53 protein-coding genes, 2 tRNA genes and 1 riboswitch (1 of these 56 cut by a window edge) are annotated in these 56410 nt (G+C 59.8%); of the genes, 33 read left to right on the plus strand and 22 right to left on the minus strand.

Annotation, left to right across the window (positions count from 1 at the left end; translation table 11 throughout):
* Positions 1-132: 132 nt before the first annotated feature.
* The 3 genes from gloA2 to H6B15_RS07660 all read right to left on the minus strand — a co-directional run bounded on the left by gloA2 (position 133) and on the right by H6B15_RS07660 (position 2996).
* Positions 133-516 carry an SMU1112c/YaeR family gloxylase I-like metalloprotein gene (gloA2, locus tag H6B15_RS07650; protein ID WP_204647410.1) on the minus strand — a complete coding sequence of 128 codons (384 nt, stop codon included), beginning with the start codon at positions 514-516 and terminating at the stop codon, positions 133-135.
* Positions 517-583: 67 nt separating this feature from the next.
* The gene (locus H6B15_RS07655; RefSeq protein WP_204647492.1) at positions 584-1501 is read right to left on the minus strand and encodes an amidohydrolase family protein; all 918 of its coding nucleotides are present in this window, start codon (positions 1499-1501) and stop codon (positions 584-586) included.
* Between the two features lie 139 nt (positions 1502-1640).
* On the minus strand, positions 1641-2996 hold the full coding sequence (locus H6B15_RS07660) for a peptidoglycan D,D-transpeptidase FtsI family protein (protein WP_204647411.1): 1356 nt from the start codon (positions 2994-2996) through the stop codon (positions 1641-1643).
* Positions 2997-3132: 136 nt separating this feature from the next.
* Between H6B15_RS07660 and H6B15_RS07665 the strand changes: the two genes are divergently transcribed.
* On the plus strand, positions 3133-3609 hold the full coding sequence (locus H6B15_RS07665) for a methylated-DNA--[protein]-cysteine S-methyltransferase (protein ID WP_204647412.1): 477 nt from the start codon (positions 3133-3135) through the stop codon (positions 3607-3609).
* Between the two features lie 18 nt (positions 3610-3627).
* On the opposite strand, the gene H6B15_RS07670 is transcribed toward H6B15_RS07665, so the two are convergent.
* Complete coding sequence (locus H6B15_RS07670; RefSeq protein WP_204647413.1) at positions 3628-4833, minus strand: MalY/PatB family protein; 1206 nt, start codon at positions 4831-4833, stop codon at positions 3628-3630.
* Between the two features lie 241 nt (positions 4834-5074).
* Here H6B15_RS07670 and H6B15_RS07675 point away from each other — a divergent pair, with 241 nt between their 5' ends.
* Entirely contained in the window at positions 5075-5716 is a 642-nt protein-coding gene (locus H6B15_RS07675; RefSeq protein WP_204647414.1) for a helix-turn-helix domain-containing protein, read from the plus strand.
* A gap of 328 nt (positions 5717-6044) precedes the next feature.
* Positions 6045-7370: an MATE family efflux transporter gene (locus H6B15_RS07680; protein WP_243424327.1), complete on the plus strand. Its 1326-nt coding sequence runs from the start codon at positions 6045-6047 to the stop codon at positions 7368-7370.
* Positions 7371-7524: 154 nt separating this feature from the next.
* Here H6B15_RS07680 and H6B15_RS07685 read toward each other — a convergent pair whose 3' ends face one another.
* The 3 genes from H6B15_RS07685 to H6B15_RS07695 form a co-directional block, all read right to left on the minus strand.
* Complete coding sequence (locus H6B15_RS07685) at positions 7525-7746, minus strand: HPr family phosphocarrier protein (protein ID WP_204647416.1); 222 nt, start codon at positions 7744-7746, stop codon at positions 7525-7527.
* Positions 7747-8156: 410 nt separating this feature from the next.
* Complete coding sequence (locus H6B15_RS07690; RefSeq protein ID WP_204647417.1) at positions 8157-10322, minus strand: Tex family protein; 2166 nt, start codon at positions 10320-10322, stop codon at positions 8157-8159.
* Positions 10323-10352: 30 nt separating this feature from the next.
* Entirely contained in the window at positions 10353-12707 is a 2355-nt protein-coding gene (locus H6B15_RS07695; protein WP_204647418.1) for a YfhO family protein, read from the minus strand.
* A gap of 92 nt (positions 12708-12799) precedes the next feature.
* Between H6B15_RS07695 and yfbR the strand changes: the two genes are divergently transcribed.
* Positions 12800-13402, plus strand: a complete 603-nt coding sequence (gene yfbR / locus H6B15_RS07700) for a 5'-deoxynucleotidase (RefSeq protein ID WP_204647419.1) — start codon at positions 12800-12802, stop codon at positions 13400-13402.
* A 3-nt stretch (positions 13403-13405) separates the two neighbouring features.
* Here the strand turns inward: yfbR and dusB are convergent, their stop codons facing one another.
* Positions 13406-14383 carry a tRNA dihydrouridine synthase DusB gene (gene dusB, locus H6B15_RS07705; RefSeq protein WP_204647420.1) on the minus strand — a complete coding sequence of 326 codons (978 nt, stop codon included), beginning with the start codon at positions 14381-14383 and terminating at the stop codon, positions 13406-13408.
* Between the two features lie 139 nt (positions 14384-14522).
* Here dusB and polA point away from each other — a divergent pair, with 139 nt between their 5' ends.
* From polA to H6B15_RS07755, 10 genes are all read left to right on the plus strand, one after another.
* Entirely contained in the window at positions 14523-17039 is a 2517-nt protein-coding gene (polA, locus tag H6B15_RS07710) for a DNA polymerase I (RefSeq protein ID WP_204647421.1), read from the plus strand.
* 25 nt (positions 17040-17064) lie between these two features.
* Positions 17065-18072 (plus strand): tRNA (adenosine(37)-N6)-threonylcarbamoyltransferase complex transferase subunit TsaD, encoded by a 1008-nt coding sequence (tsaD, locus tag H6B15_RS07715; protein WP_204647422.1) that lies wholly within the window; start codon positions 17065-17067, stop codon positions 18070-18072.
* Between the two features lie 66 nt (positions 18073-18138).
* Positions 18139-19803 (plus strand): glutamine--tRNA ligase/YqeY domain fusion protein, encoded by a 1665-nt coding sequence (locus H6B15_RS07720; RefSeq protein WP_204647423.1) that lies wholly within the window; start codon positions 18139-18141, stop codon positions 19801-19803.
* A 205-nt stretch (positions 19804-20008) separates the two neighbouring features.
* On the plus strand, positions 20009-22186 hold the full coding sequence (locus H6B15_RS15790) for a helix-turn-helix domain-containing protein (protein ID WP_204647424.1): 2178 nt from the start codon (positions 20009-20011) through the stop codon (positions 22184-22186).
* Between the two features lie 282 nt (positions 22187-22468).
* Entirely contained in the window at positions 22469-23335 is an 867-nt protein-coding gene (locus tag H6B15_RS07730) for an ABC transporter permease (RefSeq protein ID WP_243424328.1), read from the plus strand.
* Between the two features lie 14 nt (positions 23336-23349).
* Positions 23350-24282, plus strand: coding sequence for a carbohydrate ABC transporter permease (locus tag H6B15_RS07735; protein WP_243424329.1), 933 nt, complete (start codon positions 23350-23352; stop codon positions 24280-24282).
* Between the two features lie 69 nt (positions 24283-24351).
* Complete coding sequence (locus H6B15_RS07740) at positions 24352-25965, plus strand: extracellular solute-binding protein (RefSeq protein ID WP_243424330.1); 1614 nt, start codon at positions 24352-24354, stop codon at positions 25963-25965.
* 99 nt (positions 25966-26064) lie between these two features.
* Positions 26065-27162, plus strand: a complete 1098-nt coding sequence (locus H6B15_RS07745) for an alpha/beta hydrolase family protein (protein WP_243424331.1) — start codon at positions 26065-26067, stop codon at positions 27160-27162.
* A gap of 14 nt (positions 27163-27176) precedes the next feature.
* Entirely contained in the window at positions 27177-28088 is a 912-nt protein-coding gene (locus tag H6B15_RS07750; protein ID WP_204647426.1) for an amidohydrolase family protein, read from the plus strand.
* A 13-nt stretch (positions 28089-28101) separates the two neighbouring features.
* Positions 28102-29073: a pectinesterase family protein gene (locus tag H6B15_RS07755; protein ID WP_204647427.1), complete on the plus strand. Its 972-nt coding sequence runs from the start codon at positions 28102-28104 to the stop codon at positions 29071-29073.
* A gap of 113 nt (positions 29074-29186) precedes the next feature.
* Here the strand turns inward: H6B15_RS07755 and H6B15_RS07760 are convergent.
* Together H6B15_RS07760 and H6B15_RS07765 are read right to left on the minus strand one after the other, a co-directional pair.
* A tRNA-Ser gene (locus tag H6B15_RS07760) sits at positions 29187-29277 on the minus strand.
* Positions 29278-29315: 38 nt separating this feature from the next.
* Positions 29316-29406 (minus strand) — tRNA-Ser (locus H6B15_RS07765).
* A gap of 143 nt (positions 29407-29549) precedes the next feature.
* Between H6B15_RS07765 and sdaAB the strand changes: the two genes are divergently transcribed.
* From sdaAB to H6B15_RS07780, 3 genes are read left to right on the plus strand one after another with little or no spacing between them, the layout of a single operon-like run.
* Positions 29550-30206: an L-serine ammonia-lyase, iron-sulfur-dependent subunit beta gene (gene sdaAB / locus H6B15_RS07770; RefSeq protein WP_204647428.1), complete on the plus strand. Its 657-nt coding sequence runs from the start codon at positions 29550-29552 to the stop codon at positions 30204-30206.
* 17 nt (positions 30207-30223) lie between these two features.
* Positions 30224-31108, plus strand: coding sequence for an L-serine ammonia-lyase, iron-sulfur-dependent, subunit alpha (sdaAA, locus tag H6B15_RS07775; RefSeq protein ID WP_204647429.1), 885 nt, complete (start codon positions 30224-30226; stop codon positions 31106-31108).
* 37 nt (positions 31109-31145) lie between these two features.
* Entirely contained in the window at positions 31146-31583 is a 438-nt protein-coding gene (locus tag H6B15_RS07780) for a hypothetical protein (RefSeq protein WP_204647430.1), read from the plus strand.
* Here H6B15_RS07780 and H6B15_RS07785 read toward each other — a convergent pair.
* Positions 31574-31966, minus strand: a complete 393-nt coding sequence (locus H6B15_RS07785) for a BlaI/MecI/CopY family transcriptional regulator (protein WP_204647431.1) — start codon at positions 31964-31966, stop codon at positions 31574-31576. The two genes, H6B15_RS07780 and H6B15_RS07785, sit on opposite strands and share 10 nt — an antisense overlap.
* 323 nt (positions 31967-32289) lie before the next feature.
* Between H6B15_RS07785 and serC the strand changes: the two genes are divergently transcribed.
* Together serC and H6B15_RS07795 are read left to right on the plus strand one after the other, a co-directional pair.
* Positions 32290-33387, plus strand: a complete 1098-nt coding sequence (serC, locus tag H6B15_RS07790; RefSeq protein WP_204647432.1) for a 3-phosphoserine/phosphohydroxythreonine transaminase — start codon at positions 32290-32292, stop codon at positions 33385-33387.
* A 36-nt stretch (positions 33388-33423) separates the two neighbouring features.
* Positions 33424-34584, plus strand: coding sequence for a phosphoglycerate dehydrogenase (locus tag H6B15_RS07795; protein ID WP_204647433.1), 1161 nt, complete (start codon positions 33424-33426; stop codon positions 34582-34584).
* A gap of 81 nt (positions 34585-34665) precedes the next feature.
* On the opposite strand, the gene H6B15_RS07800 is transcribed toward H6B15_RS07795, so the two are convergent.
* Positions 34666-34848: a hypothetical protein gene (locus H6B15_RS07800; protein WP_204647498.1), complete on the minus strand. Its 183-nt coding sequence runs from the start codon at positions 34846-34848 to the stop codon at positions 34666-34668.
* Between the two features lie 166 nt (positions 34849-35014).
* Here H6B15_RS07800 and H6B15_RS07805 point away from each other — a divergent pair, with 166 nt between their 5' ends.
* The 10 genes from H6B15_RS07805 to H6B15_RS07850 all read left to right on the plus strand — a co-directional run bounded on the left by H6B15_RS07805 (position 35015) and on the right by H6B15_RS07850 (position 45830).
* Positions 35015-35845 (plus strand): bifunctional hydroxymethylpyrimidine kinase/phosphomethylpyrimidine kinase, encoded by an 831-nt coding sequence (locus H6B15_RS07805; protein WP_204647434.1) that lies wholly within the window; start codon positions 35015-35017, stop codon positions 35843-35845.
* A gap of 36 nt (positions 35846-35881) precedes the next feature.
* Positions 35882-36379, plus strand: coding sequence for a tRNA (cytidine(34)-2'-O)-methyltransferase (locus H6B15_RS07810; RefSeq protein WP_204647435.1), 498 nt, complete (start codon positions 35882-35884; stop codon positions 36377-36379).
* Positions 36380-36396: 17 nt separating this feature from the next.
* Positions 36397-37302 (plus strand): DegV family protein, encoded by a 906-nt coding sequence (locus tag H6B15_RS07815; protein WP_243424332.1) that lies wholly within the window; start codon positions 36397-36399, stop codon positions 37300-37302.
* A 102-nt stretch (positions 37303-37404) separates the two neighbouring features.
* Positions 37405-38808, plus strand: coding sequence for an MATE family efflux transporter (locus H6B15_RS07820; protein ID WP_204647437.1), 1404 nt, complete (start codon positions 37405-37407; stop codon positions 38806-38808).
* A gap of 75 nt (positions 38809-38883) precedes the next feature.
* Positions 38884-38987, plus strand: a riboswitch (PreQ1-III riboswitch).
* Between the two features lie 9 nt (positions 38988-38996).
* Positions 38997-39620 carry a QueT transporter family protein gene (locus tag H6B15_RS07825; protein WP_345941958.1) on the plus strand — a complete coding sequence of 208 codons (624 nt, stop codon included), beginning with the start codon at positions 38997-38999 and terminating at the stop codon, positions 39618-39620.
* A 23-nt stretch (positions 39621-39643) separates the two neighbouring features.
* On the plus strand, positions 39644-40294 hold the full coding sequence (locus H6B15_RS07830) for an HAD family hydrolase (RefSeq protein WP_204647438.1): 651 nt from the start codon (positions 39644-39646) through the stop codon (positions 40292-40294).
* Between the two features lies 1 nt (position 40295).
* Entirely contained in the window at positions 40296-41234 is a 939-nt protein-coding gene (locus H6B15_RS07835) for a DMT family transporter (protein ID WP_204647439.1), read from the plus strand.
* A 143-nt stretch (positions 41235-41377) separates the two neighbouring features.
* Entirely contained in the window at positions 41378-44251 is a 2874-nt protein-coding gene (gene secA / locus H6B15_RS07840) for a preprotein translocase subunit SecA (RefSeq protein WP_204647440.1), read from the plus strand.
* Positions 44252-44382: 131 nt separating this feature from the next.
* Positions 44383-44781 (plus strand): DUF3783 domain-containing protein, encoded by a 399-nt coding sequence (locus tag H6B15_RS07845; protein WP_204647441.1) that lies wholly within the window; start codon positions 44383-44385, stop codon positions 44779-44781.
* A complete protein-coding gene (locus tag H6B15_RS07850) occupies positions 44778-45830 on the plus strand; it encodes an FAD:protein FMN transferase (RefSeq protein ID WP_204647442.1) in 1053 nt (350 codons plus the stop codon). Before H6B15_RS07845 ends, H6B15_RS07850 begins: the two co-directional genes overlap by 4 nt.
* Before the next feature lie 62 nt (positions 45831-45892).
* On the opposite strand, the gene H6B15_RS07855 is transcribed toward H6B15_RS07850, so the two are convergent.
* The 4 genes from H6B15_RS07855 to H6B15_RS07870 all read right to left on the minus strand — a co-directional run bounded on the left by H6B15_RS07855 (position 45893) and on the right by H6B15_RS07870 (position 48392).
* Entirely contained in the window at positions 45893-46264 is a 372-nt protein-coding gene (locus H6B15_RS07855) for a type II toxin-antitoxin system PemK/MazF family toxin (RefSeq protein ID WP_204647443.1), read from the minus strand.
* 62 nt (positions 46265-46326) lie between these two features.
* Entirely contained in the window at positions 46327-47442 is a 1116-nt protein-coding gene (locus tag H6B15_RS07860; protein ID WP_204647444.1) for an acyltransferase family protein, read from the minus strand.
* The gene (acpS, locus tag H6B15_RS07865) at positions 47439-47831 is read right to left on the minus strand and encodes a holo-ACP synthase (protein WP_204647445.1); all 393 of its coding nucleotides are present in this window, start codon (positions 47829-47831) and stop codon (positions 47439-47441) included. The genes H6B15_RS07860 and acpS overlap by 4 nt, the downstream gene beginning before the upstream one ends.
* Before the next feature lie 24 nt (positions 47832-47855).
* Positions 47856-48392, minus strand: a complete 537-nt coding sequence (locus H6B15_RS07870; RefSeq protein ID WP_204647446.1) for a nitroreductase — start codon at positions 48390-48392, stop codon at positions 47856-47858.
* Between the two features lie 221 nt (positions 48393-48613).
* On the opposite strand from H6B15_RS07870, the gene pckA reads away from it, so the two are divergent.
* From pckA to H6B15_RS07890, 4 genes are all read left to right on the plus strand, one after another.
* Entirely contained in the window at positions 48614-50206 is a 1593-nt protein-coding gene (pckA, locus tag H6B15_RS07875) for a phosphoenolpyruvate carboxykinase (ATP) (protein ID WP_204647447.1), read from the plus strand.
* A gap of 97 nt (positions 50207-50303) precedes the next feature.
* A complete protein-coding gene (locus H6B15_RS07880; RefSeq protein ID WP_204647448.1) occupies positions 50304-51140 on the plus strand; it encodes a MurR/RpiR family transcriptional regulator in 837 nt (278 codons plus the stop codon).
* A gap of 50 nt (positions 51141-51190) precedes the next feature.
* Entirely contained in the window at positions 51191-51568 is a 378-nt protein-coding gene (locus tag H6B15_RS07885; protein ID WP_204647449.1) for a hypothetical protein, read from the plus strand.
* A gap of 31 nt (positions 51569-51599) precedes the next feature.
* Positions 51600-52967 carry a CCA tRNA nucleotidyltransferase gene (locus H6B15_RS07890; RefSeq protein ID WP_204647450.1) on the plus strand — a complete coding sequence of 456 codons (1368 nt, stop codon included), beginning with the start codon at positions 51600-51602 and terminating at the stop codon, positions 52965-52967.
* A gap of 47 nt (positions 52968-53014) precedes the next feature.
* Here H6B15_RS07890 and H6B15_RS15680 read toward each other — a convergent pair whose 3' ends face one another.
* The 6 genes from H6B15_RS15680 to H6B15_RS07910 all read right to left on the minus strand — a co-directional run.
* Positions 53015-53146, minus strand: a complete 132-nt coding sequence (locus H6B15_RS15680) for a hypothetical protein (RefSeq protein WP_275950979.1) — start codon at positions 53144-53146, stop codon at positions 53015-53017.
* Between the two features lie 148 nt (positions 53147-53294).
* On the minus strand, positions 53295-54314 hold the full coding sequence (locus H6B15_RS07895) for a glycosyltransferase family 2 protein (protein WP_204647451.1): 1020 nt from the start codon (positions 54312-54314) through the stop codon (positions 53295-53297).
* Positions 54315-54333: 19 nt separating this feature from the next.
* The gene (locus H6B15_RS07900; RefSeq protein ID WP_204647452.1) at positions 54334-54996 is read right to left on the minus strand and encodes an HAD family hydrolase; all 663 of its coding nucleotides are present in this window, start codon (positions 54994-54996) and stop codon (positions 54334-54336) included.
* Between the two features lie 100 nt (positions 54997-55096).
* The gene (locus H6B15_RS15685) at positions 55097-55231 is read right to left on the minus strand and encodes a hypothetical protein (protein ID WP_275950980.1); all 135 of its coding nucleotides are present in this window, start codon (positions 55229-55231) and stop codon (positions 55097-55099) included.
* A 393-nt stretch (positions 55232-55624) separates the two neighbouring features.
* On the minus strand, positions 55625-56041 hold the full coding sequence (locus H6B15_RS07905; protein WP_204647453.1) for a putative ABC transporter permease: 417 nt from the start codon (positions 56039-56041) through the stop codon (positions 55625-55627).
* Positions 56042-56133: 92 nt separating this feature from the next.
* Positions 56134-56410, minus strand: the 3' portion of a protein-coding gene (locus H6B15_RS07910; protein ID WP_204647454.1) for a nicotinate phosphoribosyltransferase. Its footprint extends 1169 nt past the window's final position; the window shows 277 of its 1446 coding nt (coding positions 1170-1446); the start codon falls outside the window, past its right edge; the stop codon is at positions 56134-56136.

A 56410-nucleotide genomic window follows, 5' to 3' on the forward strand; every position in this document is an offset into this window, starting at 1 on the left:
GGCTCCGCTTACGCTTCGCCAGTCCTGTTAAGGTCCCCACTACACGAGGGTCTTTTTATTCATGTCTACTAATTCTGGGGCAGTTCAGCACGAGACCCTGCAGGCTGTTTGTTATTTTATGTGGCACATGGTTCATTCGTGGATTTCCAGCGGAAGACCGTCCGGGTCAAAAAAGAAGGTCATTTTTTTGTTGGTATAGGCATCCAGGCGCACCGGCTCGCAAGGAATTCCCATCTGTTCCAGTTCCCGCACCGTATCGTCTACATTGTCCACCTGAAAAGCCAGATGGCGCAGGCCGCAGGCTTCCGGGCGGTTCACCCGTCTGGGCGGATTCTTTTCCGCAAAAATCTCCAGTTCCGTCTGCTCGTTCACCCGCAAATCCAGTTTCCAGTCTTGCCGGTCGGCCCGGTAGTTTTCCCGGATGACGGGAAAACCCAGCTTGTCCACATAGAATTTTTTGGCGACTTGTATGTCCGAAACAATAATAGCGATATGATGAATGGATTGAAGGTTCATGCCGTTCCTCCTTAAATGATGCGGACGCTGCGGCTCAGCGCTCCGCAATTTTCCTCCGTCCGATGGTTCAGGCATCAAAATACACACGCTTGGCGTTGTTGTAGTAGACATCCTCCAATTCCGCCTGGGTGAAGGCATCTCCCTTCATCAGGTAATCGGTCAGATGTTCATAGCTGTCCTGCGTGGCCGCAAAAGGCGCGTCGGTGCCCCACAGCAGGCGGTCCGCCCCCACAATGGATTTTGCCAACTTGAGGGTCTCGTGCACCGCCGGATAGGGGTAGGTGCCCGGCGCCACGATCTTGGGCAAAGCCGCCAGGTCAAACCAGACGTTGGGCTTTTTCAGCAGTTCCAGACTCAGGTTCAGTTCCTTTTTCCGGCCGGGCATGGGTGCCAGCAGGTGGCAGACCACCAGCTTCATCCGGGGATGGTCCTCGGCGATGCGGGCCAGGCTCCAGGGCTGATGGCTGGGCATGGTCAGATCGCCCACGTCCAATGCCACCGTGGCATTATGGACTTCGATGATATCAAACAGCGGGCGCATCTGCGGGCCGGCCAGGTCGAAGGGGTCGTGGCAGCCCATCAGGCCACCGCCACTGCTGACCTCGAACTTGGCGGCGCGGAAGCCCTGCTTCTCAAAGAAATATTCCATGGTCTGCACAGCGTCGGTCATGAAGGGGTCCACCGTGCAGGTGGGACAGAACCGGTCTGGGTAGCGCCGGATCAGCTCGCTGTGGTAGCGGTTTTGGAAGCCGTACATGCTCCCCTGCATGAGCACCGCCCGCTCCACCTCGTTCCGGTCCATCAGGGCCAGCGCCTTCTCGGCCGTAAAGTTGATCTCGCCGTAGTCGCCGTTTTGGGGGAAGAGCTCGAACACTTCCCCGTTGCCCCAGGCGGCCTTGCCGCCGCCGATGGCGCGCAGTTCGCCCCGCCGGCAATATCCGGCCACGATCTGTGCCACATGCAGGTGTGCGTCAATCTTTTTTATGGAATATACCTCACTGAAATTGGTGTTACTATATTTCTTATGGTACTACAGATTGGCGTATTTTTCCATAGGCGCACTTTGCCGTTGCAATTTAGCCCCCGATATGTTATAATTTTTTCAACGTTAATATGTAGAAAAATCATGGTCCAAAATACATCACCGGCCCCATCCGGTCGGCGGTATAATATTCGCTGCGCTTGATTTCGCCAGGCAGGTCGATGCCGGTGGCTTCCCGCAGACCGAAGGCAGCAAAGTAATCACAGAAGGCTTGCTTGCCCAGCCGGGCGCCCACCTGGATAAAACAGGGGTTGCAGGAAGCCGCCAGCCCCTGGGCCAGGGTTTCCAGCCCATGGATGTGCCCGTTGGCACAGCGGAACGTGGTTCCCGAAACATTGATTTTACCCGCACAGACAAACTGGGATTCCGGCGTGACGGCACCGGTATCCAGGGCAGCCGAACAGGTGATCAGTTTGAACACGCTGCCCGGTTCGTACAAGTCACTGATGGCCTTGTTGCGCCATTGGGCTTGTTGGGCCACCTGCAGTGCCTGGCTGCGTTCCTCTCCCGAAAGGGCGTTGACCTGGGCCCGGACCTCCTCGTCCACGATGGTGCGCGGATCGTTGGGGTCGTAATCCGGTTTGGTGGTCATGGCCAAAATAGCTCCGGTCTGCACGTCCATCACAATTCCCACGCCCCGGGCGGCCACATGGTGTTCCGCCACCGCTGCAGAGAGTGCACCTTCCAGCATGTGCTGGATGTTGGCGTCAATGGTCAGGGTCAGGCTGCTGCCGGGGACTGCCTCGATGAGAGTGCTGTACTCTTCGGGCATATCGTATCCCCAGGCATTTTTGGCGGTCAGCACCCGGCCGTTTTCCCCGGTCAGGGCTTCGTTGTATTCCAGTTCCAGCCCCCACAGTCCGGCGTTGTCCACATCGGTAAAGCCCAGCAGGCACCCCATAGAATCTCCCTGGGGATACACCCGCCGGGTATCCTGCCGGATCTGGATGCCCTCGGCGCCGTTCTCCTCGCACCAGCGGCGCACCGCATCCGCCGTTTCCCGATCCACCCGGCGTCGCAACAAACAGTCGTTGGAACTGCGCTGACTGAATTTTTCCAGGGTTTCCGCCTCATCAATCTCCAGAATCTCGCTCAATGCCTTGGCGGCCGGTTCCACCAGTTCGTCCGCCAGTTCCTGCGGCGCCGCCCGTATGGTCCAGCAGGTTTCACTGGCCGCCAGCAGAGTTCCATCCGCCGAGTAGATTTCCCCACGGGGGGCCGGCACCACCGTATCCCGCAATTGCTGGTCCGCGGCGCGGGCGGCATATCCCCCTGGGTCCAACAGTTGCAGCACAAACAGCCGCACCAGAAGTCCGCCAAAGCAAAGCACCGCCAGGCAACCCGCAAACGCCCAGACCCGCCGCCGGATATGGCGGTCAAGACCGGGGACCACGGGCCGCCAGGCGGTGCCTGACTGACCGTTTTTCTTTTGTTTCATGGCGCTGTCCTCCCCGTTTCTATCCTTTTAACAGGGGTATGCGACAGTGCACCGGGGTATGCCCTTGTCAAACCGGCACAAAACCTGTATGATGAGCACAAAAACAGGGTTCGGACCGGGAAGGAGCCGCAGTATTATGGAAAACGGATACACGCACATGGTATACCACACCACGCCGGTGGGGCTTTTGCGCCTTTGTGCCGACGATGGCGGTGTGTGCGGGATTTATTATGTCCGGGATGCAGGTAAAGCCCCCGCCGGGTCCGACAGCGATCTTCTGCGCAAGGCAGCGCAGGAGCTGGACGAATACTTTGCCGGACAGCGGCGCACCTTCGATCTGCCTTTATCCATGCACGGCACCCCGTTCCAGCAGCGGGTGTGGAGGGCACTGCTGCAGATTCCCTACGGACAAACCCGCAGCTACGGCCAGGTGGCCGCCATGACGGGCAACGCCAAGGCATCCCGGGCCGTGGGCATGGCCAACCACCGCAATCCGATCAGCATTGTGGTGCCTTGCCACCGGGTGATCAACGCTGACGGCGGGCTGGGCGGTTACGGCGGTGGGCTGGAAGCCAAAGAATTTTTACTGCATCTGGAAGGGCATGCCTTTTGAACGGGGATGCCCTTTTTCTTATGCGTTGAACACGTACTGATCCAGACGGGCAAAGGCTTCCTGCACACGATCCAGCGGAAGCGCCAGGTTCATGCGGATGGAGCAGGGACCGTGGAACGGGCGGCCGTCCTGCCAGGCAACGCCCACATCCCAGCCGGCACGCATGACGTCCTCCACGGTGCAGTTATGGGCCTTGCACCATTCACTGCAATCCAGGAACAGCATGTAGGTTCCTTCCGGATGAGCCAGGGTAACACCGGGATAGTGGGCGGCAATATGCTCGCAGGCATAGCGGACGTTTTCGCTCAGGACCTGGCAGAGCTCATCCACCCACTGCATACCGTTTTCGCTGTAGGCTGCCACCAGGGCATGCATGGACAGCACGTTCATGGAATTGTAGTGAGATTTGCTGCCGGCCGCATCCACGCGGTCCCGCAGCCATTCATTATAAATAACGTGGTAGCTGCCCACCAGGCCGGCCAGATTGAAGGTCTTGCTGGGCGCATACAGGGCCACGGTACGCTGCCGGGCATCCTCGCTGATGGACTGGGTGGGGATATGCTTGTGGCCGTCCAGCAGAATATCCGACCAGATCTCATCCGAAATCACGTAGCAGTCGTTGCGGCGATAGATCTCCATGGCCTGGGTCAGTTCTTCCCGGGTCCACACCCGGCCGCAGGGATTGTGGGGGCTGCACAGAATGGCGGCATGGATGTGGTTCTGCTTCAGCTTTTCTTCCATATCCGCAAAATCCATGCGCCAGACACCGTTCTCATCCAGGTGCAGCGGGCTGTGTACAATGCGGTAGCCGGCGTTTTCCAGGCTATGGGTAAAGCCGATATAGGTGGGACTGTGCACCAGAACCGCATCGCCGGGTGCCGCCATCACAGCCAGGGCGGAAATCACCCCGCCCAGAACACCGTTTTCATAGCCGATGGCCTCCTGCGGGATGTCCTGCACACCGTTGCGCTGTCTGTGCCAGTTGCGGATGGCTTCGTAGTAGGCCGGCGTGGGGCTGAAATACCCGAACGCCGGATGCTGGGCGCGGCGGCAGATGGCCTGGGGAATGTCCGGCAGGGTGGGGAAATTCATATCCGCCACCCACATGGGAATCACGTCAAAGCCCTGCCGCGGGGCCGCCGGTGCCCAGCCGTGGCCCACACCGTCCACAGCAATGGCGTCCATGCCGTGGCGCTCCAGATGAGAGGTAAAATCGTAATGCATACTGCAATCTCCTTTCCGATAATAAAGCCTGCAAAGGCGGAATATTGTGACCAAAAAGCGCAATTTACAGCCCATCGCTGCACCAAACAGAAATTTTTTCTACCCCGCTTTGTGCAACTTGCCGCTTGCGAAAACAGAAGAAGTTTGTTATTTTTTAATAAAGTGATATCGTTTTTATTTTTTTGTACAAAAGCGGTATTAACGCCAAAATAGCAAAATATAGATAAGGGAGCGTGGTCCCGTGCACGACAATGAAGCCTTGGCACTGTGTGAACAGCTCGCCCCTTTTTGGGCAGAAGTTTGCGGCTCCGGCACCGAAATTTGTGTGTATGATCTTTCCGACCCGGAACATTCTTTAATGACCGTTTGTCACCCGCGCCCCGGCCATCTGCCGGGCTCTCCCCTGCCCGAGGACCTGCGGAAACTGGTGGATGCCGGCTTTTCCGACGGCCAAAGTCGGCTGGTTGCGGTCCCATCGGAAAGTCCACTGGCGGATCTTCGCTGCCACGTCTGCCCCATCGGAGATGTGGCACATCCCTGCGGACTTTTGTGCGTGACCAAAGATTTAACCGCTGCCCGGGAACTGAATAATGCCATGCAAACCGTTTTGGAACGGTTTGCGCTGGAGCAGTCCCGGAAGGAAGAAGCAACGGACAACGAGCCCACCCTGGCCGCCATGATGCGCCAGCGCATTGCTGCTGTGGTGGCGGAATCCGGAATACCGCCCGCTCGCATGTCGGTGCAGGAAAAGGTGGATGTGGTCCATCGCCTGAGCGAAACCGGCGTCATGAACATAAAGGGTGCCGTGGGGGAGATTGCCGCACAGCTGTGTGTGTCGGTTCCCACCGTATACCGGTATCTGAACAAACACACACCCTCCTGAATGTGAAAGATTTCCTGTGGATGCGGCCTTCCCCTTTTGGGAAGGCCGTACTTTTATTATAGCGCACCGGTCTTGGTTTGGACAGCCCCTTTTTCTGCACAAAAAGAGGATTTTGTCTTTCTTGTGGTTCTGTTTTTCTCCATCGGCAAAGACGAGCCGCACCTAAATTGCCCACTTTTAAGTGCAAGATTTATCCTTTTTGCATCGATATTGACATTGTTCTCCCTGCCGGGTATAATACACTTTACACGGCGTTTCGCCAAAATTTACATACGGGGAAGTGCGGCAAAAGATGACAGACACGGCACAGGTCCGATCAGGTCAACCCATGTTCAGCGGCAGTGCATTGCGGCGGCTGATCTTTCCCATGCTGCTGGAACAGCTGCTGAGCGTGACCATGGGCATGGCCGATACACTGATGGTTTCGGGCGTCGGTGAGGCAGCTGTTTCCAGCGTAAGTCTTGTGGACAGCATCAACATTCTGATCATTCAGATTTTGTCCGCCCTGGCCACCGGCGGCGCCGTGATCGGCAGCCAGTACATCGGCCGTCACGACGAGGAAAACGCCCGTCGCAGCGCCGCCCAGCTGTATATGGTCCTGGCCGTGTCCACCATTTCGGTGATGTTGGTCACCCTGGTGCTCTGCCGCCCCATTCTGCGGCTGGTGTTCGGTCAGATTGATGACGACGTGATGAACTTTGCCCAGACCTATTTTATCATCAGCGCCATCTCTTATCCCTTCATCGGCGCCTACAACGCCGGTGCCGCTTTGTTCCGGGCCCAGGGCAACAGCCGCATCAGCATGCTGGCCAGCCTGGTTATGAACATCATCAACATTGCCGGCAACGCCCTGCTGATCTACGGGTTCGGGCTGGGCGTACTGGGCGCGGCGCTGGCCACCTTGGTGGGACGTATTTTTGCGGCGTGCTGGGTGTTCTGGCAACAACAGCAGTTTGAAAATCCGCTGCGTATTGAGCATCTGCGGGATATGCGCCCTGACCGGAGCATGATTCTTCGGATTCTGGGCATCGGGATCCCTTCCGGCCTGGAAAACGGAATGTTCCAGATTGGCAAACTGTGCGTGAGCAGCCTGACTTCCACCCTGGGCACTTCCGCCATTGCGGCCAATGCGGTGGCCAACTCCATCAGCAGTCTGACCAACATTCCCGGCAATACCATGAGCCTGGCCATGATCCCGGTGGTGGGCCAGTGCCTGGGTGCCGGCGAAAAGAAACAAGCCAAGCGCTACACCTGGCTGCTGCTGGGAATCGCTCTGGCGGGTCTGGCCGCCACCAACATTCTTTTGTTCATCGGTGCACCGCTGCTGTGCCGGATCTACAACCTGACCCCGGAAGCCACGGCCATGTGTGAACAGGTTCTGCACTGGTTTGCCATGTTCAGCATCTTCTTCTGGGCCTGCAGCTTTACCCTGCCCAACGCCCTGCGCTCCGGCGGCGATACCAAATACACCATGTCGGTGAGTATCTTCAGCATGTGGCTGTTCCGCGTGTTGCTGAGCTACTTCTTTGTGCTGCAGATGCACATGGGCCTGCTGGGTGTATGGTTGGGCATGTTCATCGACTGGATCTGCCGCAGCATCTTCTTTATGGTACGATTTGTGCGCGGCAAGTGGATGGACCACAAGGTCATTTGATTCCTTTTGAGCCAGATAGATAACGGGCGGTGTGCCGTGGTACACCGCCCGTTCCTTTTTTGGCTTTTTCGTCAAGGCAAACAGAAAGACCCGCCCCAAAAGGGACGGGTCCTGTTTTTTAGCCCCGCAAAGGGGCGGTTTCCTTTTTTTCAGATTACTGCTTCACGGCGCGAACCACACGATCCAGCTCCTGCTCATCGTCGCAGACGATCTTGACAGGGCGGCTGTAGTCCAGGCTCATCATGCCGAGGATGCTCTTCGCATCGGCGATGCTGCCCTTCATGTCATGCACGCCAACCTCGTTATAGCATTTGGCAGCGGCAGACACGATCCCCTGAACTTCGGTGAAGTTGGAAACCTTGACTTGTCTTACCATATTGAAGACCTCCATACATATCCCCGCGCGCCGGCCTATTCCGGCGCGGGCAAGGCGGTGGGAGCCGAGCTCCTTACCTTTGCCTTGCATGGGTATTATAGCATGATTATCGGCCGGGATTCCAAAATGCAGACAGGGCGCCCCGGTTTTCTACATGATGCACAAAAGGGCTAATTCTTCATTTTCGGTTTTGTCGGCTCCTACAATTTTTGGTGAACACCCAGAAAGATATATCACATATTTTTATGTTTTTGTATGTATATTTTTATTTTTTAGTATTTATTTTACTGTATTTGGGCCATTTTTTCCATATTTCGCATAGTTTCTGCTTGTACTGTACGTCTCATAAGCACAACATTACTCCATAATGAAACGTTTTTTCGGTTTTGGCCTGTTTTTCGCCGATTTTTTTATTGTGCCACGCCCTTCATTGTCAGTGCAATGCGCTTTTTTGCCGTGTCCACATCCAGAATCTTGACTTTTACCACCTGGCCGACCTTGAGCACATCCCGGGGATGTTTGACAAAACGATCCGAGATTTGGGAAATGTGCACAAGCCCGTCCTGATGCACGCCAATGTCCACAAAAGCACCGAAATCAATGACATTGCGCACGGTGCCGGTGAGTTCCATGCCCGGTTTCAGGTCCTCCATACTCATGATATCGCTGCGCAGCAGAGGCTTGGGAAGGCTGTCCCGCACATCCCGGCCGGGTCGGCAGAGTTCGGCGGCGATATCCATCAGGGTGGGTTCCCCTACCCCCAGGGTCTGGCACAGAGCAGCCGCACCTTTGGCCTTGATGCGCCAGGGCAGCTCCTGCATGGCATCGGTACCAATCTCGGCGGCGGTGTACCCGCAGGCATCCAGCAGACCCTTGGCGGCGGCATAGCTTTCAGGGTGGACCGCGGTGCCGTCCAGAGGATTCTTGGCACCAGGCAGACGCAGGAAGCCGGCGCACTGCTCAAAGGCCTTGGGGCCCAGGCCCTTGACCTTTTTCAGCTGGGCACGGGAGGTAAAGGCGCCTTCCTCCTCCCGGCGGGAAACAATATTTTTGGCGGTGGCGGCGGTGATGCCCGCCACCCGGCGCAGCAGCGGCGCCGAAGCGGTGTTCAGGTCCACCCCCACCGAGTTGACGCAGTCTTCCACCACGCCGTCCAGGGTTTCGGTCAGACGCTTCTGGGGCATATCGTGCTGGTACTGCCCTACCCCAATGGCCTTGGGATCGATCTTGACCAGTTCGGCGAGAGGGTCCTGCAGCCGCCGGGCAATGGACACGGCGCTGCGCAGGTTCACATCGAACTGGGGGAATTCCTCCGCCGCCAGCTTGGAGGCAGAGTAGACGCTGGCCCCGGCCTCACTGACCACCATATACTGCAGGTGCAGGCCCTTTTCGGCGGCCAGTTCCCGGATGACCTGGGCGGCAAATTCTTCGGTCTCATGCCCGGCGGTGCCGTTGCCGATGGCCATGAGCTCCACGTGATGCTGCAGCACCATGGCCTTGATCCGGGCTTTGGCCTGGTCCACCTTCTTGAACTCCGGCACCGGATACACCACGCCGGTATCCAGCACCTTGCCGGTGGGGTCCACCACCGCCACCTTGCAGCCCATGCGGTAGCCGGGGTCCAGGCCCATGACCACCTTGCCCGGGATGGGCGGCTGCAGCAACAGCTGGCGCAGGTTATCGCCGAAAACCGAGATGGCACCTTCCGCCGCGTTGGCGGTCAGGTCGGCCCGCAGCTCGTTTTCCAGGCTGGGATGAATCAGACGGCTGTAGGCGTCCTTGGCGGCTTCCTCCACCACCAGCGCACTGGCGCCGCCGGTCTTTTTGCGGGCAAACATCCAGGCCACGATGGCGGCGGCACGGTCAGAATCCACCGCAACACTCACCTTCAGGAAACCTTCCCGCTCGCCCCGGTCCAGAGCCAGCACACGGTGACCGGGAATCTTGGACAGCGGTTCGCTGTAGTCATAATACTGGGCGTAGACGCTGTCCTCCTTCTTGGCCTGCACACTTTTGATCTGGCCGAAAGCCTTGTAGTACCGGCGCAGCTCCGCCCGGCAGCGGGCATCGTCGGAGATCACTTCGGCAATGATGTCCCGGGCACCGGCCAGGGCGGCATCGGCATCGGGAACTTCCTCGTTGCAATAAGCGGCGGCTTCGGCCTTGGGGTCAAAGTCGGCACGCTGGGCCAGAATGGCATCGGCCAGCGGCTGCAGCCCCCGGGCCCGGGCAATGCTGGCCCGGGTCTTGCGCTTGGGCTTGTAGGGACGGTAGATGTCCTCCACCTCCGCCAGGGTTTTGGCGGCGGACAGGGCTGCGGACAGTTCCGGGGTCATGGCCCCCTGCTCGGTGATGGAGAATTCCACCTCTCCTTTGCGCTTGTCCAGGCCGCGCAGGTATTCCAGCCGGTCTCCCAGGGTGCGCAGCGCCTGGTCGTCCATGGAACCGGTGGCTTCCTTGCGGTAACGGGCGATGAACGGAATGGTGTTGCCTGCGTCGATCAGGTCAATGGCGCCCTGGACGTTCTGGACGGACAGGGACAGTTCCTGTGCAAGTTGTTCGGCGTAGTTGCTCATGGTTTCTCCTTCTCAAATAAAAGACCTTATTTATACTTTTGCCGCGGGTTTGCGGCGGCGCAGCACCGCCAGGTAGACGGCATACACCCCCAGCGCCCCCAGGCTGACGGGCACCGACAGCCCCAGACCAGGGGTGTGGTAGGTAAAGACAATCTCGCTTTCCCCCGCCGGGACGGGCACGGCCATCAGGCCGTTGTCCACCTTGAGGATGGGCGTTTGCTGCCCGTTGACGGTGGCGGTGAACCCGTCGTCATAGGGCACACTGAAAAAGACCAGGGTTTCCTTCTCCTGGCTGCTCAGGGCGGAAAATCCGGTGCGGGTGGCGGTAAATCCGGTCACCCCGCTGGAACGGCGCTGGGCGCAGTCCTGCACATAGGTTTCGTAGTCCCGCTGTTCCAGCATCTCCTCCGGCAGCCGTTGCAGCAGCCCGGCCCAGCTTTCGATCTGGTCGTCGGTGAGCAGCAGGGCCTTCATCAGCACCTGGGCACGCTCGTCCTCCGGCACCCGCTCAAACTGTTCGGCGGTGATGTAGTAGTCGTAGGTAAAGCCCATGGGGACCCAGTCCTGGTTTTCGTAGATGTCGTAGTGGTCGGTGGAGCTGACCAAAGCCCAGCTTTGGGTCATCTTTTCTTCCCAGTCACTTGCCTTATCCTCCGGCACCAGGGTATAGCGCACACTCAGCAGCCCCCGCAGGGCGTACAGGTCCACATCCGGCTTGGAGCTCACGTCCCGGGTGACCCCCACCGTGGGATAGAATTCCAGAATATGGGGCGCCACGGTGGAGTGGAAGCACTGGATGCAGCTCTTGTCCAGCCAGACGCCCATATTGTTGTAGCACTCATAGGCATCCAGGCGGTAGAACCCGTCATCCGGCAGTTCGGCGTTGAGTTCCTCCACGTCGCCCCAGGTTTCGGCGGGATAATCCAGGTCGTGCTCCCACTGACCGTACTTGGCCATGGACACGTGCACCGTGCCATACAGAAAGGTAAAGCCCAGGATTCCCGCCAGCAGGGAGGAGGAGAACCGCCGCGGATGGCGCAGACCCCGGCGCAGGATCAGGGCGAACAGCCCCACGCCCAGGATGCTCACCGCAAACAGTCCCCAGAACCGGTACTGGTTGTCCACCACGCCCAGCACAAAATTGCCGTCCTCATCCTTGTTGGGCACCAGGGCAAAGGCCGCCGCCGACAGGGTGACCAGCGCCGCCAGGCCCAGGGCCCGGGGGATCTCGGTTTCCCGGACGCTCTCGGTTTGCAGGGCCATGACACTGGCCGCACACAGAATCAGGATAGGCATATAGAACCAGCGGGCGTAATAGCTGGAATTGAGGGCGTAGAAGGCGCTGTTGAGCACCGGCACAAAGGCACACACCACACAGACTTTCAGGATACGGGTGAAGGGATGCCGCCGCCAGACACGGCAGAAGGCCAGTCCCGCCGCAATGCCCACCACCGGCAGGTAAACGGTCAGGCTAGTCCATTTGGTGATGCCCTCGTTGAACATGTCGGTGAGATAGGGGGCGTCCGGCATCATGAAGGCGCTGTACAGAATGGCCAGATACTGCTGGGCCTTGCCGTACACCAGATACCCGTATCCGGTGAAGGGGTCAATGGTGCGGGGATTCTGCACCAGGGAGAGGGCGGCGGGAATCAGCAGTACACAGCCCATGGCACAGCCCAGGACCGTCTCGAACGCCAGGAGGCCGAAGAGGCGCAGGCTCAGGCGATACCGGCCGGAAACGCACATGCAGACAAAATAGACGATGAGGAACACCGCCTGCCCCGCAAAGAAAAAGTAGTTGTTGAGCAGGTTCAGTGCTGCCCAGAAGGGGAACCGGCCGCGTTTGCCGTCCAGCACCGCGTCGTCCAGGGAAGCCAGCATATAAGGGAAAAGCGCAGGGGCATCCAGAAAGAAAAAGAAGAAGATGTTATACAGGTTGAAGCCGCAGAAGGCATACAGCACCCCACCGATGATACTCCATTCCTCGCTGCGCACCCAGCGGCGCATCCACAGATAGGCACCGCCCCCGGCCACCGCAAATTTCAGACAGAGCATGGGCACCATGGTGAAGGGCATCCACCGGGCCGGAATGAGCATGGTCAGCCAGAAAAAGGGGGAACCCAGGCAATAATAGGAGTAGGCATTGACAAACCCGCTGCCCAGGTCGGTGGCCCAGCTGAAACTGCCGCCCTGCTTGATGAAATCGTTGGCATAGGCGTAGAACGGGATCATCTGGTCATTGAAATCGCCCGCATAATGAAAGAAACCGCCGGTGACTCCATCGATGATGCAATGAGGAACAAACAACACGGCCGCCAGCGCCAGGCAAAGCCCGAACACCTGCCAGTAACAGGTGCGGCGCGCACGCAACGGCAGCAACGGCATGGCAAAACCCTCCTTTGGACGGAAAAAACCGTTTTCCAACACCGGGGAATGTGGTATACTGAATTTATTGTCAGCGAAAGGATCTTCGAAAGATGAAAACGTTTCCCTTCAACGCCCTTCTGGGGCGGATGAAATACATCACGCGGTGGGCGCTGATGCGCAACGGCCGGCCCGAAAGCCTGAGCGAACACACTGCCGACACCGCCCTGATTGCCCACACCCTGTGCCTGATCGCTCAGAACTGCACCGGCACGGGGGCGGGTATCCGGCCGGACACAGTGGCCACCGCAGCGCTGTACCACGACGCCCCGGAGATTCTGACCGGGGACATGCCCACGCCGGTGAAATATAAAAATGAAGCGCTGCGCACCGCCTACAAGGCGGTGGAAGCCGAGAGCGCCCGGGCCATGGCCGGGCTGCTGCCCCCGGAATTGCAGAACACCGGGGTGCTGTACCTGACCGGCACGGCGCTGACCGAGCCGGAGCGCAAGCTGCTGAAGGCGGCGGACCGGCTTTCGGCCCTGATCAAGTGCATGGAGGAGAGCCAGGCCGGGAACCGGGAGTTTGAGGCTGCCATGGCCCAGCAGCGCCGGGCGCTGGAGGAGATGCACTGCCCCGAAGCGGATTATTTCATGGAACACATGCTCCCCTGCTATACCCAGAATCTGGACGAGCTGACCCGGGGACGGTTTTAAGCCTTATTCCTGGCAGCGGTAGACTGCGTCGATGAGTTTGTCCACATCCTCAAAGTGAGAGAGGGTGGCGCAGGCGCGGCGCAGAGCCGCCGCCCCCCGCAGCCCTTTCATATAATGCATGGCCTGGCTGCGGGCCTGGGGCATGGCCGCCCACTCCCCTTTTTCCTCGCACATCTCATAAATCTGGTTGCGCAGGGCGGTCATGCGCTGGTTGAGGGTGGGTTCCGCGGGCTGGGGCTGGCCCAGCATGGCGGCCCGCACCCGCTCAAACAGCCAGGGGTCGCCCAGCGCTCCCCGGCCGATCATCACCCCGTCACAGCCGGTGCGTGCCATCATCTCCATGGCGCCCTCGGCGGTGGTGATGTCGCCGTTGGCCAGCACCGGGATGGACACCGCCCGTTTCATCTCGGCGATGGCTTCCACGTTCACCGGCGGAATGTACATCTGTTCCCGGGTGCGGCCGTGCACCACCAGCAGGTCGGCGCCGTTTTCTTCACAGGCGGCAGCCACCCGGGGACCGGTGAGATTTTCCTCATCCCAGCCGATGCGCATCTTGACGGTGAGAGGGGTATCGGGGCCAAGAGCCTGCCGGGCGGCCTTGACCATGGCCCCGCACAGGTCCGGGTCCAGCATCAGTTTGCTGCCCGCCCCGCTGCCGGTGATCTTGGGCGCCGGACAGCCCATATTGATGTCGAGGATGTCAAACTTGACGCCCTTTTCCCGCACGATCTGAATGGCATGGGCCAGGATTTCCGGCTCGTTGCCGAACAGCTGGATGGCATACAGCCCGCCGGGAGCCTCATCCCGCAGAAGCTGCACGCTTTTATGATCACCGAAGGTGATGGCTTTGGCGCTGGCCATCTCGCTGACGCTCCAGGCCGCCCCGTGACGCATCATCAGGTGGCGGCAGGCCGCGTCGGACAATCCGGCCATGGGCGCAAACACCGCCCCGGTGGGAATGTTCAGGTTTCGTAACTGCATGGGGACCTCTTTCTTTGGAAAATACCACTCGGGCGCACGGCGCCCGGTCAAATCATTGTACCACACTCCCCACAAGTTCGCAATTTGTGTTATACTGTACCCGGCTGTTTGAGCCGAACTTTATCTAACGGAGGACAAGATGAAACTGCTGGTATTGGATGGCAACAGCCTTTTGAACCGCGCATTTTTCGGTATTCGGGTGCTGACCACCAAGGATGGCAAGTACACCAATGCCATTTTCGGATTTCAGAATATTCTTTTGAATTTATTGGCAAACCACAGCCCCGACGCCGTGGCCATTGCCTGGGACGAGCGCGCCCCCACCTTCCGCCACAACGCCTATGACGGGTACAAGGCCACCCGCCACGGCATGCCCCAGGAGCTGGCCGAGCAGATGCCGGTGATGAAACAGCTGCTCACCGACCTGGGTTTTGCCCAGGTGAGCATGGCCGGCTGGGAGGCCGACGACATTCTGGGCACCCTGTCCGCCGCCTGCGAGGCCGCCGGCGGGCAGACGTTGCTGGCCACCGGGGACCGGGACAGCCTGCAGCTGGTGGATGACCACACCACCGTTCTGCTGGCCACCAACAAGGAAACCCTGGTCATGGACCCCGCCGCTATCCGGGAAAAGTACGGGGTGGAGCCCATCCAGCTCATCGAGGTGAAGAGCCTGATGGGGGACTCCTCCGACAACATTCCGGGTGTGCCGGGCATTGGTGAAAAGACGGCCCTGGCCCTGGTGCAGAAGTTCGGCAGCCTGGAAGGGGTGTACGAGCACCTGGACGACAAGGCCATCAAGCCCAAGCAGCGGGAGAAGCTGGCTGCCTCCCGGGAGATGGCCGATCTTTCCCACATGCTGGGCACCATCCGCCGGGACGCCCCCATCGACACCGACCCCGAGCATTACCGCCGGGGACCGGGCGATCCAGCCGCCGCGGCCAAGCTGCTGGCCGAGCTGGAAATGCACAAGCTGGCCGCCCGCTGGGGCCTGAACGAAACTGAATCGTCCGTGCAGGTGCAGGCGGAACTGCCCAAGGTGAGCCCTTCTCCCCTGCCTCTGGTCCTTGAAGGCCGGTATTACCTGGCCCAGACCGCCGGCAAAGAGGGCGGTGCCTGGTACGCCGTGCAGGGCAGCGAGGTCTTTGCTCTGGATGAAAGCCGCCTGCCCGGACTGCTGGACGGCGGCGCCGAGCTGTTCGTCTTCGACGCCAAGCCCCTCTACCGCAAGGCGCTGGAAGCCGGCGGCATCGGCACGGCCATCCGGTTTGACGGCAAGCTGGCGGCGTATCTTCTGAACCCTTCCGCCAGCGACTACCAGGTGGCGCCCCTAGCGGCGGAATACGGGGTGACCCCCGCCTTTGCCTGCGAGGAATACCCCGATGCCGGGGTGCTGGCCGGTGTCTGCGACATTCTGGCCCAGCATCTGGACGAGCAGGGCCAGCACAAGCTGCTGGCCGAGATGGAGCTGCCTCTGGCCCGGGTGCTGGCGGACATGGAACGCATCGGGTTTGCGGTGGACGCCGAGGGCATCCGTACCTTCGGGGACAGTCTGCGGGCGGAATTGGACGGGATTCTGCGGCGCATCTACGACGCCGTGGGGTACGAATTCAACCTAAACAGCCCCAAGCAGCTGGCCGAGGCCCTGTTTGACAAGTTGGGCCTGCCGCCCCGCAAAAAGACCAAGAGCGGCTATTCCACCGACGCCGAGACACTGGAAAGCCTGCGCCCCTACAGCGAAGTGGTGGACGATATTCTGAAATACCGCACCTACGCCAAGCTGCTTTCCACCTATGTGGAAGGGCTGCTGAAGGCCCAGGGACCGGACGGGCGCATCCATTCCACCTTCATCCAGACCGAAGCCCGCACCGGGCGCATCAGCTCCACCGAACCCAATTTGCAGAATATTCCCATCCGCACCGAGCTGGGCAGCCGGCTGCGGGGCTACTTTGTGGCCGGGGAAGGATGCACCCTGGTGGACGCCGACTACTCCCAGATTGAACTGCGGATCCTGGCCCACATCACCGGCGACGAGGCCATGTGCCAGGCCTTTGCCTCCGGGGCGGACATCCACCGTTCCACCGCCGCCAAAATCTATCACATTCCCGAGTCGGAAGTGACCCACGAGCTGCGCAGCGCCGCCAAGGCCATCAACTTCGGCATCATGTACGGCAAAGGGGCCTTCTCTCTGGGCAAGGACCTGAACATTCCGGTGAAGGAAGCCGACCGGTTCTTGCAGACCTATCTGAACACCTTCCCCAGCGTGGACGGGTATATGAAGGACTGCATTGCCCACGCCAAAGAAAAGGGATATGTGGAGACCCTCTTCGGCCGCCGCCGTCCCTTGCCGGAACTGGCCAGTTCCAACTTCCAGGTGCGCAGTTCCGGGGAACGCATGGCCCGCAACACCCCCATCCAGGGCACGGCCGCCGACATCATCAAGCTGGCCATGGTCCATGTGTGGCAGCGCCTGCGGGACGAGGGCCTGCGGTCCCGCCTGCTGTTGCAGGTGCACGACGAACTGATTGTGGAAGCCCCCCTGGAGGAAGTGGAACAGGTCAAGGCTCTGCTGAAGCAGGAGATGGAACAGGTGGTGCAGTACCGCGTGCCCCTGACCGCCGAGGTTGGCACCGGCAAGACCTGGCTGGAAGCACACTGATTGATAAAAGAGGACTGGGATTTTTATGTATATACTGGGATTTGAATCCACCTGTGACGAGACCGCAGCCGCTGTGGTCAAGGACGGGCGGGAGGTCTGCTCCAACGTCATTGCCACCAGCGTGGCGGAACAGGCGCTGTACGGCGGCGTGGTGCCGGAAATTGCCAGCCGCCGCCATGCGGAAAACATCAGCGCCGTGGCCGAAAAGGCCCTGGCCGATGCCAACCTGACCATGAAGGACATTGACGCCGTGGCCGTGACCTTCGCCCCCGGGCTCATCGGGGCGGTGCTGGTGGGGGTCAATTACGCCAAGGGGCTGGCCTACGCCACCGGCAAGCCGCTGGTGCCGGTGCACCATCTGCGGGGGCACATCGCCGCCAACTATCTGACCCATCCGGACCTGAAACCGCCGTTCCTGTGCCTGGTGGCCAGCGGCGGCCACAGCCACATTGTGCTGGTGCAGGACTGGTGCCGGTACCAGATTCTGGGGCGCACGGTGGATGACGCCGCCGGGGAAGCCTTCGACAAGGTGGCCCGCACCCTGGGCCTTCCCTACCCCGGTGGACCCAGCGTGTCCCAAGCGGCCCGCACCGGCGACCCCCACGCCTACCGCCTGCCGGTTCCCCATGTGCAGGGCAAGTACAACGTAAGCTTTTCCGGGCTGAAAACCGCCGTGGTCAACGAGGTCCACAACGCCCAGCAGCGGGGCGAAACGATCAGTGTGCCGGATATGGCCGCCAGCTTCCAGGAGCGCATTGCCCAGATTCTGGCCAAGAAGTTGCTGGCCGCCGCAGCCGACACCGGCGCCAAGACCGTCTGCCTGGCGGGCGGCGTGGCCGCCAACGGCCGGCTGCGCCAGCTGGTGAACGACGGCGTGCAGAAACTGGGCGCCAGGGTCTATCTGCCGGAGCTGAAATACTGCGGTGACAACGGTGCCATGATCGCGGCACAGGGGTATTACGAGTACCGGGACGGCAATCTGGCCGACCTGACCCTGAACGGGCTGCCCACCCTGGACATCGATTACCGCTGAGGGCTTGCGTTACGGCGCTATCTATTGTAAAATATGGGATTGTAACATTCGATTTGGGGTGTCATTATGTCTGATGAAAAATTTTCCAATTTTATAACCGAGGTCATCGACGCTGACCTGGCCGAAGGCAAGGTCAAGGAGATTCATACCCGCTTCCCGCCGGAGCCCAACGGCTATCTGCACATCGGCTCGGCCAAGGCCATCTACATCAACTATATGGTGGCCAAGACCTACGGCGGCAAGTTCAACCTGCGCTACGACGATACCAACCCCGCCCGCGAGGACGACGAGTATGTGCAGAGCATTCTGCGCGACCTGAAATGGCTGGGCGCCGAACCCAACGGCGGTATCTTCTACGGCAGCGATTACTTTGAGAAGTGCTATGAGTACGCCGAAAAGCTGATCAAAGAGGGCAAGGCCTACGTGGACGACCTGACCCGGGAAGAGATGCAGGAATACCGCGGCAACGACGCCGGCAAGCCCAGCCGTCCTTCCCCCTACCGTGACCGCACGCCGGAAGAGAACCTGGACCTGTTCCGCCGCATGCGCGCCGGTGAGTTCGCCGACGGTGAAAAGACCCTGCGCGCCAAGATCGACCTGGCCAGCCCGAACATGAACCTGCGTGATCCGGCCATCTACCGTATCAAGCATGTGCACCATCATCGCCAGGGGGACAAGTGGTGCATCTATCCCCTGTACGACTTTGCTCATCCCATCCAGGACGCCATCGAGGGTATCACCCATTCCCTGTGCAGCCTGGAGTTTGAAAACCATCGTCCTTTGTATGACTGGGTCATCCAGAACATCTTCGGCGGCGAGTTCCCCAAACAGCGGGAATTTGCCCGCCTGAACGTGACCAACACCGTCATGAGCAAGCGCTATCTGCGGGAGCTGGTGGAAAAAGGCATCGTGGACGGCTGGGACGATCCCCGTATGCCCACCCTGAGTGGTCTGCGCCGCCGCGGTTACACCCCCACCAGCATCTTTGAGTTCGTGCGCGGTGCGGGTATCTCCAAAGCCGACAGCCTGGTGGACATGCGTCAGCTGGAAGCCGTGCTGCGCGCCGAGCTGGAGCTGAGCGCCGCCCGCCGCGTGGCTGTGCTGGACCCCGTCAAGCTGATCATCGACAACTACCCGGCCGACAGCTGCGAGTATTTCGATCTGCCCAACAACCCCAACCGGGAAGCCAACGACAATTCCACCCGCCCGGTGGCCTTCACCAAGGAAGTGTGGATTGACCGCAGCGACTTCTTTGAGGTGCCGCCGCCGAAGTTCAAGCGCCTGACCCTGGGCAGCGAAGTCCGCCTGATGGGCGCTTATCTGGTGCGCTGCACCGGTGTGGACAAGGACGCGGAGGGCAACATTGTGGCCATCCACGCCGAAGCCGACCTGGAGACCCGCAACGGCAACCCCGCCGACGGCCGCAAGGTGCGCGGCACCATCCACTGGGTGAGCTGCGAGCACTGCGTGGATGCCGAGGTGCGGCTGTACGACAAGCTGTTCACCGAAGCCAACATGAACGGGATTCCCGACGACGCCGACTTCAAGGATTACCTGAACCCCGAAAGCGTCACCGTCATGCCCAACGCCAAGCTGGAAAAGATCCTGGAAAATGCACAGCCGGGCGAGCGGTTCCAGTTCGTGCGCATGGGGTATTTCACCCCCGACAGCCACGATGCCCATGTGTACAACCGCATCGTGACGTTGAAGGACAGCTTCAAGCTGGGCTGATATTTCCTTTTGTTGCCATATACAATGGCACATAACGAACATATTCTGCCGACACAACAGTCAAAAAAGGTTCCTGCCTATGCAGGAGCCTTTTTTATTTTTGCAAAAATTTTACATTATGCGGCGAGATACTTGTTTTTCTGCCTATTTTTTACTAAAATAAAAGTGTGAATTTTGTCATTCTCGTTCAAGGAGGGCGCCGAACGTGAAATTTACGGTTGCAAACGGCAACTATGCCACGATCTGGAAACGGATGTTTTCCAGTTATCTGCTGATTATCTTTCTTGCCTTCCTGATTTATTCCGGTGCGGTGTTCGGCGAGTCCATCCTGTCGGCCCGGCGCATCCGCCATGACACAAGCACCCTGTATGCCAACACCGTGGCCAGCCTGCTGGAAGAGCGGATCCAGGCCACACGCAGCCTGTCCCTGGGGATTGATGCCTCCACCAACTTCAAGACCCTCTATTACTCTCAGTTCACCGGGGAAGAAGTGGGCACTTTCCAGCGGTACCAGCTTCTGGCCGAGCTGAAGCGGCTGTATTCGTCTTCCAAGCGACTGGACCTGATGCAGGTGGCGGTGTTCCTGAACGGGGAGGCGGAAGTATTCACCAGCAGCAACATGGCCATCCTCAGCCAAAAATTTGCCGTTGAAGACACCACCGACCTTCTGCGGCACGGCTCTTTGGGGGAGGTTTTGAACCTGCCCCAACAGGACCGGGCCGATTTTTCCACCTCCGGGTTGGTTTGTACCGTTCCTTACAACCATTCCGGCGTGGGCACCAACGGATGTGTGGCCGTGGTGTTCGATGACAGTGTTTTTCTGCGGGAAGTAGAAGAGGTCATTGGGGATGTTCCCTTCGGTCTGGTCATCCGCCAGGGAACCCAGGACGTATACAACACCGGGGAAATCGCCGGACCCGCCTTCACCGTTGATCTGAGTGCCTTTCCCGATGTACAGATCCAACTGTATCTGCCCGGACAAAGCCTTCTGGCTGATGTGGTGAACCGCATTTCCCTGCCCATGATCTGTGCTGTATTGCTGGCAGGAACCTTTCTGGGAATGGCATTTTTCTTTTCCAACAAATATTACGCTCCCATCAGCCAGATTGGCGACATGGTAGCCCCGGCTTCGCTGCACAACGCCGACACGGACTCCCTTGTGACGGGCGTGCGCACTCTGTTGGGAGAGCGGGACACCTATCGCAAACGCATCGATTCCATCAGTCCCTATGCTGATCAGCGTATCCTGCGGGATTTTCTGCTGGGCAATACCGGAAAAGATTCTTTGCAGTCTCTGCGGCTGCCCCCTGTTGCTCCGGACGGATGGTATTGCATTGCCGCCGTCAACATCACCTGGCCCGAAGGACAGACTCCCGGGCAGCGGCAGCCTCTGCTGCAACAAAAGCTTACCGAGATCAGTGCCGCTTTCAACACCGAGGAACTGCGCCTTTGGGGGTATGTGAGCAACGACTTTCTTGTTTTTCTGGTGCTGAACGCAGCCAATGAAATTACCACCAACTTTTTCTACACCGTTCAGGAGTGGATGGAACGCAATCCTCTTGTGCCCGACACACAGGTCACCTTCGGCATCAGCGGCAGCAAACTGGGGTGTGAGCAGATTGCCCCCGCCTGTCAGCGGGCCGTTCAGGCGGTGAACGACGGCATTCTCATGTGCGGCCGGGGGGAAATTTATGTGGCCGAGGAGGAAAACAGCCCCGATGTGCACGCAAACTATTATTTCCCGCCCGATCTGGATGTGACAATCAGCCACTGCATCCGCCACCAGGAACCCGACCGGTTGGCCCATATCCTGCGCACCATCTATGAGAAGAATGTGCTGCGCCCCCATATGGATGCTGAAACCATCCGCATTCTGGTGGAGGAACTGCGCGTGTCGGTCATGCGCGGCCTGCACGACGCCCGGGGTACTGACGCCCCCTCTTCCCTGCCACGTATTCCCGAAAGCTCCACCTTGGAAGAAATCTTCACCCATTACCAGAATCTTTTGCAGCAGCAGATCCGAGAAGCCGCCTTGTTCCAGGCGGATGACCCTGCCCAAAAACTGTTCGCCGAGGTGGAAACCCGACTGTATGATCCAGAATTGAGCTTAAAAGGCCTTTCGGCGCAATTTTCCATGAGCGAAAAGACCATCCTGCAGCTGTTCAAGAAAAAATATGACGAGACCTTCCTGCAATACCTGCAGCACCGACGGACGGAACACGCCCGCATGCTGCTGAGCGATACACAACTGACCGTATCGGAAATTGCAAAGCGCTGCGGATACACCAGCGACCAATCTTTTCGTCGAAATTTTATCCAGAGCACTTCTTTGACCCCCGGACAGTACCGTTCACAAAATTCCGGCAAAGGATCATCGGAATAACGTTATTTTTGCAGATTCCAACATTCAAAAATTCCCGCTTTTCAATTTTTGAACGGCGGGAATTTTTTAATTCTGTACATTTTTCCCGCAAATTGTAGAATGAAACTAGTCAAACGGACAAGACGCTGAAGCGTGTCCGAAATCCGGTATTCTGCAATGGAGGAAAACACAATGTTCAAAAGCACTGCTTTGGCAAGAGATGCTTCCCCTGCAGGGTCGATATCTCAAAAACGGATGTCGCCCTTGCAGAAAGCATGGAACAGAGACAAATATCTTTTGTTAATGATCTTGCCGGTCGTCATCTGGTACCTTATCTTCTGTTACCTGCCCATGGCCGGGTTGTACATGTCCTTTACGGACTTTGTCCCGGGCAAGGGCCTGATGGGATTGTTCCAGGGCAAGTTTGTGGGCCTGAAATGGTTCCAGAAATTTTTTGAATCCCCCTACGCTTTCCGACTGGTGCGCAACACCTTCCTCATGGCTTTCTACTCCCTGATTTTCGGCTTCCCCATTCCCATCATCTTTGCGTTGTGCATCACCCAGATCCGCAGCAAGCCCCTGCGCCAGGCCGGTCAGGTGCTGACCTACCTGCCCTACTTCATCTCCACTGTGGTTGTCTGCGGTATGATCAACAACTTCCTGTCCCCCAGCACCGGCATCATCAACCAGATGATTGAATTCTTCGGCGGAACGCCCATCAACTTCCTGGGCTTGCCCGAATGGTTCCGGACCATCTATGTGGTGAGCGGATCGTGGCAGACCTTCGGTTTCAACTCTATCATCTTTGTGGCCGCCATCATGGCCATTCCCCAGGACCTGTACGAGGCCATGCGCGTGGACGGTGCTTCCAAGCGGACCATCATCTGGCATCTGGTTCTGCCCAGCATCAAACCCACCGTCGTACTGCTGCTGATTATGGCTTGCGGCAACCTGATGAGCGTCGGCTTTGAAAAGGTGTTCCTGCTCTACAGCCCCGGCGTCTATGAGACTGCCGACGTCATTTCCACCTACGTGTACCGCCAAGGTATTGAAAGCAGCAACTACTCGTACGCCGCCGCCGTCGGCCTGTTCAACTCGCTGGTTACCTTCGCCATCGTCTTCCTGGCAAACCGCACCAGCCGCAAGCTGACCGACACATCCGTCTGGTAAAGGAGAATTGAACCATGAGCAAACCTGTTGCCACCACCGCGCACAAAAATCCCATGCGCGAGTTTATACAGGAAGATCTGGGCGACAAAATCTTTGATATTATTATCTGGATTATCGTGTTTCTTGCCATCGTCGTCTGTGTATACCCCTTCCTGTATGTTCTGTCCGTTTCCATCAGCGACGGCGCCGCCGTCAACCGGGGCGATATCTGGCTGCTGCCGGTGGGCTTTGATCTGAGCGCCCTGAAGATGGTGCTGGGTTACGATGATCTTTGGACTTCCTACATCAACACCGTGATCTATACGGTGATGGGCACCGTGTGTAACGTCCTCTTCTCCATCCTGGCCGCCTATCCCCTGAGCCGCCGCCAGTTCTTCCTGCGCAAAAAGCTGAACTTCTTCCTGGCGTTCACCATGTACTTCTCCGGCGGCCTGATCCCCACCTACATGGTGGTGACCGGTCTGGGCCTGTACAACAGCCGCTTGGCCATGGTCCTTCCGGTTCTGATCAGTGCCTACAACGTGATGATCCTGCGCAGCGCTTTTGAGGCCATTCCCGAAGAGCTCTTTGAAAATGCCAACCTGGAAGGCGCCAACGACTTCATCATGATGGCCCGCATCGCCGTTCCTCTGGCCAAACCCACCCTGGCTGTTCTTTCGCTGTACTACGCCGTGGCCCGGTACAACGACTTCTTCTCCGCCCTGCTGTATCTGGGCAAAACCAATCTGCAGCCCCTCACCCTGTTCCTGCGCAAGGTCCTGCTCAGCTCTTCGCCGGAAATTTTGCAGAGCGCCGGCGGTATGCTGGCCGCAGATGCCGCTGCCCAGTCCACCCTGCAGATTCAGTACGTCTGCATTGTTCTGGCCGTCATTCCCATCATGTGCGTTTGCCCCTTCGTTCAGAAATATCTGGTCAAGGGCACGATGCTGGGCGCCGTCAAGGGCTGATTGACCGCCATTTTCCACTATTATTGTACGAACGGGGACAACATCACCCCGAAAAATAGGAGGCATACCATGAAAAACAACCATTCCCGCCTGGTCAAGGCAACCGCTCTTCTGTGCGCGGTCTCCCTGGCGGCCACCAGTCTGACGGCTTGTGGCGACAGCTCTTCCACCACCGAAAATGCCGTTGCCAGCCCGGATTTCGTGTACGACGGAACCGGCCCTATCACCGATCTGGACGGCATGACCCTGACCTGTGTGGCCCAGGCATCCAACTACTCCAACGTGGACATGACCCAGGCCGAAATCGTCAAGAAGGTCCAGGAAGGTGCCAATGTTACCATCGACTACACTCTGGTCAATCCAACCAACTACAACGACACCGTCAAGCCCATGCTGGCCGCCGGCAGTGACCTGCCCGACTTCATCCGCCTGCCCGACGATATGGACCCCAACCAGAGCTACATCAATTCCGGTCTGTTTGAGCCACTGGACACCCACTTCGACGAGATGCCCAACTTCAGCAAATGGCTGGATGAAAATCCGTCCGTCAAGGCTTCTCTGACCGCTTCCGACGGCCACATCTATTATGTCTGCGGCACCAACGTTTCAGATACCTTCCAGCCCTGCATCATGTACAACATGAAGTGGCTGGCCGACGCCGGATTCTCCGAAGTTCCCTCCACCACCGATGAGTTTGTGGAACTGCTGCGCTACTACAAGACCCACGACATGAACGGTAACGGCGACACCAATGATGAGTATCCCATGAGCGTCACCGCCGAAATGCTGCCGTATATGTTTGGTCCCGCCTTCGGTCTGGACCTGATCTCCGGCTTCTACGTCAAGGATGACGGCACCGTCGCCTACGCCCAGGCTGAGAGTGAAGACTACAAAGCTTATCTGACCTTCCTGAACCAGCTGTACACCGAAGGTCTGCTGGATGTGGACTACACCACCCTGACCCGCGACCAGATCATCGCCCGCTTTGCCAACGACCAGACCGGTGTCACCTGCGACTGGGGCTATCAGATGGACATGACCTACAGCGTCCAGCTCCCTTACTATGACGGTACCCGTGCCACCGGCGTCAGCGGCGCCAAGCCTCTGAGCGGCACCCATGAAGGTTTCTACGTCGGCCGTGATCCCATCGGCAGTCTGTGGGGCGTGACCGCCGCCTCCTCCAACATCGATCTGGCCATTCGCTTCCTGGATTATGCCTTCAGTGAGGCCAACCAGGATATGTACTGCTGGGGCATCGAGGGTGAAAGCTATGTAGTGGATGAAAACGGCAATCGCGAATTTACCGAACAGGCCAGCGACAACACCTGGCTGCAGCAGCTGGGCATCAACCCCGCCGGCGTCCTTCCCGCCCGTCAGTCCACCGAAGCTACCTACGCTCTGGTTTCTGATTGGCATGAAGAAGTGGACCAGGAACTGATCCAGTACGTGCGCTCTCCCTGGCCTTTCATCTTTGCCGAATCCGATGAAGCCGAGGTCGTCTCTAACTATCTGGTAGACCTGGAAACTTATGCCGATGAAATGGAAGTTGCTTTCATTACCGGCACCGCTTCTCTGGATACCTTCGACGATTATCTGGCCACCCTGGAAAGCATGCACCTGAGCGATCTGCTGGAAGTTCGCACCGCCCAGTATGAACGTTACCAGGCCGCTTCCGCCACCTGATAAAACCAACACCATCTCCTAACAAGATAGCAGCACTACGGCAGACTCTGAAAACGGGTTTGCCGTAGCGTTGCATATCCGGAAAGCGAGGAAAAACCTATGAACCCCGATTGCATTTCCATTGAGCATTACTACCCCACCCTGCCCATCATGCAGCGGAAATATGACCGCCTGGCACGGAAAGATTATTTTACCGGCTCTTCCGCGGCGGACTTTGACGCCTGGCGAGAAATGGCCCGCAACCGACTGAAGCAGTTGCTGGGTATGGAGTTGATGGAGCCCTGTCCGCTCTGCCCCCAGATTCTGGAAGAGACACCGCTGCCAGGTGGGATTCTGCGTCAGAAAGTCCTGCTGCAAACCGAACCGGACACCTACATGCCGGTCTACATCCTGATTCCTGATCACCGGGATGGCCACAGCCGGGTGTTCCTGTGCCCGCCGGGCCATCAGGGAGCCGGAAAATACAGCGTTGCCGGCCTGGGGGAGATTCCGGCGGTGGCCCGCGCCATCGATTTCTACAACTACGACTACGGCCTGCAGCTGGCACAGCATGGGCACATCGCCCTTTGTCCCGACTGCCGCGGGTTCGGCGAGCGCCGGGACCCGGACAAGCAGACGGACAAGACCGATGATTTTCTGACCGGCACCTGCTACCAGCTGGCCCACATGGCCGAGCCCCTGGGCCTGACGGTCATCGGCATGCTGGTGTGGGATCTGCAGCGGCTGATTGATTACGTGGAGCAGCGCGGGGAATGGTCCATGGATACCCTGTCCTGCCTGGGCTTTTCCGGCGGCGGCATGCAGACGCTTTGGCTGTGCGCGTTGGACGACCGGGTGAAGCTGGCGGTGATCAGCGGCTATCTGTACGGGTACAAGGATTCGCTGCTGACCTTGTGCGGCAACTGCTCCTGCAACTATGTGCCACAGCTCTGGCGCCACTATGACATGGGCGATATTGCCAGCCTGATTGCCCCCCGTCCGCTGGTTGTGCAGAGTTGCCGTGGCGACCATCTGAACGGCCCCCGCGGGTTGCAGAACGTACTGGAACAGATGGACATTGTACGCCGCGCCTACGACTTATATGGCGCCTCCGACCGTATCGTCCATGACGTATGCGAGGGCGAACACCGATTCCACAGCGAGCACATTTTTGAAGCCATGGATACCGTTCTGAAGAATGCCACTTCCGCCCCCTGAAAGGAGACCATGCCATGAAAATCATTGACGCGCATGTACATCTGGTCCAGTGCATTGCCGGAACCGAGTCCAACGGGGAAATGCGGTCCTGCGGCGGCGGGCGCGGCATCTGTGCTGACGGGACGGTCTACCAGCTGATTCCCGAGGAATGGAACACCGACGCCGTCACCCCGGAACGGGTGCTGCAGGTGATGAATGACAACCGTGTGGAGCGTGCCGTGCTGCTACAGGGCGGCTTTCTGGGATTCCAGAACCTGTACAGCTACCAGGCACAGCAAAAATGGCCGGACCGCTTTCTGGCTGCCGGCGGCTACGACCCTTACAGCCGCCGGCGGGACGGCATTGTCCGCCATCTGTTTGAGGAATTGGGGCTGCGAGTGGTCAAATTCGAGGTCAGCACCGGTTCCGGCCTGATGGCCAACCATCCCCTGTTCGCATTGGACGGAGAGATGATGGAAAAAGAGGTTTCGTTTGCCGACGAGCACCACCTTGTCTTTGTGATCGACATCGGCAAGCTGGGCAGTCCCAGCAGCCAGATTCCCGCCTTGCGGCGCACCATCCTGCGCCACCCCGGCATGACCTTCGTGGTATGCCATCTTCTGGCCCCCAAGCAATCGGAATTGGAGGCCATGGCCGAAGGGCTGGCCCAACTGGCATTGCCCAACGTCTGGTTCGATCTGGCTTCTTTACAGCACAATGTGGCACCGGACGACGCGCCTTACCCGGTTACCCGAAGGTTCATCCACCGGGCCGCCGGGATTGTGGGGGTGGACAAACTGCTGTTCGGCACCGATCTGCCCTCCAACCTGTGCCAGTATTCCTATGAACAGATGGTGGATACGGTGGCGGCGGACCCGGATTTCAGTGAAGGGGAAAAAGAATTGATTCTGTACCGCAACGCCTTGCAGGTGTTCTGGGGTGAATAAAAAGGAGGCTGTCATGCAACAACGAAAGACCTGGGTGATTGCCCAGGACGGAAGCGGGGACTTTTTCCATCTGCGGGAGGCGGTTCTGCACTGTGCTGCTGCCCCCGAACAGCCGGTGCGCTTCCTGATCAAAAACGGGGTGTACGCGGAGCGCCCCTTTATCGAACTGGACGATTATGTTCTGGAGGGGGAAAATCGTGACCGGGTGATCCTGACCGCCGGGGTGGGCGGGTATGATCCCTGGCCCGGAGAGAGCAAGACCGGAACCTTCCGCAGCCAGACCTTGTTTTTGGGCGGCGGCCATGCGACGGTGCGCAATCTGACAGTGCAGAACACCGCCGGCGACGGCGCCGTGGCCGGACAGGCCCTGGCCGTGTATGCGGATGCCTCCCATGTCCTGATGGAGCACGTGAATCTGTACGGCAACCAGGACACCCTTTTTACCGCTCCCCTGCCCGAAAAAGAGCGGGAAGAAAACGGGTTCCGGGGACCGCGGCAGAATGCGCCCCGGCTGGATACCCTGCAGTATTACCGGGATTGCGTCATACGCGGCAACATTGATTTTATTTTCGGGGGCGCCAATGCCGTGTTTGACGGCTGCACCATCCAGCCTCTTGCCCACCGCAGCAAGGTCAGCTACATCGCCGCCCCCAACACCCCCGCCGGAAAACCCGGATACCTGTTCTATCACTGCAGGGTGCAGGGCAGCTGTCCCGCCGGTACAGTGTATCTGGGACGTCCCTGGCGCAAGGATGCTGCCTGCTACTGGCTGGAATGTGAGCTGAGTGCTGAAATCTGCCCAGACGGCTGGGACAACTGGCGGGACCCGGCCAACGAGTGGACGGCCCGGTTCGGAGAATACGGCTCCACCGGCCCCGGCGCCCGTAAAACCCGCGCATTCGGCAGTGTGGATGACCCGAAACTGCGCCGCCGGCATCTGGAACAGTTGCAGGATTTGCGGGCCCGGTTCCGGATTTCCGAGTAACAAAACCGGATACCAAAAAAGCCCCCGGCTGTTTTGCGGAAAAACGGCCGGGGGCTTTATGATAAACAAAAAAATAATACCGGCACAACGACTGAAATCGCTGTGCCGGTATTTGGCGGAGTAAGAGGGATTTGAACCCTCGCGGCCCGTTAAGACCCTACGCCCTTAGCAGGGGCGCCTCTTCGACCTCTTGAGTATTACTCCAAGTCAAAGTGATCAGACTATTCACTTTTTACAAAAAATGGCGGAGAGGATGGGATTCGAACCCATGGTCCGCTCACGCGAATCGCTGGTTTTCAAGACCAGTTCCATAAACCACTCGGACACCTCTCCATAGTGGCTCCACCACAATGCGAGATACATTCTATCACACGATTTGCCATGTGTCAAGAGATTTTTTTTCTTTTTTGCATGCTTGCAATGCGACCGTTCAGCCGATATACTAAAGGACAGGATAAGTAAGGAGGACGCCTGCCATGCGTTTGTTTGATGTTCTCGGGCCGGTGATGACCGGACCTTCCAGCAGCCACACCGCCGGCGCGGTGCGCATCGGTCTGACCGCCCGCAAACTGCTGGGGGAACAGCCCGCCCGGGCAGAAATTCTGCTGCATGGCAGCTTTGCCGCCACCGGTCGCGGCCACGGCACCGACCGCGCTCTGGTGGCCGGGCTGCTGGGCATGCAGCCGGATGACGAGAACATCCCCCGCAGTTTTGCCCTGGCCCGCCGGGCGGGTATGCAGTTCACCGTGGGCACTATCAACCTGCGCGGCGCGCACCCCAACACCGCCGTTCTGCGTCTGCAGGGCACCGACGGGCACAAGCTGGAAGTGATGGGCGCCTCCATCGGCGGCGGCCGCATCAACATCTGTCAGATCGACGGCATCACCACCAATTTCGGGGCGGACCACGATACCCTGATCGTGCACAATCTGGATACCCCGGGCCATGTAGCCGCCGTGACCACCTGTCTGAGCGAGCACAACATCAACATTGCCACCATGCAGCTGTACCGCTCCACCGCCGGCGGCTACGCGGTGATGGTGCTGGAATGTGACCAGCCCATTCCCGCCGACATTGTGAGCCAGCTGCGCCGTATGCCCGGCATTGTGAAAGTGACCAGTCTGAATCTGTAATCTATAAGGAGAACAACATGGCATATACATCGGTGCGGGACCTGCTGAATGCCTGCAAAACCGAAGGAAGCAGTCTGGATGAAGTCATCCTGCGCAGCGACCTGGCCGAAAGCGGCCTGACGGAGGAGGAATCCCATGCGCAGATGCGTCATCTGTGGCAGGTGATGACCGAAACCAGCCGCAATTACCGGGCGGAAGATCGCTCGGCCAGCGGCTTTGCGGGTGGGGACGCCGCCAAGGTAGAGCAGGCGGCCGCTGCCGGGCTTTTGTACAGCGGCGGCTACTATGCCCAGGTAATTGCCGAAGCGCTGAAAACCGCCGAATGCAACGCCTGCATGAAGCGTATTGTGGCAGCCCCCACCGCCGGCAGCTGCGGGGTATTGCCCTCGGTGCTGCTGCCCCTGTGGCGGGCCGGCACCTATGACGAGGAGGCCATCTGCCGGGCTTTGTACGTGGCCGCCGGGTTCGGACAGGTGGTGGCTGCCCGCGCCACCCTGGCCGGGGCCGAAGGCGGATGCCAGGCCGAGGTGGGCGCCGCTTCCGCCATGGCGGCCGCGGCCCTGGTGCATCTGAAGGGGGGCACCGCCGAGGCCTGTGCCGAGGCGTTTTCTCTGGCGCTGACCAACCTGGAAGGGCTGGTGTGCGACCCGGTTGCCGGACTGGTGGAGCTGCCCTGCATCAAGCGCAACGTTATCGGGGCGGTGAATGCGGTATCTGCCGCCGACATGGCCCTGGCCGGTGTGGTGGGCCACATTCCGGCAGACGAAGTCATTGACGCCATGGCCGAGGTGGGCGCCGCCATGAGCCGCGACCTGCGGGAAACCGGCATCGGCGGATTGGCCGGAACCCCCACCGGGCAGGCCATCCGGGACATTGTAACCATGGCAGGCGAGGAAGAATAACCTTCCCCCGCCCTATTGATCGGAAAGGAAGTTCATTATGGACAAACAATTGCCCAACCGTACCCATCTGATTCTGCGGCGGATTCTGACCGTGGTGGTAGTTCTGGCCCTATTGGTCGCTGTCCGCCTTGTTCTGGGTTCCAAAGAGATGATGTATCTGTCGGCACGGGACATCGACCATATCGAAGTGACGGTGAATCCGGACGGCCTGGCCCTGTCCGCCTACGGCGACGACGCCGCCGAAGGAGTGAAGGTGCTCAACAAGACTGTCTGCTATTATCCCCAGGCCGAAGAAGTGGCCGGTCAGTCGGTGTCGCTGGACATTTATATGAACGACGAAACCACCATGACCGTCGTTTCCTGCGGCAACCACTGCACCATCGACGGCAAGGGATACAAGACCCGGCTGGCCGACGGCGAAGCCCTGGTCCAATGGGCCCAGGCTCTGGCCGAAAAGCAGAGCACTCAGTCGTAATCATACTCCGGGCTTTCGACGGCGCGGCTGTCCAGATACCGGGCCAGGCGCTCCATATCGGTGAAGCTGACCCTCCCCGTGTCCGCCAGTGCCCCCAGCATGGCTCGTAGGTCCCCGCCGTACAGCCGCTGCAGATGAGCGGCGCTGGCCGCCCCGCAGTAGGTGACCCGACGCACCAGCGGGGTGTAGATGTTCTTGTTGCCCTGCTTTTCCGGCCGGACAAAGCCCTTGTTTTCCAGCCGGAGCAAAAAATTGAGCAGGGTGGAGTCCGCCCAGCTGCAACTGGATGGCAGCCTGGCCGCGATTTCCCGCCGGGTGGCGGGTTTGCCGCAGGCCCACAGGGCGGCCATGACCTGCTCTTCGCTGTGTGAAAGCATTTCCATGACAGTTTCTTCTTTTACATTTGTGGTTGATTGCCCCGTAATTATTTTACATTTGTGGAAGATATTTTGACAAGCCGAAAATGTGCACAAAGATTACGGCACATTTTCGGCTATTATTTTAGTGTTTATTTTACAAACGTAAAAGATATTGTGTTTTGTAGGCAGACATTTGTCTGCCTTGTTCTCTGTGCCCGCCGTTTTAGGGCGTCTTTTCGGTGTTTTGCCGATGCTTTTTTGCTTGCGGCTGTGATTTTGAGCGGCGTATAATACCGGTATCGGGCGCCATTGCCCGCGAGTGAAAGAAAGTACAGGAGGGGTTACCCATGGCGAGAGTGTATAATTTCAGTGCAGGGCCTTCGATGCTGCCCGAGAGCGTGCTGCGCACGGCGCAGGCCGAATTGCTGGATTATCACGGGTCCGGTCAGAGCGTGATGGAGATGAGCCATCGCAGCAAGTGGTTCGATGACATCATCCAGAACACCGAGGCCGCCATGCGCCGGGTATTGAAGGTGCCCGACAATTACAAGATCGGCTTTTTCCAGGGCGGCGCCACCCAGCAATTCGCCATGGTGCCGCTGAACTTTATGACCACCGGCACCGCCGATTACCTGGTCACCGGCAACTTCAGCAAGAAGGCCGCCCAGGAAGCAGACAAGTTCGGCACCGCCCGCATTGCCGCTTCCAGCAAGGACCGCAACTTCACCTACATCCCCGACGTGAAGGCCATCGATTATGACCCCAACGCCAGCTACATCCATATCTGCCAGAACAACACCATCTTCGGCACCACCTTTGTGGATGTGCCTCAGGTGGACGGCATTCCCCTGGTGGCGGACATGAGCTCGATGATCTTCTCCGAGCCCACCGACGTGACCAAGTACGGCTGCATCTACTTCGGCGTGCAGAAGAACGTAGCCCCCGCCGGTATGGCCGTGGCCATTATTCGGGAAGACCTGCTGGGCCACAGCGCCAAGGGCATCGCGCCGGAAAACATCCCCACCATGATGAACTACACCACCCTGCTGGGTGCCGACAGCATGTACAACACCCCGCCCTGCTGGTGCATCTATATGACCGGGCTGGTCATGGAGTATCTGGAACATGAGGTGGGCGGCCTGGAAGAGATGAAGAAAATCAACGACGCCAAGGCCAAGGTGCTGTATGAGTACCTGGACAGCCAGGACTTCTTCAAGAATCCGGTGGAAAAGCCTTATCGCAGCCGGATGAACGTGACTTTCACCTCCCCCACGCCGGAGCTGGACAAGAAATTCTGCGCCGAAGCCGCCGAAGAAGGGCTGCTGAACCTGAAGGGTCACCGCCTGGTGGGCGGCATGCGGGCCTCCATCTACAACGCCATGCCGCCCCAGGGCGTACAGGCGCTGGTGGAATTCATGGAGAAGTTCCGCAAGGAAAACGCGTGAGCGCATCACAGCAAGATACAGGAGGGCCGAACGCCGATGTATACCATTAAAACCATGAACGCCATTTCCCCCGTGGGCCTGGCCAAACTGCCGGCCGGGGTTTTTGAGATCGACAACGATGCCGCCGCACCCCAGGGCATTCTGGTGCGCAGCGCCGACATGCACGAGGCGCCTTTGCCCGAAAGCCTGCTGGCCATTGCCCGGGCCGGTGCCGGCACCAACAACATTCCCATCGACCGCTGCACCGAGGCTGGCATTGTGGTGTTCAACACCCCGGGCGCCAACGCCAACGCTGTGGCCGAACTGGTCATCGGTGCCCTGGTGGCCGGCAGCCGCAACCTGCCCGACGCTATCCAGTGGGCCAAGGGCCTGAAGGGCAGCGCCACCCTGGCCAAGGATGTGGAAAAGGGCAAGAAACAGTTTGTAGGCCCCGAACTGCGAGGCAAGACCCTGGGCGTCATCGGCCTGGGGGCCATCGGGTCCCGGGTGGCCAACGCCGCCGTGGCCCTGGGCATGGAAGTGCTGGGCTATGACCCCTATATCAGCATCGACGCCGCGTGGAGTCTTTCCCGCAGCGTACAGCATTGCGTGACCCTGAGCGACATGCTGCCCCGGTGCGACTATCTCACCGTCCATGTGCCCTACATGCCCTCCACCAAGCACACCATCAACGCCCAGACCCTGGCCATGTGCAAGGACGGCGTGCGGGTGCTGAACTTTGCCCGGGGCGAGCTGGTGGACACTGCCGCCATTCTGGACGGACTGAGCACCGGCAAGGTAGCCTCCTACTTCTGCGATTTCCCGGCCGAGGAACTGCTGGGTGTGCACGGGGTGTACTGCACCCCGCACCTGGGCGCTTCCACCCCCGAAAGCGAAACCAACTGCGCCGTCATGGCCGCCAACGAGCTGAGCGACTACCTGCGCAACGGCAACATCACCCACAGCGTCAACCTGCCCGATGTGCAGCAGCCCCGCCTGGGCGGACGCCGCATCTGCATGATTCACAAAAACGCCCCCGGTGTGATTTCGGCCATCACCGGCGTGCTGACCGCCGCCAACCTGAACATCGAAAACATGGTGAACAAAAGCAAGAAGGACGTTGCTTACACCATGCTGGATGTGACCGGCAACCTGGAAGACACTCTGGCCGGGCAGCTGGCCGCCATCCCCGACGCCATCCGGGTGCGGATTCTGTAATTTCCTTCCTCCTTTGCATAAAAACAGGCACCTTCGGCTTTGCGGCCGGGGGTGCCTGCTTTTGGCTGGTCGGGGTCCGGTTCAGCGGGTGTACTGGGTGATCATGTGATCCAGTTCCTTCAGCGCCTTTTCGGCTCCGCGGGTCATCTTGTTCATGGTTTTGCGCATCTGGCGCTGGTCATGGGTGGCCACATACACGGCGGCGGCGCCCATGGCAGCCCCCATTGCGGCGGTGGCCATGGTGGTCATGGTGGTGCTTTTCATCGTTAATACGGCTCCTTTCGGTGTGAATCTGCCCGGTTTGCGGGTTCAGTGATTAGTTTTCCAAACAGTTTCGCCATTATGCGTCTTTTTTTCTCCCGGCCGATATGGTAAAATCATCTCAACCGCCCGAAAAGGGCAAAATCTCCACGAAAAGAGCGTGCGTTCCATGTCAGTAGCCCCCAAAACCGTCCTTTGCATCCATGATCTGCCCGGATTCGGGCGGGCCGGGCTGTCGGTGATCGTACCCATCCTGTCGGCCATCGGTGTGCAGGCCGTGGCGGTGCCCACCGCCGTGCTTTCCACCCATACCGGCGGTCTGGGTGCCCCCGCCCGTCTTTCCAGTCCGGGATACGGTCCGGCGGCACTGGCCCATTATCGCCGGTTGGGGGTGCGGTTCGACTGCATCTATTCGGGATACTTGTCCGAACCGGAACAGGCCCTTTTGGTGGAACAGGCCATGGAATACTGGCCGGACGCCCTGACGGTGGTGGACCCGGTGATGGGCGACAACGGCCGGATGTACAGCGGCCTGGCCCAGGAGATGGTGCCCGCCCTGTACACCCTGTGCAGCAAGGCGGACCTGATTCTGCCCAACGCCACCGAGGCTGCCCTGCTTTTAGGGGATCCGCTGCCCGCCCCCGGCTCCGTCACCCCCGAAGCCGCGGCCGAAACCGCCGCCCGGCTGACCCGGGTATGCCCCCAGGTGCTGCTGACCGGAATCACCGCCGGGCACAGCATCGTCTGTGTGGGAGCAGACAAAAACGGTGCGTCCTACACCGTGCGCACCCCGCTGATTCCCCGGCTGTTCCACGGCACGGGGGACATCTTCGGCGCGGTGCTGGTGGGACGGCTTTTGCAGGGCAACGTGCCCGAAGCCGCTGCCCAGGCCGCCGCGGTGTTTGTGGGCGACTGCCTGCGCGCCACCCCAGAGGGCGCCGACGAGCGGCTGGGGGTCTGGCTGGAATCGGTGCTGGGACGACTGGTCCCCAACGCCTGATTTTTTCCACTTTATGACATGAGGAAGTTGAAAACAATGCCTGAACTGAATATTGTGCTGGTGGAACCCCAGATTCCCCAGAATACCGGCAACGTGGCCCGGACCTGCGCGGTGACCGGAGCCCGGCTGCACCTGGTGGGGCCCATGGGATTCAAGATTGATGACAAGAAATTAAAGAGGGCCGGTCTTGACTATTGGGGGCAGCTTGATATAACATACTATCAGAGCTTATCGGAATTTATGGCGGCAAACCCCGGCCCGTTTTTTTATTTTTCTTCCAAGGCCACCCACCGGCACACGGATCTTGCGTATCCGGACGGGGCGTATCTTGTGTTCGGGCGGGAGGATGCCGGTCTGCCCGAAGAGCTGCTGGCCGCCAACCCCGATACCTGTGTGCGCATTCCCATGCGCCGGGGGGAACGCTGCCTGAACCTGTCCAACTCTGTGGCAATTGGGGTATACGAAGCTCTGCGTCAGTGGAACTTTGCGGATCTGGAAACACAGGGGCAACTGACAAAATACAAATGGAAGTGAGAGAAGTGAGTACACCGATGGAACGTAAACTTGCGATCATGACCGATTCCAGCTGCGACATCCCGAAGGATATGGCCGAGAAGTACGGGATCGACGTCTATGACTTCCCCATCAACATTGACGGGAAGGAGTATTTTGAGCGCCGCGACCTGACCTGTGACCAGTTCTACGAATTGATGCGCAACGCCCAGGGCGTGCCCACCACGGCGGCCATCACCGCCATGCAGTGGCTGGAAATTTATACCCGCTACGCCGACGAAGGCTACACCGACGTGCTGCACGTGAGCATCAACAGCGCCGGTTCCGCCACCTACGGCTACGCCCAGCAGGCCGCGGCCCAGCTGGCTGAAGAGCGCCCCGACTGCACCATGAAGATTCATCTGGTGGACAGCCATACTTATTCCATGGTGTTCGGCTATTATCTGTGCGAATGCGCCCGCAAGCTGCGCAACGGCGGCGAGCTGCACGCCTGCATTGCCGAGCTGGAACACAAGCTGGCCTGCGTAGAGGTCTGCCTGGCTGCGTACAGCCTGAAACAGATGAAGAAATCCGGCCGTGTTTCGGCGGCTGCCGCCTTTGCGGGCGAACTGCTGGGCCTGCGCCCCATCATCAGCCTGAACGACGGCATCAGCCATGTGGAAGCCAAGGTACGCGGCGATGCCGCCGTGCCCGTGGCCATGCTGAAGTGGGTGAAGACCCGGGTGGATGACATGAAGAAGACCCCCTACCTCATCGCCTACACTTCCAGCACCGCCAAGCGGGACGAACTGCTCAAGCTGTGCAAGAAGGAATTCGGCCATGCCCCCCTGGGCGTGTTCCAGCTGGGCGGCGCCGTCAGCGCCAACACCGGGCCCGATGCCATCGCCGTTGTGTTTGAGGGCAAGCCCCGTCGTCTGGCGGACTACCAGCCTTCCCTGCCCTGACCCTGTATGTTCGGGCCGTCACCCCCTGCCGGGCGGCGGCCCTTTTTGCTGCGCTGTTTTGCCTTGCGGTATCCCATTTTGTGAGAAAAGGACGTGAATCCCATGCAGACAAGCAACACCCTGACCCTGCGGGAGTGTGTGCTGGGCGACCGCCCCTTCTACCGCCATGTGGCGGTGGTGGTCATGCCCATTATCGTGCAGAATACCCTGTCCAACGTGGTCAGCCTGCTGGACAACGTGATGGTGGGCCAGGTGGGCACCCTGCCCATGAGCGCCGTGGCCATCATCAACCAGCTTCTGTTTGTGTACAATCTGGTCATCTGGGGCAGTCTGGCCGGAGCCGGCATCTTCGGTGCCCAGTTCTTCGGCCAGGGCAACATGGAAGGGGTGCGCCAGACCTTCCGCATCAAGCTGGTCACCGCCGCCGCGCTGACCGCCGGGGCCATCCTTCTGTTCGCGGCGGCGGGCACCCCGCTCATTGAGCTGTATCTCACCGGGGATACCTCCCCCGCCGACGCCGTCGCCACCCTGGGATATGCCAGGGAGTATCTGTGGGTGATGCTGGTGGGGCTTGTTCCCTTTGCGGTGACCCAGACCTACGCCGGTACCTTGCGGGAGTCCGGTCAAACCACCCTGCCCATGCAGGCCAGCATGACCGCTATGGTGGTCAACTTTATTTTCAACGGGCTGCTCATCTTCGGGTTGTTCGGGTTCCCGGCCCTGGGGGTGGTGGGTGCCGGTGTGGCTACCTCCCTTTCCCGTTTTGTGGAGTGTGCCATCGTGGTGACCGGATCCCACCGCAGTGTGGAACGGTACCCCTTCTTTTCGGGGGTGTACGCCTCCTTCCGCATTCCGGGTGCGCTGGTCCGCCAGGTGGCCATCAAGGGAGCGCCTCTGCTGCTCAACGAATTCTTGTGGAGCGTGAGCCAGGCGGCGCTGCTGCAGTGCTACTCGGTGCGGGGCATCCAGGTGGTGGCGGCGCTGAACATCTGCAACACCATCACCGTCATCTTCAACGAGGTGTTTCTCTCCCTGGGCAACGCCACCGCCATTCTGGTGGGACAGGAGCTGGGCGCAGGGCGCAAGGACGGCGCCCGCCGCACCGCCTGGCGGATGATCGTGCTCAGCGCTTCCAGCTGTCTGGTCATGGGCAGTCTGCTGGCCCTGTTCAGCCCGCTGATCCCCCACGTGTACAACACCGAAATGTCCATCCGCCTTCTGGCGTCCAGCCTGATCCGGGTAGCAGCACTGTGCATGCCGCTGTTTGCCCTGGCCAACGCCATGTACTTCACCCTGCGGTCGGGAGGCAAGACCTTCATCACCTTCCTGTTCGACAGCTGCTTCACCTGGGCCGCCAACGTGCCCATGGCCTTTGTGCTGACCCGCTTTACCGGACTGAATATTGTGCTGGTTTACTTTCTGGTAAACGTGTTGGACCTGATCAAGTGCCTGATCGGCTTTGCCCTGGTCAAGGGCGGGTCCTGGGTGCGTTCCATCGTGGAATAGGCAGGTTTTTCCGGCAACAAAACTGCCCCGGCATCTTGCAAGGTGCCGGGGTTTTTGTTATAATAGCCTTTTGTTGAGCAACTTAGGATTTTAGGCTCCGCCGCTTGGTTTTGCACCCTGCGGCGACAAACCGACCGGGGCTGGCGGTCCCGTGTCCGGTCAAAATCTATCCGCCGGAGTATTGTACTATGATGAATTGGATTATCGTGTTCGTGGCCGCTGTGCTGGCGGTCTTTCTGGGTGTTCGGCTGGCCATGCGCCGCGACGACACCGCACAGGGCAGCGCCGTGCGCACCAACCGGATGGTTCGCTGCGCCATGATCGCCGCCGTGTATGTGGTGCTGTGCCTGGCGCTGCAGCCCTTCAGCTACGGCGCCGTGCAGGTTCGCCTGGCCGAGGCCCTGTGCCTGCTGCCGGTGTTCGGCCCGGAATACATTGTGGGCGTGACCCTGGGCTGCCTGCTGGCCAACGCCCTGGGCTCCACCGTCATTGACGTGGTGTTCGGCACTCTGGCCACCCTGCTGGCTTGCCTGGTCACCTACGCTCTGCGCAATGTGCAGGTGAAGGGCCTGGCCCTGCCTGCTTCCCTGCCTCCGGTGATTTTTAACGCCGTGATCGTGGGCTGGGAGATCAGCGTCTTCTTCTCCGATACCCCGGCCACCCTGCCTGTCACCCTGTTCAACATGCTGACGGTGGGCATTGGCGAAGTGATCAGCTGCTGCATTCTGGGCGTGCTGCTGGTCCGCCTGATTGAAACCAACCGCGAGCTGAAAAAGCTCTTTGTGGAACCTGTGAAGCATCCTGTGGGCTGAGCGCCCACCGAAAGGAGGACGTCATGCGCCCCGAACTGATTTTGTGGGACTGGAACGGCACTTTGCTGGATGACGCCAAGCTTGGCCTGGATGCGCTCAACCGTCTTTTGGCCCGCTTCGGCTATCCCCAGCGGTACGACATGGCGTCTTACCGGAAGATCTTCGGATTTCCTGTGGAAGACTATTATCTGCGTGCCGGGATGGACTTTTCCCGGCACCCTTTTGCTGTTCTGGCCGAAAGTTATATGGCCGATTACATTCCCCACGCCAAGGCTTGTCCTCTGGCGGCCGGCGCCCGGGATACCCTGCAAGCCTTTGCGGACGCCGGTCTGCGGCAGGTGATTCTGTCCGCTTCCCCCGTGGATGTGCTGGAACAGCAGGTCCGGGAACGGGGCGTGCGGAACTTTTTTGACCGTCTGCTGGGCCTGGGCGACATCTACGCCAAGAGCAAGGTAGATCTGGGATTGAATTATCTGCACAAAAGCGGGCTGGACCCCGCCCGTGCGGTGATGATCGGTGATACGGTACACGACTTTGAGGTGGCCCGGGCCATGGGCGTGCGGTGCGTGCTGCAGTGCGGCGGGCACCAGGACGCCGAAACCCTGGGCACCACCGGTGCCCCCGTATGCGATACCCTGGGCGACGCAGCCGCCCTTATTCTGGAGGAAGATTGAGATGGAATCGAAAAGCAACCAGGTAAAAGGTGCATTTCTGACCATGTTCGGCGCGGCCTGCTGGGGTATTTCCGGCTGCACGGGGCAATATCTGTTCACCCGGCAGGGCATGGATGCCTTCTGGCTGGCCCCCATCCGGCTGACGCTGGCGGGCATTCTGCTGTGCGGGTATTTCCTTGTGCGGAATCCCAAGCTTCTGTTCGCCCCCTGGCACGGCCGCCGAAACATCATCGACCTGCTGATCTACGGCATTGCGGGGGTCAGCGGCTGTCAGATGCTGTATTTCACCACCATCCAGCTGGCCGGAGCCGGCATGGCCACCATCCTGCAGAACATCTCGCCGGTGTTCATCCTGATGGTGGTTTGCTGGCAGGCCAAACGGATGCCCCGGGGCTTTGAGATCGGGTCCATCCTGCTGGCGTTGGTGGGCTTGTTCTTCCTGACCACCCACGGCAGCCTGGACGGCCTGGCCGTCAGCCCCGAAGCCCTGGTCACCGGCCTGTGCTGCGCCCTGTGCGTGGTGGTGTACACCGTGTGGCCCCACAATCTGCAGCAGCAGTTCCCCACCCCCGTGCTGCAAGGCTGGGCGTTCCTGGTGGGCGGCGTTCTGTTCAGCCTGATCTGCCGCCCCTGGGAGGTGGGCTATGTGCCCAACGCCATGGGTTGGCTGGGCATTGCGGTGGTGGTCATCATCGGCAATGTGGTGGCTTTCTGCAGCTTCATGCAGGGCGTCAAGATGGTGGGCGCCCAGAAAGCCAGCCTGTACAGCTTTGCGGAACCGGTGACGGCCGCCGTCATCAGCACCCTGGTGCTGGGGTCCTCTTTCAGCTTCTGGGATGCTTTGGGATTCGGGTGCATCTTCCTGATGCTGGTGCTGCTGGCCAAGCCGCAACCGCACCCCGCTGTTTCGGCTCCCAAACCGGCCAAGGCCCACACCTGATTTCTTACAAAACAATATGCTTTTTACACCCGCGCAAGGTTTGACACAGACCCTTGTGCGGGTGTATTATATTGGAGTGTATCGCAATTACCATACGCTAAAACCGTCCGCCCTCTGGCGGCAGAAATGATAGGGGTTCGCATATGTCTTTTATGGAGAAACTGTTCGGAACTTTTTCCGACAAGGAACTCAAGCGCATCAAACCGCTGGCCGATAAGGTGCTGGCCCTGGAGCCGGAAATGCAGAAGCTGACCGACACCGAGCTGCAGGCCAAGACCCCCGAGCTGAAAGAAAAGCTGAAAAACGGCGCCACGCTGGACCAGATTCTGCCCGAGGCCTTTGCCGTCTGCCGGGAGGCCGACTGGCGTGTGCTGGGCCTGAAACCGTATCCGGTGCAGATCATCGGCGGCATTGTGCTGCATCGCGCCTGCATTGCCGAGATGCAGACCGGTGAAGGCAAGACCCTGGTGGCCACCATGCCTGTCTACCTGAATGCCCTGACCGGCGAGGGCGTGCACGTGGTGACCGTCAACGATTACCTGGCCAAGCGCGACAGCGAGTGGATGGGCAAAGTCTACCGGTTCCTGGGCCTGAGCGTGGGTCTGGTGATCCATTCGGTCACCCCCGCCGAGCGCAAGAAGGCCTATGAGGCCGACGTCACCTACGGCACCAACAATGAATTCGGCTTTGACTATCTGCGGGACAACATGGTGGTCTACAAGGCCAACATGGTTCAGCGCGGCCATGCCTACGCCATCGTGGACGAGGTGGACTCCATCCTCATCGACGAGGCCCGTACCCCGCTGATCATCTCCGGCAAGGGCGAGGATTCCAGCGTGATGTACAAGCGCGCCGATGACTTTGCCAAGACGCTGAAGAAGAGCGTCATCGTGGAACTGGATGACAAGGTAGCCGCCGAAGAGCAGGTGGACGGCGACTATGTGGTGGATGAGAAACATAAGAGCTGCACCCTGACCGAGAGCGGCGTGCAGAAGGCCGAAGCCTGGTTCGGCGTGGACAACCTGGCCGATGCCGACAATATGACCCTGCGCCATTACATTGACCAGGCCATCAAGGCCCGGGGCGTCATGCACCGGGATACCGACTACATCGTCAAGGACGGCGAGGTCATCATCGTGGACGAGTTCACCGGCCGTCTGATGTACGGCCGCCGGTACAACGACGGTCTGCACCAGGCCATCGAGGCCAAGGAAGGGGTGAACGTGGCCGCCGAGAGCAAGACTCTGGCCACCATCACCTTCCAGAACTACTTCCGCATGTACAAGAAGCTGGCCGGCATGACCGGTACCGCTTCCACCGAGGCCGACGAATTCAGCGAAATTTACGGCCTGCAGATCGTCAGCGTGCCCACCAACAAGCCCCGGGCCCGCAAAGACCTGCCCGACAGCGTGTACAAGACCGTCAAGGGCAAGTACGACGCCGTGATCAACCAGATCGTGGAATGCCACGAAAAAGGCCAGCCCGTGCTGGTGGGTACTGTCAGCGTGGAAAAGAGCGAGACCCTGTCCAAGATGCTGAAGGCCCGCGGCGTGCCCCACAACGTGCTGAACGCCAAGCACCATGAGCGTGAAGCGGAGATCGTGGCCCAGGCCGGCAAACAGGGTGCCGTGACCATCGCCACCAACATGGCCGGTCGTGGTACCGACATCATGCTGGGCGGCAACGTGACCTACATGGCCAAGGCCACCCTGCGCAAGGAACTGGAACGCAAGCTGGCCCAGGACGACGAGAAGATCGAGGCCGAATACCAGGCTGCCCGCGCTGCCGCCAAGGCCGCCGACCAGCCCCTGCCCGAAAAGCCTGCCCCGGTGGACCACACCGCCCGCCTGGACCTGCTGCTGACCGAGGCCGACGGCCACGCCGACACCGACGATGCCGAGATTCTGGCCGCCCGCAAGCGGTTTGACGAACTGGTGGCCGAGTACGAACCCGAAGTGAAGGCCGAAGCCGAGGCCGTGCGCGCCGCCGGTGGTCTGTTCATCATCGGCACCGAACGCCACGAGAGCCGCCGTATCGACAACCAGCTGCGCGGCCGTGCCGGCCGTCAGGGCGACCCGGGTGCTTCCCGTTTCTTCCTGAGCCTGGAAGATGACCTGATGCGCATCTTCGGCGGCGAGCGGGTGCAGAACATGATGAACTCCCTGGGCATCGACGAGGATATGCCCATCGAGAACAAGCTCATCACCAACACCATTGAGAGCGCCCAGAAAAAGCTGGAAGCTTCCAACTTTGCTATCCGTAAACAGGTGCTGCAGTATGACGATGTCATGAACCAGCAGCGCGAAATCATCTACAAGCAGCGCCAGATGGTGCTGGACGGCGAGGACATCTCCGACAAGCTGCACGAGATGATGCAGGAGTCCATTGCCGACAGCTGCAACGCCTATCTGAGCGGCGACGTGCCGGACGACTGGGATTTTGCCGCCCTGCGCCGCCATTACATGAACTGGCTGTGCCTGCCCACCGACTTCAACTACACCACCGAGCAGCTGAGCGGCGTGACCCGGGAGGAAGTGGCCAAGACCCTGTACGACCGCGGTATGCAGATTCTGAAAGCCAAGGAAGCCAAATACGGGTCCCAGACCATGCGGGAACTGGAACGCATCTGCCTGCTGCGCAACGTGGACACCAAGTGGATGGACCACATCGACAACATGGACCAGCTCAAGCAGGGCATGGGCCTGCGCGGTTACGGCCAGCATGACCCCGTGGTGGAATACCGTCTGGAAGGCTTTGCCATGTTCGACGAGATGATTGCCTCCATCCGGGAGGACGCCGTCCACATGCTGCTGACCATCGAGATCCGCCGCCCCGAAGCCCAGCCCCAGCGGGAACAGGTGGCCAAGCCCACCGGCGAGGGTGCTCCCACCCGCCCCGGTGCCAAAGGCAGCGCCCCGGTTCGGGTGCAGAAAATCGGCCGCAACGATCCCTGCCCCTGCGGCAGCGGTCTGAAGTGGAAGAAGTGCACCTGCAAGGAATACCACCCCGACCTGTAAGCCAGATAGCTGAGACCGGACCTTTGGGTCCGGTCTTTTTGTTTGGTCTGTTGCCCCGGCCTTTGCTTTCGGGGCGGAATGTGGTAGAATAAAATCCATTCCGAATCAAGTTACCGGAGGTTTTCTCTTTTATGAAAGCACATGTACAGGCGGAACCGCGCTGCGTTCTGCTGTGGAATTTCGGCCCGCAGAACGCGGGATATGACCATCTGGTCCGCACGGCCGCTGCCCTGCGGCTGAAGGTGCGGCCCGTTGGCCCTGCCGAGCTGGGCGGCACGGTGGCAGACCTTTGTGCAGGACGGCGGGCGCCGGCCACACAGCTGCCCTCCCCCACCGACACCCCCGCCATGATCATCAGCGGGCTGCGCCATGACGACGGGTCGCTGGGCCGGTTCGTGGACGAGATCCGCCGGGGCGGCGCCGACATTCCCCTTCGGGCCATGGTCACCCCCACCAGCCGGAGCTGGACCCTGGACGCCCTGCTGCGGGAACTGTGTGAGGAGCACGCCGCCGTGGGAGGCAGGGAATGAACCGCCAGCGGTGGATTGCCGGGGCCCTGTGCGTGGTCCTGGCGGCGGTGGTGGGGTTCAGTTTCTGGCAGGACCGCACCGCCCCCAAGGCCTACACCGCCACCTGGTGGGATGTGTTTGATACGGTGACCGTGGTGACCGGGTATGCATCCAGCGAGGAGGAATGGCAGCAGCAGGCGGACGCCCTGCACGCCGATCTGCTCCATTATCACCAGTTGTTTGACATTTACAACACCTACGACGGCATGACCAACATGGCCACCGTCAACGCCCGGGCCGGGCAGGAAACACTGACGGTGGACGAGGATCTGTTCGCCCTTTTGCAGTTCGGCAAAGAGGCTTACACCCTCACCGACGGTGCCTGCAACATTGCGGCGGGAACGGTGCTATCCCTGTGGCACGACGCCCGCACCGCCGCTGAAGCCGCCACTTCCGAAACCGCCCTGACCGCCGACATTCTTCCCACCGAGGAGGCTTTACAGAAGGCCGCCAGGTACACCGACATAAACGATTTAGTGCTGGAGGAAAACACCCGGACCGTACACTTTGCCGACCCGGACCTGCAGCTGGATGTGGGAGGAATTGCCAAAGGCTGGTCGGTGGAGCAGGCCGCCCAAAAAGCCGAAGAACGGGGACTGACCTCCGCCATCCTGAACGTAGGCGGCAATGTGCGGGCCATCGGCAAAAAGCCCGACGGCAGCCCCTGGACCGCCGGGGTCCAGGACCCGGACGGGGACGGCAATCTGGCCGAAGTGCAGCTGCAGCCCGGGCAAAGCCTGGTGGTCAGCGGCGATTACCAGCGCTACTTCACGGTGGACGGGATCCGGTATCACCACCTGATCGACCTGCAGACCCTGCAGCCCGCCCGTTATTGCCGCAGTGTGGCCATCCTGTGCCGGGACAGCGGCATCGGGGATGCCCTTTCCACCGGGCTGTTCTGCCTGCCCCAGGAACAGGGTGAAACCGTTCTGGCCAAGGTGGACGGTGCCGACGCCCTGTGGGTGCTGGATGGGGATGTGCTCTCCTCCTCTCCCGCCTGGCCCCAATAACAATACGAAAAGGACCTTTCCCTCCGGGGTTGCCCCGGGTACGGGAAAGGTCCTTTTTTGATTCAGGTAAAGCTGCCATGGGGCGGCTGTTCCACCAGCCCCATGGACACGCCCAGGGCTTCATCCACCCGCTGCATGTCCTCGGGCGGGATGCGCCCGGCCCGCTCCCGCAGGCGACGTTTGTCCAGCGTGCGGATCTGCTCGGTGAGGACGATGCTGTCCTTGCTCAGACCGCAGCGGTCCGCCCGCACCCCGATATGGGTGGGCAGACGGTTCTTATCCTGCCGGGATGTGATGGCCGCCGCAATCACGGTGGGACTGTGCCGGTTGCCGATCTCATTCTGGATGATAAGTACCGGCCGCACGCCCCCCTGTTCTGAACCCACCACCGGGCTCAGATCGGCGTAAAAAACTTCTCCTCTGTGTACCTCCATGGTGCCTGCCTCCCTGTCTAGCATGATCTCGTTGCTATTAGTATAAGCAGGCAGAGGCAGGTTCAATCACCGGACGGCAAGATTTTGTCCAGCACGCTCAGGCTTTCGTCCCCTTTTTGGCAGATAAAAGCAAACCACCGGCTGTTTTCCAGCGGGCGGATGACCAGGCGTTCCCGCAGCAGATGGAGCACCGAACAGCCCAGATAAACCGCCAGAATCACAAACAGGGCGTAGGGCGCGGAGCCCACGTGGTTCTGGGTGCGGAACACCCCGGTCCACAGCAGGCCGATGACCGCCGGGGTCTGGTGGATGATGTACACGCCCAGGGTGGCCGAGGCCAGCAGGTTGATGGCTTTCACGCTGCCCATATGCAGCTTTTGGAACGCGAAGAAGAAACAGAAGGCGCAGAGAATGTTGGGTGCAGCCCCCAGCGCGGTGCGGTAGTATTCCAGATACTGCATCACCTTGCCGTCCATGCCCTGCCACTGGGCCACGCCACGGCCCAGGGTGAGCAGCACCACAAAGGCCAGCGCCAGCCAGGGGGCAGCGTTTGCCCGCAAAGCCCGGGAAAGGCGGTTGTCCGGATACAGGCGGAAATAGCCGGTGAGCAGATAGAGGAACAAAAAGCTCCAGAGCAGATCCCCGAAGACGCCATCCTCCGCAAAAAGGGTGGAATAGCCCACCAGGAACAAGCCTGTCACCCCCAGCAGGGCCCGCAGCCCGGACCGCGGCAAAGCCCGCAGCAGCAGGTTGAGCACCGGGGACAAAAGCAGCAGCATCACATACTGGGAGATAAACCACAGCTGTTGGGTGCTGACCGGAAAGACCGCCCACCGCAGGGTTCCCAGGCCCACATTGCTGCCGGGAACCAGCCAGCAGAGCAGGGTCAGGGGAACGGTGTACAGCCACAGGCTCAGCCACAATCCCAGGACCCGCCGGGTGCGGAAGGGCTGCCGGCAGAGGAACCAGGCCCCCAGGATGACGAACAAATCGCACCCCAGGCGGGACCCGGCTCCCAAGGCCGAGAAGAACAGGGCGTGGGGCAAGGTGTCATACACGGCGGTACCGCTCTGCCCCGCGTAGTGGTCGGCCACAATGAACAGCATACAGAGGATGCGCAGCAGTTCCAGGCTGCTCTCCCGCTGTGCCTTGTGAGGCTTCGCCGAAAGTTCCGTCATGATTCCCTCTCCCCTTCTCTTTGTTCCAGCACCGCAAAGGCGCAGGCCATGCCTGCGTCGTGGCTCAGGCTCAGATGGGCGGTCAGGTGATGCTCGGCCATAAAGCGGGCAGCTTCCCCGGACAAGGCATAGCAGGGCGCCCCGCTTTCCCGGCGCAGCACGCCGATGTCCGCCAGCGCAAAACCGCCCAACCCCAGGCCGCAGGCCTTGAGAAAGGCTTCCTTGGCCGCAAAGTTGGCTGCAGCGGTCTCAGCCCGGCGCTTGCCGGTGCGGGTGGTAATCAGCGCCCGCTCTTCCGCCGAGAACACCCGGTTCAGAAAGGCTTCCCGGGCGATGGCCTGCTCCATCCGTGCGGTTTCACACAGATCGGTTCCGATACCGAAAATCATGCCGCACCTTCCTTTATTTTGGATTCAGCGCACATACACCACATAGTTTTCCTTGCGGGGTGCGGCGGGCTTTTCGCCGCCGGGCGCGGCATGGCCCAGAATGCAACAGCCCACACCAGCCAGGTGCTCGGCGTTGGGCACGTTCCATTCTTTCAGCAGGGTCTTGCCCTCCTCGGTCTCGAACATCTCATAGGCACGGTTGATCCAGCAGGAACCCAGGCCCACGCTGGCCGCCGCGTTGAGCAGGTTGCCCATGACCAGGCTGCCGTCCGCCTTCCAGTTGGGCTGGCGGGTGTCGGCCAGAACCACCAGAACGGTGGGCGCACCGTAGAAGGGATCATTGTCCCGCCCCATGACGGCGGCGTTCATGCGGGACAGATGATCCCGCACTTCCTTGTTTTCCACGGCCACGATCACCGGGCTCTGCTGGCCCATGGCGGTGGGGGCATAGGTACCGGCTTTCAGCACCGCTTCCAGCTTGTCGGCTTCCACCGGCTGATCGGTATAGGCGCGGCAGCTGCGGCGGGTGTACAGGGTATCCAGAGTTTCGTTGGTCAACATACAATACTTCCACCTTTCATGGGCAGGCCGCCTGCCTGAAAGAAGGCCGCCTGCCTGTTTTTTGTCTATATTATACCATACCGCGCAAGCCCCCTGCGCCAAAATGTGTTAAATTTTTTCAAATTTGTACTTCACTCCATTGCCTTTTCCGGCGCTTTCGGCTATACTAAAGACAGTTCCATTATAGTGGCATACAATGGCATATAAGGAGGTAGTTTCCCATGGAGACTTATGGAATCGAAAAGTTCGGTATCATCGGCCCCAAGGCTGTGTACCGCAACCTGACCCCCGCCCAGCTGACCGAGGCCGCTCTGCGCCGCGGTGAGGGCACCCTGTCCAACACCGGTGCGCTGGTTGTCACCACCGGCAAGTACACCGGCCGTTCCCCTAACGACAAGTTCATTGTCGATACCCCCGCCGTTCACGACGATATTGCCTGGGGCAAGGTCAACCGCCCCATCAGCCGTGAAAAGTTCGACGCCATCAAGGGCAAGGTTGCCGCGTACCTCCAGGGCCGCGAAGTCTTCATCTTCGACGGTTTTGCCGGCGCCGACAAGAAGTATACCAAGAAGTTCCGCATCATCAACGAGATGGCCAGCCAGAACCTGTTCATCCATCAGCTGCTGATCCGCCCCACCGCGGAGGAACTGGCCAACTACGGTGAAGCCGACTACACCATGCTGGTGGCCCCTGGCTTCAAGTGCGATCCGGAAGTTGACGGTGTCAACAGCGAAGCCGCCATCATGATCGACTACGAGGCTCACCTCATCGTCATCTGCGGCAGCCAGTATTCCGGCGAAATCAAGAAGAGCGTCTTCTCCACCATGAACTACGTCATGGTCAAGGAAAACGTGCTGCCCATGCACTGCTCCGCCAACATGGACCCCGAAACCCATGAGACCGCTGTCTTCTTCGGCCTGTCCGGCACCGGCAAGACCACCCTGTCCGCCGACCCCGGCCGCAAGCTGATCGGCGACGACGAGCACGGCTGGAGCCCCGACGGCGTCTTCAACTTCGAGGGCGGTTGCTATGCCAAGTGCATCAACCTGAGCGCTGAGAACGAGCCCGACATCTACAATGCCATCCGCTTCGGTTCTCTGGTTGAGAACGTTGTCATGGATCCCGAGACCCGTGAGTTTGACTTTGCTGACGACAGCCTGACCGAGAACACCCGCGTGGGCTACCCGGTCAACTACATCAACAACGCTCAGATCCCCGGCGAGGGCGGCATCCCCAAGGTTGTCATCTTCCTGACCGCCGACGCTTTCGGTGTTCTGCCTCCCATCAGCCGTCTGGACAAGAACGCTGCCATGTACCACTTCGTCACTGGCTTCACCTCCAAGCTGGCCGGCACCGAACGTGGCATCACCGAGCCGCAGCCCACCTTCTCCACCCTGTTCGGCGAACCCTTCATGCCCATGGATCCTTCCGTCTATGCGGAAATGCTGGGCGAGAAGTTGGAGAAGTACGGCACCAAGGTTTACCTGGTCAACACCGGCTGGGCCGGCGGCAGCGCCGCGGCCGGCGCCAAGCGCATGAAGCTGGCTTACACCCGTGCCATGGTCACCGCTGCTCTGAACGGCAGCTTTGACAGCATCGAGTTCAAGCATCATGACGTGTTCAACGTGGACTATCCCGTCAGCTGCCCCGGCGTGCCCGACGAAATGCTGGACGCCCGCGGCATGTGGGCCGACAAGGACGCCTATGACGCCCAGGCCAACAAGCTGGCTCAGATGTTCGCTGACAACTTCGCCAAGAAGTATCCCAATATGCCTTCCGAAATCGCGGAAGCCGGCCCCAAGCCCAAAGCCTGATTGCTTACGGCTGAGCTGAAATCGTAAGACTCACGTCCCCGCCCCTGCCACCACGCACGGGGCGGGGACGCTTTATTTTGCAAAGGAGGGGTGATCCATGCAGATGGCGCAGGAACTGCTGCTGCTTGTTGCATCGGAGGAAAACCGCGGTCAGACCAACCAGAGCATCGCCCGGTACTGCCTGGCCCACTTTGACGAAGTGCTGAACATGAGCATCACCCAGCTGGCCGCCGCCTGCCACGTCTCGGCTGCCACCATTACCCGGTTCTGCCACACCCTTGGGTACGATGATTTTCTGCACTTCAAGGACGAGTGTGCCCTGGACCGGCGTATGCGGGCACGGTCCGCCTACTATTGCGGCAATGTATTCGGCTACGACAAATCCGCTTTGGTTCAGCCTGCTCTGCAGGACAGCTGCCGCACCCTGGAGAGCGATCTCTACGCCTGCCTGTCCGGGGTTGACCCCCACCAGATGCAGGCTTTGGCGGACGCCATACGGGCTGCGGATGATGTGCTGCTGCTGGGGATGGAATACTCCGGGCTGATGATGCTGTACCTGCAGCGGGAACTGGTCAAGCGGGGCAAGATCATCCGGGTGTTGCTGTCCACCGCCAATCTGCAGGATGTGACGGTGGGCCCCGGCACCCTGATCCTGATGCTGAGCATGAACGGATGCGGCCTGGAAGTGATGGTGGACGCCGTACAGCGCCTGGCCGAAGAGGGCGGCGAGTTCTGGCTGCTGACCCAGGCCGGGGACGTGGCGCAGCGCTATCCCTTTGTGCAGCACGCGGTGGTGGCCGGCGCGGGACGGGATTTTACCTTCCACCGGTATGCGGAGCTGGCTTTGGCCGACATGCTGCTGGCCTATTACGGACCGCTGAAACAGTTTGATGCAAATGGATTGCCCCTGCCGCAAGGGCATGCTATACTGTAACCATAGTAATCATAGAAAGAAGGACTATCATGTACAATCCTGGGGATTCCATGATCGAGGTCCGCGAACTGCTGATCAAAGCGTTCGCCTCGGCGTGGGAAGTATGCGGTGCCGATATGCCCGGCACCGACCGCGACAGCTACATTACCAGCAGCATCACGGTCATCGTCTCCATGCAGGTCAGCCCGGAGATGATCTACGCGGAAGAAGGGTCCGGCCTGACCGACGGGGAGGAACTGGACCATCTGAGCGATCTGGTGCGCGCGGACGGCATCTGGGTGTATTACGGCGTGCCGGAAGAAAGCTTTTTCCTGGTTACCTGGATGCCCGATGAGGAAGCGGCCCGCCGGAAGGTGGCCGATCTGATGGCCGAGGGCGGCTGCGTGGCCTGCACGGTGGATCTGACCCAGCAATGGCATTTTGAATGATTCGTACCCCACACAGAAAGGAGGTTCGGATATGAACACCACAACCGATATCCGGCCTCCGGAACAGGCGCGTGCCCTGTTGGGCAAACTGCGCCGGGCCGGGTACGAAGCCTACATTGTGGGCGGCTGCGTGCGGGACAGCCTGCTGGGCCGCACACCGGACGACTGGGATATCTGCACCAGTGCCCGTCCCGAAGAGATGGAAGCCCTGTTTGCGGGATACCGCCTGCTGCTCAAGGGCAAAAAACACGGTACGGTGGCGGTGGTGCTGGACGGCCATAGCTGGGAGATGACCACCTTCCGGCAGGACGGCCAGTATACCGACGGCCGTCATCCCGACTGTGTCCGCTTTGTTCCCTGCCTGCGGGAAGACCTGGCCCGCCGGGACTTCACCGTCAACGCCATGGCCTGGTCCCCCGAGGACGGGCTGGTGGATCTTTTTGGCGGGCAGCAGGACCTGCAGGCCGGGATCCTGCGCTGTGTGGGTGACCCGGAAGCCCGCTTCGAGGAGGATGCCCTGCGCATTCTGCGGGCCGTACGGTTTGCGGCACAGCTGGGGTTCCGGCTGGATCCCGCCACCGCCGCCGCGGCCAGGCAAGCCCGCCTGACGGTACGGTGCGTTTCGGCCGAGCGTATTTTTACCGAGCTGGACCGACTGCTGGCCGGCTTTGCCGCCGGGACGGTGCTGGCCCAATACGGAGACATCCTTACCGGTGCATTGCCGGAAATCGCCTCCTGCATCGGCTGTGGCCAGCAAGGGCGCTGGCATTGTTATGATGTATGGGAACACACCTCGGCGGCCGTGGGCGCGCTGGATACCGATGGGCTGGATGCCCGCAGCGCCCGGGTGCTGCGCTGGGCTGTGCTGCTGCACGACATGGCCAAACCCCTGTGCCGCACAGTGGATGAGGCCGGCGCCGCTCATTTTCCCGGGCACAACCAGCGGGGCGCACGGCTTGCCCGCCAGATTTTGCAGCGGCTGCGGGCCCCTGTTTACCTGACCGACGGCGTGTGCGCACTGGTGGCGGTGCACGACGGTCCCCTGCCCGAAACTGATCTGGCCATTCTGGAACAGCTGCACCAACGCGGGCCGCTGTTCTGGCAGCGGCTCTGCCGCCTGAAGCTGGCCGATCTGGCCGCCCACACCAACAACGATGCCGTGGCCCAGCGTTGCCGGGAAGTGCGGGACTTTGCCCGCCGGATGGAATACCTGGCCCGGACCGGCTGCTACACCGTATCCGGACTGGCTCTGACCGGCAGCGACCTCATCGCCGCCGGGCTGACACCGGGTCCCCTGGTGGGAAATACCCTGGAATGGCTGCTGCAAGCCGTTATGCAAGGTACTCTGCCCAACCGGAAAGAGGAGCTGCTGCAAGCTGTACGTTCCCGATCCGTATGACGCAAAAGTGCCTCCGTCTTTTCCGGACGGAGGCACTTTTTTGTGGTTTATTCTTTCAGAAGAAGTTCTTCCAGGCAGTTCATGTACAGGTCCCGGAAGCCCTGCTCATCGGCGTTGGCCAGCAGGTGGCTCAGTCGATTCAGGATCGCATCGTTCCAAATCCGTTTCCAGTTCAACATTTTGATCGGCTCCTTCCCTGTTTGCGGTTTGTTTTTCGATCTGTCTGTATGATACCGCAAAGCAAGGAATGAATGTCGATTTTTTCAAAATATGAAAAGGCCGCCCGGCCCGGAAATTCCGGAACGGACGGCCTTTTTTGGTATACAATCAGTTGAACTTGAAAATCTTCTGGGCCACACGGTAGCCCCACAGGGTAATGCCCCGGCCGGCCTTGCCGGGCAGGTTGCACAGCCCCGCCACCGACGCCACACAGCGGCGGTACACGCGGCGGTCATGCAGCTTGAGGAACTGCCACAGCTCCGCTTTCTTGCGCAGGGCATCGGTGCTGCCATCCATGGTCAGGAAAACGCTGCAAATGGTCATCATCATGGACAGGTAGTTGAACATATAGGCCCGCAGCTTCTTCTGTTCCGGGGGCAGGGCGTACAGATCCACGGCGGTGATCATCAGCTTGGTGACCCGCACCTGCTGGTCCACCCGCTTGACCATGACCTTTTCGTTGACGCTCTGGTCTTCCCGGCCGATAAAGTACCGGTACAGGTCCAGGTCCATATAATACAGGCTGCGGCAGCTGGGCAGGGGCAGATAGACAAAGACGTTATCCACATAGAAGGTGTGCTTGGGCAGCCGCAGACCGCAATCCCGCAGAATCTGGGTGCGGTAGATGACCGAGTGCATCAGGATGTTCTGGCTGGGCGGAAAGTGGCCGATCTCCTGCCAGGTAAAGACCTTGTCCTGGGGCAGAATGCCGGTGTAACGCACGGTGTGGTGGGTGTTGTCCACGGTGTGCTCATACACATAGTTGCACAGCAGCAGGTCCACGGGCTGGGGCATGGCGGCAAATTCCCGCAGTTTGGTCATGACCTTCTGCAGGGCATCGGCGTCCAGCCAGTCGTCGGAATCCACCACCTTGAAATACAGGCCGGAAGCATTGCGGATGCCCTGGTTGACGCCCTCGCCGTGGCCGCCGTTTTCCTGGTGAATCACCCGGATGATGGTGGGGTATTTTTCGGCCCAGGCGTCCGCAATGGCGCCGGTTTCGTCCTTGGAACCGTCATCCACCAGGATGATCTCTGCATCCTCGCCCGCAGGCAGCAGGGTCTTGATGCAGCGGTCCATATAGGCGGCGGAATTATAACAGGGCACGGTAAAGGTGATCAGTTTCATGATGACTTCTCCTCTTTGCTTACTCTTTGTTTTGTGCCAGCCAGTCGGGCCAGCGTTCGCACAGGCTGTCGGCCGTCTGCCGCAGTTGGGGCCAGGCATCGGCGGTGTAGGCATCCCATACGGCTACCGTATACAACCCCAGTTTTTGGGCGGTGGCCAGTGCCGTGGGGGAATCTTCAAACACCATGACCTGTGCGGGGTCGGGGTTGCCGAACCCTTCCAGGGCGCGCAAATATACCTCGGGGTCCTGCTTGCCCTGGGTTGTCTGACAGGAAAGGGTAAATTCGAACCGGTCCAGAATGCCCAGGTGGGCCAGCGCCGCATCCACCAGAGGCTTGTCGGTGCCGGAAGCCACACACAGCCGGACGCCCCGGTCCCGCAGAAAATCCAGCACCTCCACGGCGCCGGGTTTGAGGGTGGCTTCGGTGGTGTAGGCGCAGCGGGCTTCCTCCCGGATGAGGTCGGCCAGCTCCGGCGCCGTGACAGGCAGGTGATAATGCTCCACATAGTACTGCGCTGTTCCCTCAATGGTCAGCACCATGTTGTCCTCCCGGTCCTGGCGGGGAAAACTCATGCCCCAACGGGCCAACACCCGGTCCCCCACCAGATCCCACATGCCGGTGGAATCCAGCAGCGTGCCATCCATATCAAAGATGGCATAAGGCCGCCATGACACAGACATCTCCCCTTTCCTTGGTATACCTATATAGCATACCTTTTTTTGGGCAAAAAAACAAGACCGGCCAACGTTTTTTAACGCTGGCCGGTCCTGGCGACATGCTTCAGAATTCGGTATGCTGGTAATCATGCACGCCGGACGGGATCACGTCGTTGTACACATCCTCCGGCAGACCGAAATCCTCGCCGCGCTGAATGATACCGCGCATCCATGTCGTAATCTTATGCAGGCTCAACATAGCGATCCCCTTTCTGTAGATGGGCGGGAATCCGGCTGCTTGCGGGTGCCGGTTTCCCTCTCTCTTTGCATCTTCAGTATACACGGAAGGTCGGACTTTTGCAACCTGCATTTTGTACAAACTTACAAAAAATATTTATATAGTTTTCCACTATTCCGTTGTTTTGTACATATTCCATCCACGTTTGTACGCGTTACGCGCACAGTTCCCGCCAGGCTTCCTCCATGGTGTCGGCGGAGAACAGGAACTCTCCCTGTGCGGAATATACCTCAATGTGGCCGTTGACATTCTTGAATTTGGTGGTCATGGAACCCGCCTGCCTTTCTTTTGTTTCTGTCTTTATTATACAGAAGCAAAAGGGCCATAAAGCGGACTTACAACCCTGCCAGGCTCTTATTTAGCCCTATAAACCGGACTTCTTTGGGACAGCCACCGCAGCAGGCGCAGGCCGCCCAACAGCCACAGGCAGAGCAGGAACCACAAGAAGCTGTATTTGGGACAGATCAGACCTGCCACGTTGCCCCACTCGGTGCTGTAGTCCCACACGTGCAGGCGCAGCAGGCGGGTGCATACCATACCGAACAGCAGCTCCACCCCGGATACCCCGCCTGCCGCCAGCAGCGCGGCGGCAAGAAGCGGACAGCGGACGCTGTCATCAAACCAGCGGAGCAAGCAAAGGCAAAGCCCGCCCGCAAAGAACATGGTCCAGTGGGTGGTGCCCCGCCAGGCCAACTCCAAACCAAGATAGGCCGTGCCGCCCAGCAAAAACAGACTGGCTGTCTCCCATCGGCAGCCACGAACCAACACCATAAAAAGGCCCCCTTCCCCGGCAGATACTTGTGCAACAGTATTCTGTGCAGGAAAGAGGGCCTGTAATCATTTTGTAACTGTTTTTTGCGGTTTTATTTGGACAAAACCTTGAGCAGCTCGTTGCGGGTATCCCACAGTTTCTGGCTCAGGTCCACATAGTGGCGGTGGGGGTTTTCAAAGCGCTTTACTTCGTCCCACAGGGTGTTGATCTGGGCCTTGCAGAATTTGCGGATATCTTCCAGGCAGGGGCTGGTGTAGACGCGCTCGCCGTTCACGTAGATGGGGGTGGACAGGCAGCGGGCGGTGCAGTTGACGTAGGTGCGTTCCTTCCAGGTTTCCACCGGGTCAAACAGGGTGATGCCGTGCTTG

Source organism: Gemmiger formicilis, from assembly GCF_016900095.1.
Taxonomy (GTDB): Bacteria; Bacillota; Clostridia; order Oscillospirales; family Ruminococcaceae; genus Gemmiger; species Gemmiger formicilis_A.

Coding starts and splice junctions, on each gene's coding strand:
- H6B15_RS07810 (WP_204647435.1), top strand. CDS start 35,882: ATGCCTGAACTGAATATTGTGCTGGTGGAACCCCAGATTCCCCAGAAT.
- H6B15_RS07680 (WP_243424327.1), top strand. CDS start 6,045: ATGTTCAGCGGCAGTGCATTGCGGCGGCTGATCTTTCCCATGCTGCTG.
- H6B15_RS07665 (WP_204647412.1), top strand. CDS start 3,133: ATGGAAAACGGATACACGCACATGGTATACCACACCACGCCGGTGGGG.
- polA (WP_204647421.1), top strand. CDS start 14,523: ATGAAACTGCTGGTATTGGATGGCAACAGCCTTTTGAACCGCGCATTT.
- H6B15_RS07880 (WP_204647448.1), top strand. CDS start 50,304: ATGCAGATGGCGCAGGAACTGCTGCTGCTTGTTGCATCGGAGGAAAAC.
- H6B15_RS07685 (WP_204647416.1), bottom strand. CDS start 7,746: ATGGTAAGACAAGTCAAGGTTTCCAACTTCACCGAAGTTCAGGGGATC.
- H6B15_RS07690 (WP_204647417.1), bottom strand. CDS start 10,322: ATGAGCAACTACGCCGAACAACTTGCACAGGAACTGTCCCTGTCCGTC.
- H6B15_RS07850 (WP_204647442.1), top strand. CDS start 44,778: ATGAACCGCCAGCGGTGGATTGCCGGGGCCCTGTGCGTGGTCCTGGCG.
- H6B15_RS07670 (WP_204647413.1), bottom strand. CDS start 4,833: ATGCATTACGATTTTACCTCTCATCTGGAGCGCCACGGCATGGACGCC.
- H6B15_RS07660 (WP_204647411.1), bottom strand. CDS start 2,996: ATGAAACAAAAGAAAAACGGTCAGTCAGGCACCGCCTGGCGGCCCGTG.
- H6B15_RS07835 (WP_204647439.1), top strand. CDS start 40,296: ATGGAATCGAAAAGCAACCAGGTAAAAGGTGCATTTCTGACCATGTTC.
- pckA (WP_204647447.1), top strand. CDS start 48,614: ATGGAGACTTATGGAATCGAAAAGTTCGGTATCATCGGCCCCAAGGCT.
- H6B15_RS07795 (WP_204647433.1), top strand. CDS start 33,424: ATGTATACCATTAAAACCATGAACGCCATTTCCCCCGTGGGCCTGGCC.
- H6B15_RS07815 (WP_243424332.1), top strand. CDS start 36,397: ATGGAACGTAAACTTGCGATCATGACCGATTCCAGCTGCGACATCCCG.
- secA (WP_204647440.1), top strand. CDS start 41,378: ATGTCTTTTATGGAGAAACTGTTCGGAACTTTTTCCGACAAGGAACTC.
- H6B15_RS15680 (WP_275950979.1), bottom strand. CDS start 53,146: ATGTTGAACTGGAAACGGATTTGGAACGATGCGATCCTGAATCGACTG.
- dusB (WP_204647420.1), bottom strand. CDS start 14,383: ATGCAGTTACGAAACCTGAACATTCCCACCGGGGCGGTGTTTGCGCCC.
- H6B15_RS07900 (WP_204647452.1), bottom strand. CDS start 54,996: ATGTCTGTGTCATGGCGGCCTTATGCCATCTTTGATATGGATGGCACG.
- H6B15_RS07830 (WP_204647438.1), top strand. CDS start 39,644: ATGCGCCCCGAACTGATTTTGTGGGACTGGAACGGCACTTTGCTGGAT.
- tsaD (WP_204647422.1), top strand. CDS start 17,065: ATGTATATACTGGGATTTGAATCCACCTGTGACGAGACCGCAGCCGCT.
- H6B15_RS07695 (WP_204647418.1), bottom strand. CDS start 12,707: ATGCCGTTGCTGCCGTTGCGTGCGCGCCGCACCTGTTACTGGCAGGTG.
- serC (WP_204647432.1), top strand. CDS start 32,290: ATGGCGAGAGTGTATAATTTCAGTGCAGGGCCTTCGATGCTGCCCGAG.
- H6B15_RS07780 (WP_204647430.1), top strand. CDS start 31,146: ATGGACAAACAATTGCCCAACCGTACCCATCTGATTCTGCGGCGGATT.
- H6B15_RS07825 (WP_345941958.1), top strand. CDS start 38,997: ATGATGAATTGGATTATCGTGTTCGTGGCCGCTGTGCTGGCGGTCTTT.
- H6B15_RS07895 (WP_204647451.1), bottom strand. CDS start 54,314: ATGAAACTGATCACCTTTACCGTGCCCTGTTATAATTCCGCCGCCTAT.
- H6B15_RS07800 (WP_204647498.1), bottom strand. CDS start 34,848: ATGAAAAGCACCACCATGACCACCATGGCCACCGCCGCAATGGGGGCT.
- H6B15_RS07720 (WP_204647423.1), top strand. CDS start 18,139: ATGTCTGATGAAAAATTTTCCAATTTTATAACCGAGGTCATCGACGCT.
- H6B15_RS07785 (WP_204647431.1), bottom strand. CDS start 31,966: ATGGAAATGCTTTCACACAGCGAAGAGCAGGTCATGGCCGCCCTGTGG.
- H6B15_RS07885 (WP_204647449.1), top strand. CDS start 51,191: ATGATCGAGGTCCGCGAACTGCTGATCAAAGCGTTCGCCTCGGCGTGG.
- H6B15_RS07745 (WP_243424331.1), top strand. CDS start 26,065: ATGAACCCCGATTGCATTTCCATTGAGCATTACTACCCCACCCTGCCC.
- gloA2 (WP_204647410.1), bottom strand. CDS start 516: ATGAACCTTCAATCCATTCATCATATCGCTATTATTGTTTCGGACATA.
- sdaAA (WP_204647429.1), top strand. CDS start 30,224: ATGGCATATACATCGGTGCGGGACCTGCTGAATGCCTGCAAAACCGAA.
- H6B15_RS07750 (WP_204647426.1), top strand. CDS start 27,177: ATGAAAATCATTGACGCGCATGTACATCTGGTCCAGTGCATTGCCGGA.
- acpS (WP_204647445.1), bottom strand. CDS start 47,831: ATGATTTTCGGTATCGGAACCGATCTGTGTGAAACCGCACGGATGGAG.
- H6B15_RS07905 (WP_204647453.1), bottom strand. CDS start 56,041: ATGGTGTTGGTTCGTGGCTGCCGATGGGAGACAGCCAGTCTGTTTTTG.
- H6B15_RS07820 (WP_204647437.1), top strand. CDS start 37,405: ATGCAGACAAGCAACACCCTGACCCTGCGGGAGTGTGTGCTGGGCGAC.
- H6B15_RS07890 (WP_204647450.1), top strand. CDS start 51,600: ATGAACACCACAACCGATATCCGGCCTCCGGAACAGGCGCGTGCCCTG.
- H6B15_RS07855 (WP_204647443.1), bottom strand. CDS start 46,264: ATGGAGGTACACAGAGGAGAAGTTTTTTACGCCGATCTGAGCCCGGTG.
- H6B15_RS07805 (WP_204647434.1), top strand. CDS start 35,015: ATGTCAGTAGCCCCCAAAACCGTCCTTTGCATCCATGATCTGCCCGGA.
- yfbR (WP_204647419.1), top strand. CDS start 12,800: ATGAAAACGTTTCCCTTCAACGCCCTTCTGGGGCGGATGAAATACATC.
- H6B15_RS07845 (WP_204647441.1), top strand. CDS start 44,383: ATGAAAGCACATGTACAGGCGGAACCGCGCTGCGTTCTGCTGTGGAAT.
- H6B15_RS07740 (WP_243424330.1), top strand. CDS start 24,352: ATGAAAAACAACCATTCCCGCCTGGTCAAGGCAACCGCTCTTCTGTGC.
- sdaAB (WP_204647428.1), top strand. CDS start 29,550: ATGCGTTTGTTTGATGTTCTCGGGCCGGTGATGACCGGACCTTCCAGC.
- H6B15_RS15685 (WP_275950980.1), bottom strand. CDS start 55,231: ATGTTGAGCCTGCATAAGATTACGACATGGATGCGCGGTATCATTCAG.
- H6B15_RS07730 (WP_243424328.1), top strand. CDS start 22,469: ATGATCTTGCCGGTCGTCATCTGGTACCTTATCTTCTGTTACCTGCCC.
- H6B15_RS07870 (WP_204647446.1), bottom strand. CDS start 48,392: ATGTTGACCAACGAAACTCTGGATACCCTGTACACCCGCCGCAGCTGC.
- H6B15_RS07735 (WP_243424329.1), top strand. CDS start 23,350: ATGAGCAAACCTGTTGCCACCACCGCGCACAAAAATCCCATGCGCGAG.
- H6B15_RS07755 (WP_204647427.1), top strand. CDS start 28,102: ATGCAACAACGAAAGACCTGGGTGATTGCCCAGGACGGAAGCGGGGAC.
- H6B15_RS07860 (WP_204647444.1), bottom strand. CDS start 47,442: ATGACGGAACTTTCGGCGAAGCCTCACAAGGCACAGCGGGAGAGCAGC.